We start from the raw sequence: 55,756 nt of genomic DNA on the forward strand, positions 1-55,756 counted from the left end.
CCTATCTCAACCTGGGCGACGCCTACTTCAACGCGGGCGACAAGACCAAGGCGAAGCAGGCCTACACCACCTACCTGGCGCTGCAGCCGCAGGGCAGCGGAGCCGCGCAGGCACGCACGCAGCTGGAGAAGCTCTGAGCGATGGACGATACCTTTCGCACTGACACCATCGTCGCCATTGCCAGCGCACCGGGCGCTGGCGGTGTCGGCCTGCTGCGCCTGTCTGGCCCGCGCGCGGCGGCCATCGCCAACGCGCTGGGTGCGCCCACGCTGCGCCCGCGCCATGCGCACTACGCACGCCTGCGCGATGCCGACGATGAGGTGATCGACGATGGCATCGTGCTGTGGTTCCCGGCGCCGAACAGCTTCACCGGCGAGGAAGTGGTGGAACTGCAGGGCCATGGCAGCCCGGTGCTGCTGCAGCAACTGGTCGCGCGCTGCATCGCGCTGGGCGCCCGCCAGGCACGGCCGGGTGAGTTCAGCGAACGCGCGTTCCTCAACGGCAAGCTCGACCTGGCCCAGGCCGAGGCCATCGCCGACCTGATCGCCGCCGGCGACAACCGCGCCGCACGCGCCGCGCGCCGTTCGCTGGATGGCGTGTTCTCGCGGCGCATCGACGCCGTGGTCGAGCAGCTGGTGCTGCTGCGCATCCATGTGGAAGCGGCCATCGACTTTGCCGACGAACCGCTGGATACGCTCGGTGGTGCACAGGTGCGCCGCGGGCTGGAGCTGGCGCGCAGTGATCTGGCCCTGCTGCGCCGCGACGCCGAGCGTGGCCGTCGCCTGCGCGATGGCCTGCATGCGGTGCTGATCGGTCCACCGAATGCCGGCAAGAGCTCACTGCTGAACGCACTGGCCGGCAGCGAACGCGCCATCGTCACCGACATCGCCGGCACCACCCGTGACACGTTGCGCGAAACCATCCGCCTGGATGGCCTGGAACTGACCCTGGTCGACACCGCCGGCCTGCGCGACGGCGGCGACGCCATCGAGCGCGAAGGCATGCGCCGCGCCCACGTGGAGATCGAGCGCACCGATCTGGCGCTGATCGTGCTGGATGCGCGCGATCCTGCAGCCGGTGAAGCCGCGCTGGGCGATGCCGTGGCGGCGGTGCCGCATAAGGTCTACATCCATAACAAGTCGGACCTGCTGGATGCGTTGCCCGCGCTGGACGACCCGGACCGCGTATTCGTCTCGGCCGCGACCGGCGCCGGCTTGGAGGACCTGCACGCGCGCCTGCGCAGCATCGCCTCGGCCGGGGCAGGGGAGCAGGTGGACGGCGAGTTCTCCGCACGCACCCGCCACGTGGATGCGATCGAACGCGCACAGGAACACGCGCAGCGCGCCGATGGCGAGCTGGCGCACGAACACCTGGAACTGGCCGCCGAGGAACTGCGTCTGGCGCATGATGCGCTGGGCGAGATCACCGGCCAGATGAGTGCCGATGATCTGCTGGGACGGATCTTCTCCAGCTTCTGCATCGGGAAGTAACACGGGGTCAGATCCCCAAAGGGGCTCTGACCCTGCACGGTTCCGCCATGGGGTCGGAGCCCCTTCGGGGATCCGACCCCGCGCTTCCCCCGCCTGTCACATTGCCGCCGCATACTGACGCCCATCACATACCGCTTGGGGAAGTCGCAGTGAAGTCGTGGGGTTGTGCGTTGCTGTTGTCGCTGGCCGTGGCACCATCGGTGGCCATGAGTGCTGAATCCTCCACCCCGGCCGCGCACAAGGTGTCCGTCTACGGCCACCGCGGCGCAAGCGCGCTGTTGCCGGAACACACTCTGGCGGCCTATGCGCAGGCGATCGCCGATGGCGCCGACTACATCGAGCCGGACCTGGTGATGACCAGGGACGGGGTGATGGTGGCCCGCCACGAGAACGAGATCAGCGGCACCACCGACGTGGCCTCGCATCCGGAGTTCGCCAGCCGCCGCATCAGCAAGGTCATCGACGGGCAGAAGGTCGATGGCTGGTTCACCGAAGACTTCACCCTGGCCGAGCTGAAGACCCTGTACGCGCGGGAGCGCCTGCCGGAACTGCGCAGCACCGCCTACGACGGCCAGTTCCGCATCGCCAGCCTGGACGAGATCCTCGCGTTCCTGGTGCAGCAGGCCGGCCGCGCCAACCGCGGCATCGGCCTGGTGCCGGAGATCAAGCACCCGACCTACTTCCAGTCGATCGGCCTGCCGATGGAAGACACGCTGCTGGCCGCGCTGCGTGGCAACGCCTATACCAACGTCGGCCCGGTCACCATCCAGTCGTTCGAGACCGCCAACCTGCGTTACCTGCGCGGCAGGATCCCGCGTGGCAGCAACATCCGCCTGCTGCAGTTGTTGTGGAAGGGCGATACCCAGCCGGCCGACATCGCCAAGGCCGGTGGAAAGCTGACCTACGCGCAGATGATGACCCCGGCCGGGCTGAAGGACATCGCCAGCTACGCCGACAGCATCGGTCCGGAGCTGCGCTCGATCATTCCGCTGGACGCCAAGGGCGCACTGGGCACGCCGACCTCGCTGGTGCGCGATGCGCACGCAGTGGGGCTGATGGTGATTCCGTATACGTTCCGCCCGGAGAACCATTTCCAGGCCAGCAACCTGCGCAAGGGTGCTGACAACGCGCGCAATGCCGAGGGATCGATCGCCGAAATGCGTGCCTACCTGGCCACCGGCATCGATGCGTTCTTCACCGATGACCCGGCGCTGGGCCGGCAGGCGGTGGATGGAATGGGCGCGGTGGGCAACGCGGCGGACTGACCGGCCAATGCCGCCGGGCATGGCCCGGCGCTACCAGGGGTAACGGCGTGCTCTGGTAGGTGCCAACCTTGGTTGGCACACGACGGTAGAGGTCATGAAGGCTGAGCGATCGTGCCGACCAGGGTCGGCACCCACCCATTGCAGATCCTTCAACCGCGCGGGTCGTCCGGGCGGCGGAACGGGATCACCACGTAGTCCTGGCCTTCGCGCGGCTGCCACAGCACCGGCACGCGCTGCGGTGACGGCGGCTCCAGCTCGTCGTCGGCCAGCGGCTCGACCTCGTCCTCTTCGTCTTCCCAGCTGTAGCGCTGGCGCGGCGGCAGCGGGTCGGCGTTGCGGAACAGCAGCGCGGCGATGATGCCGGCGAAGGCGCCGCCCATGTGCGACTGCCAGGACACGCCGTCGGCGTGCGGCAGGATGGTCATCAGCATGCCGCCGTAGAACAGCATGCCGATCAGGCCGGTGGCGATTGCCGCGCGGTCGCGGCGCAGCAGGCCCAGGCTGGCCAGCAGGAACATCAGGCCATGGGTCACGCCACTGGCGCCCAGGTGCACGCTGCCGGGGTTGCCCAGCATCCACGCACCGAGGCCCGAGCCCAGCCATAGCAGGGGCAGCGCGCGTACGGTGGCTTTCGGATACACGCTGCCGGCCAGGGTGCCCAGGATCAGGATGGCGATGCTGTTGGCGGCGATATGCTCGACCGAGGCATGCAGCATCGGGCCACCGATCAGGCCGAGCAGGCCCTTCGCTTCCAGTGGCGCCACGGCCCAGGGCCGCCAGTCGAAGGTGCCCTGCAGGGCGAACACGGCCACCAGCACCAGCACGGCGGCCAGGCTGGCATTGAACGCCCGCAGGATGCGCGAGCGGTCATTGCGGGGGGCCGGCACGTCGCCGGCGGGCAGGGGCGCGTTGTTGTCCATACCTCAGCAATGGCGGTGACTGGCGCGAAACCAAGGCCACCGCTGCGGGAGAGTGGAAACGGCCGGCGGGACAATCCCACCGGCCGCGCCGTTGAACGGGTCAGGCTCAGGCCTGGCCTTCGCCTTCCTTCGGCGGGTACTTCAGGCTCAGCACCACGGTGGCGGCGATGATCACCGCGACCACGCCCAGCGACACCGGGGTCGGGATCTTGAACAGGTCGATGATCATCATCTTGATGCCGATGAAGCCCAGCACCAGCGCCAGCCCGTACGGCAGCAGGTGGAAGCGGTCGGCCATGCCGGCCAGCAGGAAGAACATCGCGCGCAGGCCCAGCACCGCGAACACGTTGGAGGTGAGCACGATGAACGGGTCGGTGGTGATCGCGAAGATCGCCGGGATGCTGTCCACCGCGAAGATCACGTCGGTGACCGCGATCAGGATCAGCACCGCGAACAGCGGGGTGAACCAGCGCACGCCATCGCGCTTCACGCTCAGCGCGTTGCCGGCGTAGTCCGGCAGCAGGCGCAGGTGCTTGCGCATCCATCGCAGCGCCGGATTGGTCTCCAGGTCCGGCTCCTGGCCGGCGGCGAACCACATCTTCCAGCCGGTGAAGAGCAGGAAGGCGCCGAATACGTAGAGCAGCCAATGGAACTGGCTGATCAGCACGCTGCCAGCGAAGATCATGATCGTACGCAGCACGATCGCACCCAGGATGCCGATGATCAGCACCTTCTGGCGCTGCTCCTCCGGCACCGCGAAGTAGCTCATGATCATCAGGAAGACAAAGATGTTGTCGACCGCCAGCGCCTTCTCGACCAGGTAACCGGTCAGGAATTCGAGGCCGACCTTGTTGGCCACCACCTGGCCGGCGGTCTCATTCAGGTAGTACCAGAGGCCGGCATTGAACAGCAGGGCCAGCGCGACCCAGCCGATCGACCACCACAGGGCCTCCTTGAAAGTGACCTTGTGCGGTCCACCATGGCGCATCAACACGAGGTCGACCAGCAGGGCGATGACCACCACCGCTGCGAAGCCGCCCCACAACCACACGTTACCGATCGTCTGCATTGGGAATGTCCGTTGGAAAGATGAATGCCAGGCCGGACGGCGAGGATCTGCAACGGAGGATCGGGAGGGGGATCCAGGGACAGAGCTTCGCCAGTACGGCGAAGGTCTCGCTCGCAGTTCCAGTCGGCTGGAACTGCCGTTGCACCGGAGCCTGCGGGCTCGAAATGACGGCGACAACGTCTGGGAGCTACTCCCCTTCTGGCGCCGATTCTGCCGCCTGGCCGGGCCGCCGTCAAATGCCCCGGGGCAGGGGTCGGATCCCCAAAGGGGCTCCGACCCCCGTTCCCGCGCCTCCCTGGCAGACGCCAACATTGGTTGGCATGCCGGCCGTGGTCAGAGCCCCTGCGGGGATCTGACCACGGTGCCCGGTTTACAATAGGTGGATGAATACCCCCCTTCCGATTGTCCGCCTCAAGAATGCGTGGCGTTCCAGCCACCCGTGGATCTTCCAGAAACTGGTCGAGAAGCCGACCGTCCGGCCCAAGCCCGGTTCCATCGTCGACGTGGTCGGCATCGATGGTGAGTTCATTGGCCGCGGGTTCTACAACGGGCACTCGCGCATTGCCGTGCGCATCCTTGAAACCGACCAGAACGTGCCGGTCGATGCCGGCTGGTTCTCGCGGAAGATCGCCCAGGCGGTGTCGCTGCGCCGTGAGGTGCTGAAGCTGGACGCGGTGTCCGACGCCTGGCGCGTGGTGCACAGCGAAGGCGACGGCCTGTCCGGCCTGGTGGTCGACCGCTACGGCGACCTGGTGGTGGTCGAGTTCTTCGCCGCCGGCATGTTCCGCCACCGCGAGTGGATCTACGACGCGCTGCGCGAGCAGTTCCCGGGTTGCCGCTTCCACAGCTTTGCCGACGAGCACGTGCAGAAGCAGGAAAGCTTCGACTTCCACGGCAACACCACCACCGAAGCGTCGGTGATCACCGAGTACGGCATCAAGTTCCGCGCCGATCCCGCCGGTGCACACAAGACCGGTTTCTTCGCCGACCAGCGCGAGAACCGCGAGTGGTTGAGCCAGCAGGTGGAAGGCAAGAGCGTGCTGGACCTGTGCTGCAACACCGGCGGTTTCGCCGTGTATGCGGCGGCGCGTGGCGCTTCGGAAGTGGTCGGCATCGACATCGATGAAGACGTCATCCAGATCGCCAAGGGCAATTCGCGCCTGAACAACGTGCGCCCGAAGTTCGTCCAGTCCGACATCTTCCCGTGGCTGCGCGATGCCGCCAACCGCGGCGAGCAGTACGACGTGGTGATCCTGGACCCGGCGAAGATGACCCGCGACCGCGACCAGGTGATCACCGCGCTGAAGAAGTACCTGGACATGAACAAGCTGGCGCTGGGCGTGGTCAAGCCGGGTGGCCTGTTTGCCACGTTCTCGTGCACCGGCCTGGTGGCCGAGGACCAGTTCCTCGACATGCTGCGCCGCGCGGCCTATTTCTCCGGCCGCACCATCCAGATCCTGAAGGTGGCCGGCGCCGGCCCGGACCATCCGTTCATGGCCCATGTGCAGGAATCGCGTTACCTGAAGGCCGTGTTCTGCCGCGTGGTGGATTGATCCAAGGCTTTGGTGTTGCCGGTCGCTCGCCGGCAGCACCTCACGGTTGTGCGCTGGCCTGCGGGGGCGGCTGCTGAAGTTGCTGCAGCAGGCCGTTGATCACCCGGGCCCGGCCGCGCACGTGGTAACCCAGTGTGGTCAGGCCGATGCCCAGTACCACGAGCAGCAGCAGCGACCAGGCCGCCACGGTCCCGAAGACATCCAGCACCGCCATCTGCAGCCGATGTGCATGCAGCCAACGCTGGCTGCGTTCCGAGTGGGGAACCCCGGCCTTGGTTTCAAAGCGCGCGCGCATCGCCGTGGGAATCGCGATGCCGATATCCTCTCCGCGGGCAATCGCCTGGCCGATGCTGTTCAACGGCCGCGAGGGCCTGCCCAACGCAAGCTGCGCCTCCAGATAGCCCTGCCATTGCGGGCTGAATCCGGAGAACCGGGGATCCTCCACGAGTGCCCGGAGTTTGTCGATCTGCAGGGGCACACCCTCGCCCAGCGCTGCCTCCGAGCGGCTGAAGTCGGGGCTGGTGATGCCACTGGCGCCCAGCATGCCCACCAGGACCAAGCCGCCGATCAGGAAGGAGAAGGTGAACTGGCGGACACCCCGGTTGAGCAGCACATTGCGCAGCCCGAAGCCCATCCAGGTCAGGAATCCACCCACGATGATCAGGTAGGCCACCAGCGAGAGAGCCAGCGACGATGGATCATTGCCGTAGCCGCTCGGCACGTGTGCCGATGGTGGCCGGCCGGTCAACCCCTCCAGGCAGATCATCGCCAGCAGCCCGACCGGCGGCAGCACCGCGAAACAGGCCAGGCCCACGGTGCGTGCGAACGAACCCCGGCGATACAGCGCGCGCAGGCCGGAAACCGCTTCGACCCGCTGCTGCAGCTCTGCTGGCACCTTCAGTGGATCGGGCCGGGACGTGATCATGCGGGTTCTCCGGAAGCACGAAGCAGCTGCTGCAGGGCCTGTTTCAGCTGGTCCTGGGCCTGTGCCGCACGCGCGACCATCTGCGGGCTGGCGTTGTCGCTGTTCTGCAGCGACTGGATGGTCTGGCGCCAGATCGGCACAAGGATCTGCACGGTCTCGCAGTAGCGGTCGAGCAGTTCAATGGCGTGGTTGCGTGCCAGCTGCACCTGGATGCGGCTCATCGAGTGGCTGGCCAGCAGCGCGGTCAGGTTGGCCACGCGCCGCTGCAGGCGTTCCACGGGGCGGTCCAGCACCAGCGGATCGTCCACGGCGCCGTTGTCTGCTGGCAGTTCCTGCAGGAACTGCACCCCCGCATCGATGTAGATCTGCAGGCGTGCACCCTGTGCATCATGCTCGTCGAGTTGCGCATTCAAGCGGTCGACGCTGCTGCGCACCGCTGCCGCCTGGTGCTCGATCTCGGACAGCACGTCACCGTTGCCGCCCAGCGCGATGCGCCGGCGAAGCCGCCGCTCGATATCGGCACCGGTGAACCGATCCCACCAGCTGGCACGTTCCAGCAATGCGTTGGGGTCGTGTTCGGAGAGGCGACTGACCAGCTCAGCCAGTGCCTTGGCCAGCGCGTTGGCGCTGCCATCCTGCCAGGCAGGCTCCGCACTGGCGCTGGCCAGTTCGGCCGGGCCATAGCGGCCGATGTCGATGCGCCCGGCGAACAGGACCGGCAGCACATCGCGCTTGAGCTGTTCGACGCTGAGCGGCGCACTCTCAGGCGCAGGGTTCGTGGTAGGAAGGGGGGGCGGGGCGGAATGGGACATCGGAATTCCGTTTCAGGGGCGACGCAGCCGGTGGGCTGCCGTCATCGATAGCGGCTGCCGCCGAGTGTAATGGAGTGCGCGGGTTCCCCCGGCACTACCGGTGGTTGCCGACACAGCGCTATGGTCGGGTTCTTCTCCTTGCCGGTGAGAGTCCATGCCATCGCTGCGTCGCCTGTCTTTGTTGCTTACCCTGGCGCTGTGCGCCCCGTTGTCCGCCCATGCCATCGAGTTCAGCGCGCAGGAGCTGGCCCGCGCCAAGGCACTGCAGCAGCGCCTGGTCACCCTCGACAGCCATCTGGATACGCCGGCCAATTTCGGCCGCACTGGCTTCGACATCGAACAGCGCCACGACCGCAACGCGCTGTCGCAGGTGGACTATCCGCGCATGGTGGAGGGTGCGCTGGACGGTGGCTTCTGGGCGATCTATACCGACCAGGGTGATCGTAGCGCCACTGCGCATCTTGCCGAACGCGACCACGGCCTGCAGCGCCTGATGGAAATCCGCGAAATGCTGGCCGCCAATCCCGAGCGCTTCGCACTGGCGCTGACCGCCGATGATGCCGCGCGCATCAAGGCCGCCGGCAAGCGCGTGGTCTACATCAGCATGGAAAATGCCAGCCCGCTGGTGGCTGACCCGAGCCTGCTGTCGTTCTACCACCGTGCTGGCCTGCGCCTGCTCAGCACCGTGCATTTCGCCAACAACGAGTTCGCCGATTCGGCCACCGACCCCAAGGGCGCGGAATGGAAAGGCCTGAGCCCGGCCGGCAAGGACCTGGTGCGGCAAGCGGTGAAGCTGGGCATCGTGATCGACCAGTCGCATGCGTCGGACGCGGTGTTCGATGACCTGCTGGCGATGATGCCGGTGCCGTTCGTGCTCTCGCACAGCTCGGCGAAGGCGACCTACGACCACCCGCGCAACCTCGACGACGCGCGCCTGCGCAAGCTGGCCAAGGCCGGTGGCGTGATCCAGGTGAATGCCTATGGCGGTTACCTGATCGACACCGCGAAGACGCCCGAGCGCAAGCAGGCCGAGGAAGCGCTGAGCAAGCAGCTGGGCGGCTGGGAAGGGATGGGCATCGAGCAGGGCGTCGCGCTGCTGAAGGCCGAGCAGGCGCTGGACCATGAGCACCCGGTGGGCCACGCCAGCCTGGACGACTTCTTCGCCCACTTCGAGCACATCCTCAAGGTGGTCGGCCCGGAACATGTGGGCATCGGCCTGGATTGGGATGGCGGCGGTGGCCTGAGCGACCTGCCCGATGTCAGCCAGCTGCCGAAGATCACCGCTTGGCTGCTGCGCAAGGGTTACACCGAGCAGCAGATTGCCGGCATCTGGGGCGGCAACCTGCTGCGGGTGATGCGCCAGGCGCAGGATTACGCGGCAAAGCAGGGCGGTTGACCGCCCTGCGGTAGTGCCGGTCGCTGGCCGGCATTGCTCGTATCAACAGGATGCGAGGTGCCGGCCAGCGGCCGGCACTACCGGCGAGCCGGTTACTTCGCGATCAGCGCGTGGCGACGGCTGTACAGGAAGTACAGCACCAGGCCCGCCACGTTCCACAGCAGGAAGTACAGCTGGGTGCTGTGCGGCAGGCTGAGGAACAGGTAGATGCAGCCCAGCGCGGCCAGCGGGCCGACCACGAAGGCCAGCGGCGTGCGGAACGTGCGCTCGCGGTTCGGCTCGCGCAGGCGCAGCACCACCAGGCAGATGCCGACGGCAGTGAACGCGGCCAGGGTACCGGCATTGGCCAGCGCCGCGATCTCGTCCAGGCGCGCCACACCGGCCAGCGCCGACACCACCACCGCGGTGAACAGCGTGGTTGCCACCGGCGTGCCGGTGCGTGCGTTGACCTTGGACAGGCCGCGCGGCAGCAGGCCATCGCGGCTCATCACGAAGAAGATGCGGCTCTGGCCGTACAGGAACGCCAGCAGCACCGTCGGCAGGGCGATGATCGCGATCACGCCGATCACCATCGCCGCGGTCGGATGGCCCAGCTGACGCATGATCAGGGCCAGCGGCTCGGCGCTGTGGCCGAACACGGCGTAGCTCATCGCACCCACGGCGGCCAGCGCCACCAGCACGTAGACGATGGTGCAGCCGATCATCGAACCAATGATGCCGATCGATAGGTCGCGGCCCGGGTTCTTGGTTTCCTCGGCGGCGGTGGAGATCGCATCGAAGCCGTAGAAGGCGAAGAAGATGATCGCCGCTGCCGCCATCACGCCGTGCTCGACGCCATCGGGGCCCATCGACTTGGCGAAACCATACGGCATGAACGGCTGCAGGTTGTTGCTGTCGAAGGCGGGTAGGGCCACGGCCACGAAGATGGCCAGCGCGATCAGCTTGAACACCACCAGGATGGCGTTGAGCGTGGCGCTTTCCTTGGTGCCGGCCATCAGCATGCCGGCCACCAGCCAGGTGATGATGATCGCCGGCAGGTTGATCATGCCGCCTTCCACGTGCGGGCCGGCCGCAAGCCAGGCCGGCAGGTGCACGTTCCAGCCGAACTGGGTGTGGACCCATTCGAGGAAGCCGACGAAGTAGCCGGACCAGCCCACCGCCACCGTACTCACCACCAGCGAGTACTCCAGGATCAGGCTCCAGCCCACCACCCAGGCGAACACCTCGCCCAGCGCGCTGTAGCTGTAGGTGTAGGCGCTGCCGGCGGCCGGCATCATCGTCGACAGCTCGGCGTAGGACAGTGCCGCGCAGGCGCAGACCGCACCGGCGATGGCGAAGGAGATCAGCACGGCCGGGCCGGCCAGGTTGGCGCCGACGCCGATCAGCGTGTAGATGCCGGTACCGACGATGGCGCCGATGCCCAGCGCGATCAGGTGTGGCCAGCTGAGCGTCGGGATCAGGCGCCTGCCGGCTTCGTGGACGGTGACGGAATCTAGGGACTTGCGCCGGAACAGGGACATGCAGGCCTCGGAAGGGGTGACTAAGAACGACAAGTTCCCGAGTGTGACCGAACGCAGCGCAGCATTGCCACTGACGGGGGTCATGCATGGCGGGGCGCGCGCTGCACCCCGGCCACGCTGCCGGAATCGGCACAATCCGGCGGGAGCCACCGGTGTGCGTTTGTCCCGGCCGCTGCTACGACTCGATGTTGGCCATGCCACTGACCGAATAGCGTTCACCCGCAGCGGCATGCAGCGGGAAGGCTGCATCCAGTGCGTCCAGCGTCGCCGCATCCAGCTCTACCTGCAGCGCACCGAGGTTCTCGTCCAGTCGTGCCCGCCGCGTCGTGCCCGGGATCGGTACGATGTGCTCGCCGCGCGACAGCACCCAGGCCAGCGCCAGCTGCGAGGCGGCGATGCCGCGTTCGGCAGCCAGCGCCTGCACGGTGTCCACCAGCGCCAGGTTGCGCTGGAAGTTCTCGCCTTCGAAGCGGGGCGAGGTACGCCGGTAGTCGTCGGCGTCGAAGTCATCCGGGCTGCGGATGGCGCCGGTCAGGAAGCCACGGCCCAGCGGCGAATACGGCACGAAGCCGATGCCCAGTTCCGCCGTGGTGGCCAGTACCCCGTTCTGCTCCGGCTCGCGCGACCACAGCGAGTATTCGCTCTGCACCGCGGTGATCGGGTGCACCGCATGGGCGCGGCGGAGGGTGGCCGCGGAGGCCTCGGACAGGCCAAGCCAACGCACCTTGCCCTGTTCCACCAGGCGTGCCATCGCACCTACGGTGTCCTCGATCGGCACGGTCGGGTCGACGCGATGCTGGTAGTACAGGTCGATGTGGTCCACGCCCAGCCGGCGCAGGCTGGCCTCGCAGGCGGCCTGTACATAATCCGGGTGGCCGTTGACCTGCCGCCCCTTCGGGTCAGCCGGGTCCAGGCCGATGCCGAACTTGCTGGCCAGGAACACCTGGTTGCGGCGCCCGGCGATCGCGCGGCCGACCAGCACCTCGTTGGTGTGCGGGCCATACACATCGGCGGTGTCGAGCAGGGTTACGCCACGGTCCAGCGCGTGCCGGATGACGGCAATGCCGTCATCGTCACTGCCACGGCCGCCGTAGTAGGCGCTCATGCCCATGCAGCCCAGGCCGAGGGCGGACACGGTGGGGCCGGCGGGGCCGAGAGTACGGGTCTTCATGTGGATCTCCTTGGGGAAGGCGCCACGCCTGGAGGGGCAGTGGCGAGGGGCACAGCATCCTCCACGCCATCATGTGGATAAACTGCGTGCCACCGGACTTACCTTGAAGGCTGGCTTCACAATGGATGCCTCCGTCCCCCTCACCGCTGTGGTCGCCTTTGTCCACGTGGCCGAGCATGCCAGCTTTACCCGCGCCGCCGATGCCCTGGGCGTGTCGACCTCGGCGCTGTCGCAGAGCGTGCGCGCGCTGGAAGCGCGGATGGGCGTGCGCCTGCTGCAGCGGACCACGCGGCGGGTGAGCCTGACCGAACACGGCGCGCGTTTCCTGCAACGCGTGCGCGGCGGCCTGGACCAGATCGACCAGGCATTTGCCGAACTGGACAGCGCTCGCTCGGTGCCTGCCGGGCGGCTGCGTGTGACCTTGCCGCGCATCGTTGCCGATCGCATGGTGCTGCCGCGGCTGCCCGATTTCCTTGCGCGTTACCCGCAGGTGCAGGTGGAGCTGTGCGTCGACCCGGCGCTGACCGATCTGGTGGGCGAGGGTTTCGACGCCGGCATCCGCCTGGGCGAATCACTCGCACAGGGCATGATCGCGGTGCCGGTCGGGCCACCCGAGCGGCAGGTGGTGGTGGCCACGCCGGTCTATTTCGAACGCCATGGCGTGCCGCAGACCCCGCATGACCTGCAGGGCCACGCCTGCATCGTGCACCGCTTGGCCAATGGGCGGCTGATGCCCTGGGAGTTCAGCCGCGAAGGCCATGACCTGGACGTGGAAGTGAGCGGGCGGCTGGTGTTCAACGATGCCGGCGTCGCCCATCACGCCGTGCTGGCGGGGCTGGGTATGGCCCAGGGTTTCGCGTCGCTGATGGCCGACGACATCGCCGCTGGGCGACTGCAGAGCGTGCTGCAGGACTGGCAGCCGCCATTCCCCGGCTTCCACCTGTACTACCCCGCGCGCGAGCAGATGGCGCCCAAGCTGCGGGTGTTCATCGATCACCTTCGCGAGGGAATGCATGATTCGCAGCCCTGGTAGACGCCACCCTTGGTTGGCGGCCATCGCGTCGGCTCAGTCGAGCCCGCCCGACGCGACGGTCGGCGGCTCGGCGCCCGGCCAATGGCAGCCGTCTTCCTGCCAGGCCTCGGGGTCATCGTGGAAGGCGGTGGTGCGGCCGTCGCGGGCGCGTTCGTAGCTCAGGTCCAGTACCAGCGCGCCCTGGGTGCTCAACCGGTAGCGGCCGTTGAGGCGCCCGTCGATGCGTTCTTCCCAGACGCTGTCGAACTGGTAGGGGCGATCTTCGGCCAGCACCGTGGTCTCCATCGAAACCCGGCGCAGGGTCAGGCGCTCACGCTGGCCGGCGTAGCGCACGTCGGCGCCGCCACCCGCCAGCCAGCGCCATTCCAGATGGATGCGGTCATTGCGACCACCGCTCAGGCAGCGATGGTCCTGCACGGTGGCGGCCGAGGCCGTACCGGCCATCAACAGCAACGCGCCGACTGCGGCCCGCCAGGCCTTCACCCGTTCAACCCCAGCCGGATGCCGAACCCCACCAGGAACAGACCGGCCACGCGGCGCAATGCATCGCTGATGCGTGGGTGCTGGATCAAGCGACGGCGGGCCAAGTTGCCCACGCCGATCAGCATCGAGCAGTAGGCGATGCTGACCACCAGGATGATTCCGGCCAGCGCCGCGAAGGTGGCGATGCCCTGGTGCGCTTTCGGATCGATGAACAACGGCAGGAACGCCATGTAGAACAGGATCGCCTTCGGGTTGAGCAGGCTGACCAGGATCGCCTGCTGGAAATAGCGGCCGGGCTGCATGCGGATCGGGCCAGCGTCACCGCCCTCGTGCTTCGGCGTGCGCAGCAGGCTGATGCCCACCCACACCAGGTAGGCCGCACCCAGGTACTGCACGGCATGGAACACCAGCGGGTTGGCCTTGAGCAGCGCGGCCACGCCGGCCAGCGCCAGCCACATCAGGATCTGGTCACCGACCAGCAGGCCGGCCAGCGCCGTGTAGCCACCACGCACGCCACCTCGGCCGGTGGCGGTCAGCAGGGTGAAGGTGCCGGGGCCGGGCAGGGCGAGGAACACCAGCACGGCGACCAGAAACGTCCACAGGTCCTGGATGCCCATCCACGGCATGGCGGTGTTCTCTCTTACGGGGGGCCGCCATTGTCGGCCAGCACCGGGGCGGGCGACAGGGGGCCGGCGAGTCCATCGGGCATGCCAGACAGCAGCGGTTGCAGGTGCTGGCGCAGCTGCGCGTGCAGCTGCCGCACCGCCGGCGAGAACTGCTTGCGATGCGGGCACACCAGCTGCAGTGGAATGTGGCTGCCGACGCCGTCGAGCAGCAGCTGCAGGCGCCCGGCCAGCACATCTTCGCGCAGGTCCAGCCAGGATTTGTAGGTGATGCCTTCGCCCGCCACCGCCCAGCGCCGCACCACGTCGGCATCGTCGCAGACCAGCGGGCCGCGAACCGGGATCACGGTGCGGCGCCCTTCGACCTCGAACGACCAGCGATCGTAGGCGCGGCCACTGAGCTGGTAGACCAGGCAATCGTGCTCGCGCAGTTCGTCCAGGCGTACGGGCGTGCCCCGTCGCCGCAGGTAATCGGGCGAGGCTGCAAGTACACGACGGTTGCCTTCAAGCAGGGGCAGGGCCACGTAGTTGGCGTCATCGAAGTGGCCGATGCGGATCGCCACATCAACCGGATCGCGGAACACGTCGGCCACTTCATCGGACAGCCGCAGGTGCAGGCGCAGCCGTGGATGTGCGGCTCGGAATGCGGTCAGCCACGGCAGCAGCAGGTTGCGACCGAAGTCCGACGGCGCCGACAGCTGCAGGGTGCCGTGCAGTTCGGCGTCCTCGCCCTGCACGCGGGCCTGCCCTTCGCGCAGGGTGGCCAGCACCTCCTGTGCATACGGCAGGTACAGCGCGCCCTCGCCGGTCAGGCGCAGGCTGCGGGTGGTGCGCACGAACAGGCGCAGGTCCAGTTCGCGTTCCAGCCGCGCCACGGCAGCAGCGACCTGGCCGGGCAACAGGTCGGCCTCGCGGGCGGCCTGCGAGAAGCTGCCCAGCGCGGCCGTGCGGACGAACAACTGCAGGTCGTCGAAGCGGATCATCTTCATCGCCGGAGTGAAAGTGCTGCCCGATTCTGCGCCTTTCTGAGCGACCGTGCGCGGCGCAACCTGTCCACTCCTTCCCCACTGGACCGCTGCCATGCGCGCCATTGCCTACACCCACGCCGGCCTGCCGATTGATGATGCGCAGGCCCTGATCGACATCGAACTGGAACTGCCGCAGCCCGGTCCGCGCGACCTGCGGGTGGCGGTGCGCGCGGTGGCGGTGAACCCGGTCGACACCAAGGTGCGCCGCGGCGTGGCCACCGACGGCCCGCGCGTACTGGGCTGGGATGCGGTCGGCATCGTCGACGCGGTGGGCAGCGAGGTGACCCTGTTCCAGCCCGGCGACGCGGTCTACTACGCCGGCGTGATCGACCGGCCGGGCAGCAATGCCGAATACCAGCTGGTGGACGAGCGCAGCGTCGGCCGCAAGCCGGCCAGCCTCGATGATGCCGCTGCTGCGGCGCTGCCGCTGACCGCGATCACCGCCTGGGAGCTGCTGTTCGACCGCCTGCGTATTCCCGAGGGCGGTGGCGAGGGCCAGACCCTGCTGGTGATCGGTGCCGCCGGTGGCGTCGGCTCGATCCTGGTGCAGCTGGCGCGGAAGCTGACGAAACTGACGGTGATCGGCACCGCCTCGCGACCGGATACCCAGGACTGGGTGTATGCGATGGGCGCGCACCACGTGATCGACCACAGCCAGCCGCTGGCCGAAGGCCTGGCACGGCTGGGCATCAGCGAGGTGCAGCATGTGGCCAGCCTGACCCATTCCGACCAGCACTACGCGCAGATCGTCGAGCTGCTGGCGCCGCAGGGCCAGTTCGGCCTGATCGACGACCCCGGCCAGGTGGATGTGATGGCGCTCAAGCGCAAGGCGCTGTCGCTGCACTGGGAATCGATGTTCACCCGCCCGCTGTACAGGACCGCGGACATGCAGCGCCAGCATGAGCTGTTGAACCGGGTGGCCGAGCTGATCGATGCCGGCGTGCTGCAGACCACGCTGGGCGAGCACTTCGGGCGCATCGACGCGGCCAACCTGCGGCGCGCGCATGCGCTGCTGGAAAGCCACCGCGCCAAGGGCAAGATCGTGCTGGAAGGCTGGTAACACCAGGCCTTTCCTGCGTCGTTGGGGTCAGATCCCTTTCCCAAAGGGAAAGGGATCTGACCCCTGCCTCAGGCCACGCCGTTGTCGACGTGTTCGGCGAAACCGGGCTGCTGGCGCAGGCGTTCGAACCAGGCCTTCACGTTTGGCAGTGTGGGTTTTCTGCCGGGCGTGCTGCGCCAGCGCTGGGTCGACAGCCCCAGCACGATATCGGCGAGGGTGAAGGTGCTGCCCGCCACGTAGCCATCGGTAGCGGTCAACTGCGCGTCGAGCACGCCCATCAGCCGGTTCCACTGCGCCAGGCTGGCCTCGGCACGGGCGTCATCCGGGTAGTCCGGATGCTGCCGCACCCGCGCCATGAACACGTGTCGCCAGGCACTGTTGAGATCGCTGGCCTGCCAGTCCATCCACTGCTCCACCCGCGCACGGGCCTGCGCCGCAGCGGGCAGCAGGTCGTCACGGCCGGCGCGGGTGGCCAGGTAGCGGCAGATGCTGTTGGACTCCCACAGCACGAAGTCGCCATCGCGGAGGACCGGTACCTGCCGGTTCGGATTCAGTGTGGCCAGCAGGTCTGCCGGTGGCGCAGGCTCGTGGTGCAGGGGCAGATCCAGCCCCGCGCACAGCCACAGCACCTTGCGCACGTTGATGGAGGTGGGCTTTCCGTACAGAGCGAGCATGGTTCCGGCGCAGCAGCTGAGACTCCGCCAGCCTACACTTGCCCCATGCAAACCGAATATCTGCTCATTGGCGGCCTTCTGTTGGCCGTGCTCATCCTGCAGCTGGTCGCCCTGCTGCGCCGCCCACCGCACGACCGCCTGGAACAGGCGGTGCGTGAGGAGGCGCGCGCCGGGCGCAGCGAACTGCGCGAACAGCTCGATGGTTTTGCCCGCGCGCTGACCGACCTGTCCACCCGCACCGACCAGCGCCTGGACCTGCTGCGCGAGGCGCTGGGCGAGGACGCCCGCAAGGCGCGTGCCGAGGCGGCGGAGAGCCAGCAGCGTGGCGCCGCACTCATGGGGCAGCGCCTGCAGGAACTGCGCGGCCAGCTGGAAACCTTTGGCCAGCAGCAGGAAGCGCGCATCCACGCGTTCGGCCAGCAGCTGCAGGAACTTACCGGGCGTACCGACACCCAGCTGGGCGCGCTGCGCCAGACACTGGTGGACGATGCGCGCAAGGGCCGTGAGGAAGGTGCGCAGTCGCAGCAGCGCCTGACCGAAAGCCTTGGCCTGCGCCTGCAGGAACTGACCCAGCGCAACGAACAGCGCATCGCCGAGATGCGTGCCACGCTGGAAGAGCAGCTGCGCGCGCTGCAGAACGACAATGCGCAGAAACTGGAGCAGATGCGCCACACCGTGGACGAAAAGCTGCAGTCGACGCTGGAAACGCGCCTGGGCAACTCCTTCAAGCTGGTTTCCGAGCGCCTGGAGCAGGTGCAGCGCGGCCTTGGCGAGATGCAGCAGCTGGCCACCGGCGTCGGCGATCTCAAGCGTGTGCTGACCAACGTCAAGAACCGTGGCAGCTGGGGCGAAGTACAGCTGGAGAACATCCTCGAACAGACGCTCACCCAGGAGCAGTACGCGCGGGCTGTGAAGGTACGCCCGGACAGCGGTGAGATGGTCGACATCGCCGTGCGCCTGCCGGGCCGCAGCAGCGACGACACGCCGGTGTGGCTGCCGATCGATTCCAAGTTCCCGCGCGAAGACTACGAGCGGCTGCTGGATGCGCAGGAACAGGGCGACGCCGAGGGCGTGCGCCTGCAAGGGATCCAGCTGGAGCGCGCGGTACGCGTGCAGGCCAAGTCGATCTGCGACAAGTACATCGCGCCGCCGCATACCACCGACTTCGCGGTGATGTTCCTGCCCACCGAAGGCCTGTACGCCGAAGTGATCCGGCGCCCCGGCCTGGTCGACCTGCTGCAGCGCGAGCATCGCGTGGTGGTGGCCGGGCCGACCACCGTCACCGCCCTGCTCAACAGCCTGCAGATGGGCTTCCGCACGCTGGCCATCGAGCAGCGCTCCAGCGAGGTGTGGAGCCTGCTGGGCGCGGTGAAGAGCGAGTTCGGCAAGTTCGCCGGCATCCTCGAGAAGGCCGAGAAGCAGATCACCACGGTGGGCCGCAGTATCGGCGAGGCCAGCCGCAAGACGCGCACCATCGAACGACGCCTGCGCGGCGTGGAGTCGCTGGCGTCCGAGCAGGCGCAGTCGCTGCTCGGCGACCTGGCCGATGCTGATGCCGCGGCCGAGGCCGAGGACGAAGGCAACGACGGCGACGAAGCCTGAGCTACGTCGACACGCCGCCTGCATCGTCGATGCGTATGCTGGCGGCCTGTCCGCTTCGATCAGGTACCGCCATGCGCCTGCGCCTCTGTACCAGCCTTGTCTTGACCGCGCTGCTTGCCGCCTGCGGCAGTGCGCCGCCGGTTGCGGATACGCCGGCGCCTGCTGGCGCGGCGACCACGCCCGAAGCGGCCGAGGCCTACCGCGAAGCGCGCGATGTGGACTGCCAGGCCGCGGGCGGTACCCTGCAGCGGCTGGGCCGGCTGCAGCGCGAACAGTGCGTGATTCCTTACGCCGACGCCGGCAAGGCCTGCAGCCGCAAAAGCGACTGCACCGGCCAGTGCCTTGCCAGCGGCGAAGCGGCGGCTGGCAGCGCCGCCACCGGCACCTGCCAGCGCGATGTGCGCCAGAACTTCGGCTGCCGCCAGCGCATTGATGAGGGCAAGGCGCAGGGCACGATCTGCGTGGATTGAATCCTGCCTGTAGAGCCGAGCCCACGCTCGGCTGCTGTGGCATCAGCCGAGCGTAGGCTCGGCTCTACAACCGCGTGCACGGCGCTATGCTGGTGGGCCATTCCCCGCCGTAGCCGGAGCCCCCGCGTGAGCACCCCGATCCAGGACATTTCCCTCACCACCATCGACGGCCAGCCGTCCTCGCTTGCCGATTACCAGGGCAAGGTGCTGCTGCTGGTCAACGTCGCCTCCAAGTGCGGCCTGACCCCGCAGTACGAAGGCCTGCAGGCGCTGTATGCGGAAAAGCACGCGCAGGGCCTGGAAGTGCTGGGCTTCCCCGCCAACAACTTCCTCGGCCAGGAGCCGGGCAGCGAAGCGGAGATCCAGCAGTTCTGCCAGCTCACCTACGATGTCAGCTTCCCGATGTTCTCCAAGATCAGTGTGGCTGGTGACGACACCCATCCGCTGTACCAGCAGCTGACCGCTGCGCAGCCGCAGTCGATCGGCGAAGGCCCGCTGCGCGAGCGCCTGGCCAGCAAGGAGATTCCGATCCACGCTGCGCCGGCAGTGCTGTGGAACTTCGAGAAGTTCCTGGTCGGTCGCGACGGCAAGGTCATCGCCCGCTTCGCCCCGGACGTGGCGGCTGATGACGCGCGCCTGCGCGAGGCCATCGAGGCCGCGCTGGCGGCCTGAGCAAAGCGTGCCAACCAAGGTTGGCACCTACCGGTACCGGGCCGGGGTCGGATCCCTTTCCACGGGAAAGGGCTCCGACCCCACCCGCAACGCCAACGAAAAACCCCGCCGAGGCGGGGTTTTTCATGCATCGCTGCTAGGACTCAGTGGGTCCACTGCGGCATCGGCATCGCATCGACCGGGATCGGCGAGTTGGCGTCGTCGTGGCCACGGTCGCGCTTGCTGCGCAGATCGTTCTCGATCTGGTAGTTGCGGCGCTGCATCCACGCATCGCGCACCAGCGAGTACTCGTCCACGGCGGTGTCACGCAGGTCGTCGATCGCCAGCAGCTGCGCGCGGGTATCGACCAGCTGCAGGCCCTGCAGGCCGATGCGGACCTTGTCCTCTTCGATACGGCGGATCGGCGACAGCGGGATGTCGCCGGCCAGGCCGAACACGTCGCGCACGGTACGCGGGCCGAAGAACGGCAGTTCCACGTAGCGCGAACGACGCCAGCCCCAGGCACCCAGGGTCTGGCCGAAGTCTTCATTGCGGCGCGGCACCATCGCCTTGCTGGCCGGATCGAACAGGCCACCGATGCCCAGCGTGCTGTTCATCAGGAAGCGGCCGAGGCTGTCCCATGCATCGGCACCGCGGCCCTGCAGCAGCTGGTTGGTGATGGTTACCGGCGCGCGCAGGTTGCTGAAGAAGTTGCTGACGCCGGTGCGGGCGAAGCGCGGCACCACGTGGGTATAGGCGGTGGCCAGCGGACGCGCGACGCCGCGGTCGACCGCGTTGTTGAACTTGTGCACCTTGCGGTTGAACGGTTCCCACGGGTCGTAGGCCGCCGCGTTGGTGGTGTTGCCGGCACCGCCATAGAGGGCATCGAAGTCATCATCGCCACCGGGCGCGGTGGCTGCTGCGGTCTTCGCTGCACTGCTGTCGCCGCTGTCGGTCGGCGCAGCCGGCGACGATGCGGCAGCAGCCGGCGGATTGGCCACGGGTGCGACCGGTGCAGCGTCAGCTGTGCCTGCATCGGTGGCCGCGGCGGCGGGCGAGGTGGTGGTACTGGCCGGAACCAGGGTGCTGGCCGCGGGTGCATCGCTGCGCGCGGGCTTGCCGGCACAGGCGGTGAGGGCGGTGGCCAGGACGATCAGGGGGAGGGTGCGCACGACGTTCATGTCAGCTCGCAGCAGAAGTAGCGTTGAAATCCAGGTTGGGCGACAGCCGATAGGCCGCGCTCAGTTCGTTGTAGCCAGCCGGCGCGCCGGTGATCACCAGCGGATGGCCGGCCTTGCGCGCACGTGCTGCCAGCTCGGCCAGCAGGGCCAGGCCGGCGCTGTCCACGCGCTCGACTTCGCCCAGCTCCAGCCGTGCCAGTTTTGCCGGCAGGGCCTGCAGCTGCGGCCATAGCGCGATCACCGCGGCGCGGTCGAGCACCCCGCGCAGGCGCAGGGTGTCGCCTTCCAGCAGTGCCAGTGCGTTACTTGCCATTGCCCGCGGGCCCGGCCTGCATGCTGCCGCTGTGCAGTTCGCTGGCCACCTGCTTGATGCCCTTCTGGCGCAGCGGGGTGTCGAACTGGTTGCGGAACGTCTGCACGTAGGAGATGCCTTCGATGTTGACGTCGAAGATCTTCCACTGGCCGTTCACGTTGCGCATCCAGTATTCGACCGGGGTCGGCTCGCTGCCGGCACGCACCAGTTCGGTGCTCACGCGCACGCCGCGGTTGCCCGGCAGCGGGCTTTCACCCTTCAGGCGGAAGCTCGGCTTGCCCTGGATGTTGAGCAGGGTCGAACCGTAGCGCTGCATCAGGCTGTCGGCCATGGCATCGGCGAACAGCTTGATGTCGGCATCCGAGGCGCCGCGGGCGTGCGGGCCCAGCACCAGGCGTGCCGCATAGTCGCGGTCGAAGGTGCGGTTCAGTTCGCTGTCGATGTAGTTGCGCAGGCTGGCCGGGTTGCTGCCGAACTCGCTCCTGCGCTGCTGCAGGGTGGTGAGGATGCGCGTGCTGGCATCGATCACCACCTTGCCGGCCTGGCCCTGCGTCGCGGCAGCGGCGGGAGCGGCGGCCTGGGCCTGGGCGAGGAACGGAGTAGCTGCCAGCAGCGCCGAGGCGAGCAGGGCCGGGATCAGTTTCATCTTCATGGTTGCGGTTCCGTTGCAGGCGCCTGCGCGCCATCGTTGGGCTTCTGAGCAGCGCCGCCACCGGCGCCACCACTGAACATGTACTTGCCGACCAGCTGGATCAGGTCAACCGCCGGCTGGGTGAAGACAATCTCGTCGCCGGCCTTCAGCACGTCCGGATCACCGCCCGGCTGCAGACCGATATAGCTCTCGCCGAGCAAACCACTGGTGAAGATGCCGGCCGAGGTGTCTGCCGGCAGGTCCTTGACCTTGCTGTCCATGCGCAGGGTCACGATGGACTCGAACTTCACCGGGTCCAGGTCGATCGAGGCGACCTGGCCGACGGTGACGCCGCCGATCTTCACCGGCGCCTGCTTGCGCAGCTGGCCGACCTGGGAGAAGCGCGCCTTCAGCTCGTAGCCCTGGCTGCCCCAGCTCCAGCGCTGGTTGGTCGAGGCCACGGCCAGCACCATCAGCGAGGCCAGGGCCAGCAGCAGGAAAGCGCCGACGGAGAATTCGAGTCTGGGACCGCGGATGGCCATGTGGATTACCTGATCGAGTCGTGGTGGCCGCGCGCGCCTGCGCACCGCCGGTGGAGGGGTTAGGTGAACAACATTGCCGACAGAACGAAGTTGAACATCAGCACCAGCAGCGAGGCGTTGACCACCGCACGGGTGGTCGCCACCGAGGTGCCCTCGATGGTCGGCTCGGCGTGGAAGCCAACGTAGGCAGCGACCAGTGCGGCGGTGCCGCCGAAGATCGCCGACTTCAGCATCGCCACGCCGAAGTCATCCCAGAAATCGACGCTGTTGCGCAGCGCCGACCAGAACACGCCATTGTCCAGGCCCAGCACGTGCACGGCCTCGAAGTAGCTGGCACTGATCGCCAGCGAGCAGAAGATGCCGGTCAGCAGCGGCACGGTCAGCACCGCCGCCCAGAAGCGTGGTGCCACGGCCTTGGCCACCGGGTCGATGGCCATCAGCTCCAGCGCCTTGATCTGGTCGGTGGCGCGCATCAGGCCCAGCTCGGCGGCAATCGAACTGCCGGCGCGGCCGATGAACAGCAGCGCGGTCAGCACCGGCGCCAGCTCGCGGTACAGCGACAGCCCGAGCAGGGTCGACAGCGCGTCGGCCGCACCGAAGGTGGTCAGCGTGCGGTAGCCCTGCAGGGTCAGCACCAGGCCGACGAAGGCGCCGCCGACGGCGATGATCGGCAGCGAGCGCGCGCCGATCTTGTAGATCTCGCGGGTCAGTTCGGCCAGGAAGTCACGGGTCGGCAGCGAACCGCGCAGCACGGTCAGCGAGAACAGGCCGGCGCGGCCCAGCGAACGGGTGGCTTGAACGAACGGCATCAGGCAACCCTCGCACGCGGCGCGGCATCGAACGGGATGGGGCCATCGGGCTGGCCATGCAGGAACTGCCGCAGCAGCGGATCCTGGCTGGACTGCAGTGCCTCGGGCGATCCCTGGAACACGATGCCGCCATTGGCGATGGCGATCACCTGGTCGCAGATCGGCAGGGTCTCGTGCACGTGGTGGCTGACGATGATGCTGGTCAGGCCCAGGCTATGGTTGAGGCGCTGGATCAGGCTCATGATCACCCCCGAGGCGATCGGGTCCAGCCCGGTCAGCGGCTCGTCGTAGATCATCAGCGGCGGGTCCAGCGCCAGCGCACGGGCCAGCGCCACGCGGCGCGCCATGCCGCCGGACAGTTCGCGCGGCCAGGCATCGGCGGCGGCCAGCAGGCCCACCGCATGCAGCTTCATCTCCACCAGCCGGCGCAGCACGGCGGCCGGCAGGCGGGTATGCGTACGCAGCGGAAGTGCGACGTTTTCGGCCACGGTGAGGTCGGTCAGCAGGCCATTGCCCTGCAGCAGCACGCCCACGCTCTTGCGCATCTCCAGCAGCGCGCTGCTGTCGTGCGGGATCGGCTTGCCGAACAGGGTGACCTCGCCGGCGACCGGTCGCAGCTCGCCGGTCAGTGCCGCCAGCAGGGTCGACTTGCCGCTGCCGGACGGGCCGAGCACGGCAGTGATGCTGCCCTTGGGCACCTGCAGCGACACGTCGCGCAGGATCGTGCGTCCGCTCCGGTCGATGCGGACGTTGGACAACTGCACCAGACTGGAAGCGGAAGCCGACATGGGCACCATTAACGTTTTTTAGACATCGAAGGATCGGGCCAGCCGGCTGAACATAAGCAGACTGGACGGTCCAGTATTGTTGCACGGCAGGGCTTGGCGCAGGCCGGGACAATCGGCCGGCAGCCCGGAACAATCCGTACCGTCGATGGGCCGACCATTGAATACTGCCTGCCGTCCTGCACACTGTGCATGATGAGTGACCCAGGCAGCGATTTCCGCCTCTACCATTCCAACTCCCTGGACGTGCTGGCCGCGCTGCTGGCGCGCAACGTGCGCGCGCCGGTGCCGGGCCAGCCGTTGCTGGCGCCGGAAGTGGTGCTGATCCCGCAGGTCGCGATGCGCCGCTGGCTGCAAGCGACACTGGCCGCCGAATTCGGTGTCGCTGCCAACCTCGAATTCCTCACCCCGGGCGAGTTCGTGGCCCGCGCGCTGAAGGCCAATGTCAGCGGCGAGCAGGACGATCTGGACGCGGCCGGCCTGCACTGGAAGCTGTACCAGGCACTGCGCGACCCGGCGTTGCTGGCGCAGCCACCGATGCGCGCGCTGCAGTCCTATCTTGCCGGCGGTGACGCATTGAAGCCGTGGGCGCTGGCCGGCGAGCTGGCCTCGGTATTCGAGAAGTACCAGGCGTGGCGCCGCGACTGGCTGCTGCGCTGGGCAGCCGGTGCCGATCCGGCCGACCCGCAGGCGATCCTGTGGCGCACCATCACCCGCGGCCACGACTACCGCGCGCGTCGCATCCAGGAGTACCTGGACCGCTTTGAAGGCGCCGGCCAGCCGCTGCCGCAGGGGCTGCCGCCGCGCATGTCTGCGTTCGCGACGCTCAACATCTCGCCCGATGTGCTGCGGGTGATGGCCACCCAGGCGCGGGTGGGCGAACTGCATTTCTACATGCCCACGCCCGTGCAGTCGTACTGGGGTGACCTGCAGACGCTGGCCGAGCGACTGCGCAGCGGCGCACCGGACCCGTTCGGCGAGGCCGCCGGCGAGAACCGCCTGCTGGAAGCCTGGGGGGCAGCAGGCCGCGATTTCATGGCGGTGCTGGGCAGCTACGAGGTGGTGCACCCGGCCGGCGAGATCGCCGCCTATTCCGATCCGGAGGAGGACACCCGGCCGACCCTGGACCAAGGTGGCCTGTCCGACAGCCTGCTGCATCGCCTGCAGCGCGATCTGTTCCACCGCCGCGCGCTGCCCTCGGGCGAGCTGCGCGAGGCTCTGCGCAGCGACGATCCCAGCCTGCAGGTGCATGCCTGCCATACCCGCCTGCGCGAGCTGCAGGTGCTGCACGACCAGCTGCGCAGCCTGCTGCAGGACCCGCGTTTCGACCCACCGCTGCAGGCACGCGAGATCGCGGTGCTGGCGCCGGACATCGATCCCTATGTGCCGTACCTGGAAGCGGTATTCGGTGGCCGGGGGGGCGACGAGGAGCACATTCCGTATGCGCTGGCCGACAGCAGCCCGCTCGCCGGCGAGCCGTTGGCCGATGTGTTCGTGCACCTGCTGGGCCTGCCGGTCTCGCGTTTTGGCCTGAACGAAGTGCTGGACCTGCTGGCCAGCGCGCCGCTGGCCGAAGCGGCCGGCCTGGAAGCCGTGGACTTCGACCGCCTGCACGGCTGGCTGCAACAGGCCGGCGCGCGCTGGGGGCTGGATGCGAAGCATCGCGACCAGCATCAGGCGCCAGCCGACGATGCCTATACCTGGCAGTTCGCACTGGATCGCCTGGTACTCGGCCATGCCACCGGCAGCGAGGCCGATCTGGCCGGCGTGGCGCCGTGGATCGAACTGGAAGGCGGCGCGTTGGACGCCTTGGACCGCCTGCTGCGCCTGCTGCGCGTGCTGGCGGTGTATCAGCGACGCCTCGGCGAACTGCTGACGCCCGCGCAGTGGCGCCAGCGCCTGCTGTCGCTGCTGGATGCACTGTTGCCGACCGCGCCCAGCTCGCCCAACAGCCAGCGTGCCCTTGAGCGCCTGCGCAAGCTGCTCAACCAGTTCGCTGAAGACGCCGCCAAGGCCGGTTTCGTGGACGGCGTGCCCCCGGAGGTGGTGCGCGCGCACTTCGCTGGCGCGCTGGGCGAGGCCGATACGCGTGCGCCGTTGCTGACCGGTGGCATCAGCTTCGGTCGCATGGTGCCGATGCGCCTGCTGCCGTTCCGGGTGATCTGCGTGCTGGGCCTCAATGATGGCGATTTCCCGCGCCGTGACCCGGCCGCCGGTCTCAACCAGCTCACTGCGGAGCTGGATACGCCGCGTCGCCGGCCGGGCGACCGCTCCACCCGCGAGGACGATCGCTTCCTGTTCCTGCAGCTGTTCGCCGCCGCGCAGGACGTGTTCTATCTCAGTTACCTCGGCGCTGATCCGCGCGATGGCAGCGTGCGTGAGCCGTCGGTGCTGGTCAGCGAACTGATTGATGCTGCAGCCGCGTATCACCTCGATCCGGCTGTGGCCACCCGTGACTTCACCGTGCGCCACGCGCTGCAGCCGTTCTCGCCAGGCGCGTTCGGCGATGGCGACCCGCGCCGCTTCAGCTATCGCCGCCAATGGCATCCCGCTGCCGGTCGCCTCACCGGCCAGCGTGGAGGCCTGCAGCCCTGGTTCGACGCACCACTGCCGCCACCGACCGACGATGCCGTGGAGGACGAGGTCGCGCTCGATGCACTGCGTCGTTTCCTGTGCGATCCGGCCGGGCAGTTTCTCGCACAGTCACTGGGCCTGCGCCTGGCTGACGAGGTCGAGGAGGTGGATGACCTGGAACCGCTGGTGCTGTCTTCGCGGGGGCCGGAGAAGCGCAGCGTGCAGGCCGCGGTGGTACGCGCCACGCTCAGTGGCGATATCGAGCCGCTGTACCCGCGCCTGCGCGCGCGTGGCCTGCTGCCGTCCGGCGCATTGGGTGAACGTCAGTTCGAAGCCGAACAGCTGAAGACGCGCCCGTATGCCAGCGCGCTGCTTGCCTGGATGAAGGGCGAACCGCTGGAAAGCCGTCGTTACGAGGTGGAGATCGACGGGGTGCGCCTGCACGGCCGCGTGGCCGATCGTCATCCCGAAGGCCTGGTGCGCCTGCGTGCCGGCACCCTCAACGGCAATGCGGTGATCCGCCAGGGCCTGGACTGGCTGCTGGCCAATGCCGCCGGTGATGCCCTGCCGCTGGTGCAGTTCCATGATGGTGGCGATGCCGGGCCGGGCCCGCACGTTGTACCGGCGCTGAGCGTTCCCGCTGCCCGCGCGGCGCTGCGTGCGCTGCTGCAGCTGCGCCAGCGTGGCCTGCGTGAACCGCTGCGCTTTGCCCCGTATACCGGCTGGGTGCTGTACAACGCGCCGACAGAAAAACAGCGCAGCGAAGGCTGGAAGCAGTGGCATGGCAGCGACCGTACCTGGGGTGAATCCAGCAGCGACGCCTGGCAGCTGCTGCTGCGCGGTGCCGACCCATTCGCCACCGATGCCAGCTATGCCGACCTGCTGCGCAACAGCCAGGTGGTCTTCAGCGCGGTGCGCGAAGGCCGCACCCTCGGCGTCGAAACACGCCAGGAGGGCAGCGAATGAGCACCGTGATCATCGAGGACGGCATCGAACTCCTCAGCCGCGATCCCTACCTGGCCCTGCCGCTGGACGGCATACGACTGATCGAAGCCAGCGCCGGCACCGGCAAGACCTTCACCCTGGCCACGCTGTTCACCCGCCTGGTGGTGGAGCAGGGCCTGCGCATCGGCCAGATCCTGGCAGTGACCTTCACCGACGCCGCCACCCAGGAACTGCGCAAGCGCATCCGCGAGCGCCTGGCGCTGGCCGCGCGCCTGGTCGATCTGGAACCGGCCGAGGGCGAAGCACCGGATGTATGCCTGACCCGCGAGGTCCTGCAGCGCCATCTGCAGAGCGGCTCCGAGAGTGCCACCGCACTGAAGCGCCGCCTGCAGGTGGCCGCGGACGAGATCGACCTGGCCTCCATCTTCACCATCCACGGCTTCTGCACCCGCGTGCTGCGCGAGCATGCGTTGGAGAGCGGCCACACCTTCGATCCGCCGGAACTGCTGGCCAGTGACCGCGAGCTGCTGGAAGAGCTGGCGGCGGATCTGTGGCGGGTGCATGCCAACGACCCGGCCACGCTGGAACCGCTGACCTGGCTGTGGTCCACCCCGGATGCGCTGGCCGCCGATCTGCGCGCGCTGCTGGCCGCACCGCCGCTGCATCCGACGCCGCAGCCGGTGGCGCAGGCCGATCCACACGTGGTGCTGCAGGGTGCGGCGGAAGACCTGTCCGCAAGCGTGCGCGAGCATGGCGAGCAGTTCTTCATCGACCTCTGCGATGCGGTCGACAACAAGTGGATCAACGGCGTGTCCTACAAGCTGGGGTGGTTGCACCCGCTGGGCCGGCAGCTGCTGGCCTGGGCCGAGCGCGCCGACCCGCGCGAGCTGCTGGCCAGCGAGCGCCTGCCAGCGCTGCTGCCCGAGGCACTGGCCGCCAAGACCAACAAGAAGTTCGCCGAGCGCACGCCATCGTCGCCGTTGCAGGCGCCGTTGGCGCGCTATGTCGCGCTGCTGGCCGAACGCGATGCCTGGCTGCGTGCCACCGCGTTGAATTTCCTGCACGCGCTTCGCGACGAAGCCACGCAGCGCCTGCAGGCACTGAAGCGCACCCGTCGGGTGCAGACCTACGACGATCTGATCGATGGGGTAGCGCTCGCCCTGGAAGGCCCGCAGCGGCTGGCACTGGTGAAGCAGCTGCGCGCGCAGTACCGCATCGCGCTGGTCGATGAGTTCCAGGATACCGACGACCGCCAGTGGGGCATCTTCCACACCGTGTTCGGCGATTCGCCGGAGGTGCGCGAACTCGGCCTGGCGCCGGCGCTGTTCCTGATCGGCGATCCCAAGCAGGCGATCTATGGCTTCCGCGGCGGTGACATCCACACCTACCTGAAGGCCAAGCAGGTGGCGCAGCAGGCACCGGTGCTGGACCAGAACTTCCGCTCGCGTCCGGCCGTGCTGCGTGCGCTGCAGGCGTTGTATGACAACGGCGGCGAAGACGCCTTCCTCGAACGCGACATCCAGTTCGAGCCGGTGCGGCCCGGCGGTGTGCGCGTTGACGAGGATTACCTGCGCGATGGCCGCGCCGCCGTCGCGCTGACCCTGCGCGTGCTGCGCAGTGGCGGCGACAAGGCGATGAGCGCCGATGCCTCGCGCGATGCCGCCACCCAGGCCTGTGTGGCAGCGATCCACCAGACCCTGGTTGCTGCGCGTGCCGGCAACGCCGTGCTGCGTGGGCGACCGGTGCAGCCGGGCGACATCGCGGTGCTGGTGCGTTCGCATCGCGAGGCCACACTGGTACAGCGCGCGCTGGCCGCGGTGGGCATTCCGGCGGTGGCGGCCGGCAAGCAGAGCCTGTTTGCCACCCCTGAAGCGCGCGATCTTCGTGCGCTGCTGCTGGCCCTGCTGCAACCGGCCGATGAAGGCCGCCTGCGTGCGGCACTGGCCACCGTACTGCTCGGCCAGCAGGCCAGCGCGATCGCTGCGATGGAACGCGAGGGCGACCTGCAACGCGGGTTCCAGGCACAGCTGCTGCACTGGCGCGAACGCTGGCAGCGTGGTGGCCCGTTCGCGGTGATCGCCGAAGTCTGTGCTGCACAGGGCGAACGCCTGTTGGCGCTGATCGACGGCGAGCGTCGCCTGACCAACTACCTGCAGCTGGGCGAACTGCTGCAGGAAGCCTCCGCGCAGGCGCTGGGCATGCATGGCCTGCTGGACTGGCTGCAGGGACAGATGGCCAGTGCCGACCAGGATGACGAGCAGCAGCTGCTGCGCCTGGAATCGGACGCGCGTCGTGTGCAGATCATCACCCTGCACAAGAGCAAGGGCCTGGAGTATCCGCTGGTGTTCCTGCCCTTTGTCGGCATCGATGGCGGGGCGCCAAACGCCGCGTCGCACTGCACGGTGCATGTGGGCGGCCAGCGCCAGCTGCACTGGAAGCTCGACAAGGACGAGGCCTGGGAAGCGGCCACCGCGCAGCGCGAACGCGAGCAGCGTGCCGAAGATGCACGCCTGTTGTATGTCGGCCTGACCCGTGCCGAGCACGCCCTGTGGATCGCCGTGGGCGATCTGGCTGGGCTCGGCAGGACGCGGCTGGCGCCGCTGCTGGGCGATCTGCAGGTGCTGCGCGCACATGCCGATGTACACGTCGACGACAGCGAGGCGCCGGCCGCGCTGCCGCAGCTGGCGGCCGAAGTGGAGGGTGACCTGCCGGCCGTGCGTGCGCTGACCCGGCGCGTGCCGCATGACTGGTGGGTGTACAGCTTCACCCAGCTGGCCCATGCCGATGCTGGCGCCGGCGACGATATCGAAGCGGCCGCCACCGAACTGCCAGCACCGGCGGCCGATGAACCGGCCGGCCCGGAACTGCCGCTGGAACCGGCATTGCCGGAGCCGGCCGCAGCCGCCGAAGACAGCGCGCCGCTCGACCCGCGCTTCATGGGCAGTCGCTTCGGCAACGTGCTGCATGAGGCGATGGAGAACGTCGACTTCGCTGCATGGGCGGATTGGCAACCGGGTCTGGAAGCGCCCGAGGGACAGGCCGAGGTGCTGCGCAAGGCGCTGCACGACGAAGGCTATGCCGATGTCGATCTGGACGATGGCGTGGCGGTGCTGGTGCCGTTGGTTGGCCACACGCTTACCGTACCGCTGCCCGAAGGCGGCGCCCTGTACAGCCTGGCCGAAGGCGAGCGCCGCGCGGAAATCGACTTCCATTTCGCCATCGAACCGACCACCGTGCCGGCGCTGCTGCAGGTGCTGCACGCGCACGGCGTTTCCAGCGCGCGTCGTGGTTTCGGCCAGCGCCGCCGGCTGGAAGGGCTGATGACCGGCATGATCGACCTCACCTACGTGCGCGATGGGCGCTGGTACGTGCTCGACTACAAGTCCAACCGCCTGCCCGGCTACAGCCCGGACCTGCTGGCCATTGCCATGCGGCACAGCGAGTACGACCTGCAGGCGCTGATCTATACCGTGGCCCTGCATCGCTGGCTGCGTTTCCGCCTGGGCGCGGCCTACGACTACGAGCGCGACATGGGCGGCATCCGCTACCTGTTCTGCCGCGGGCTGGATGGCGCTGGCAACGGCGTGCATGTGGACCGCTTCCCGCTGGCGCTGGTGGATGCACTGGACGCGCTGTTCGCCGGTGGCGAGCAGGCCCAGGCCGAATTGGCGGCGCGTGCGCGTGGAGCCAGCGCATGAGCCTGTTGAAGGAACTGCACAAGAAAGGCCAGCTGCGCACTCTTGATCATGCACTGGCGACCAGCCTGATGCGGCTGCGCGACGACACGTCCGAGACCGTGGCGCTGGCGGCGGCGCTGGCCTCGCTGGCGGTGGCGCAGGGCCACGCAGGCTTCGATCCGGCGCAGCCGCAACGCCTGCTGGAAGGCGTGCCGGAATGGCCCGATGCGCAGGCCTGGCTGGCACAGCTGCGCGCATCCCCTTGGGTGGCGACACCCGAGCAGTTCGACGCCATCGCCGAGGACGCGCCGCTGGTGCTGGAAAACGGCCTGCTCTACCTGCGCCGCTACCGCGAGTACGAGCGCCAGCTGGCGGCAGGGTTGCAGCGCATCGGCCGGCATCCGCTGCCGGCGCCGGACATGGCGGCGCTGGCACCGCTGTTCGCGCGCCTGTTCCCGCAGGCGTTGGACAGCGAAGATCACCAGGCCCGCGCCGCTGGCGTGACCCTGCGTCATCCGCTGGCGCTGGTTACCGGCGGTCCCGGCACCGGCAAGACCACCACCATCGCGCGCCTGTTGCTGCTGTTGGCAGCGCAGGCCCGGCAGGCCGGCCAGCCGCTGCCCGAGGTGGCCTTGGCCGCACCCACCGGGCGCGCCGCCGAACGCATGGCCGAGAGCCTGCGGCTGGCCGTGCAGCGCCTGCAGGAGGACGGTGTGGACCCGGCACTGTGCGGGGCACTGCCCAGTACCGGCACCACCCTGCATCGCCTGCTCGGGGTGATTCCGGACTCGCCGCGCTTCCGCCACCACGCCGACAATCCGTTGCCGGTGGACGTGGTGGTGGTCGACGAAGCGTCGATGATCGATCTGCCGATGATGGCCAAGCTGGTCGATGCGATCACCAGCGGTACCCGCCTGATCCTGCTTGGCGACCCGGACCAGTTGCCGTCGGTGGAAGCCGGCGACGTGCTCAGCGCGATCCTGCGTGCCAGCGGCGATGGCATCGGTACCCGCGCCGAGGACGCGCAGGCGCTGCATGGCCTGCTGGCGCCGGCGACGCTGCAGCCACAGGCCACACCCCGCGCCTTTGCCGGCCGCCGCGTACAGCTGCAACGTGGTTACCGGCAAAGCGATGCGCTGGACCTGGCACCGCTGGCGCATGCCGTGCGCGAAGGCGACAGCAGCACCGCATTGCAGCTGCTGCGCAATGGGTCGCTGGCAGGCGTGCATTTCCACGAAGGCGAAGCCGATCCGCTGCGCAGCCAACGCGAGCATCTGCTGGGCCACTGGCGCGCGTTGGCCGAGGCGGCCGATCCGGTGCTTGCCCTGCAGCAGGCCGGCCGCCTGCGCGTGCTGACCGCACTGCGCGAAGGTCCGCAGGGTGCACGTGGCCTCAACAGCCGTATTGAACAACTACTGGCCGGCAACACCCCGGGCTACTTCCAGGGCCGCCTGCTGCTGGTCACCGAGAACAGCTACCGGCACCGCCTGTTCAATGGCGATATCGGCATCTGCCTGCGCGATGGCAGCGGCGCGATGGTGGCCTGGTTCCCCGGCGATACCGTCGAGCAGCCGCGCGCCTTCCACCCGGCCGCGTTGCCCGCGCACGAAAGCGCGTTCGCGATGACCGTACACAAGGCGCAGGGCTCGGAGTTCGACGAAGTGTGGCTGCAGCTGCCACGCCAGGACAGCCGCGTACTGTCACGCGAACTGGTCTACACCGGCCTGACCCGCGCCCGCCAGGTGCTGCATGTGGCCGGCAGTGCCGACGTGCTGCAGGCGGCGTTGAAGCGCCACGCCAGCCGGTTGGGTGGCCTGGCCTGGCGGTTGGGTGCGGAAGACGTGATCGAAGCACCGGCGCCCATCGAACAGCCAACGGTGCAGGGCCAGTTGTTCTGAACCGGGGTCGGATCCCGTTCCCAACCGGAACGAGCTCTGACCCCGTCGCCCGAGACACGCCTGTTCCGGGTCAGAGCCCTCCCTTTGGGAGGGATCCGACCCGGCGTCATTCCGCGATCAACACCAGCCCATCCGGATACACGATCGCCGCTTCATCGGCACTCACATCGAAGAACCCCACGCCGTGCTCCTCGGCCAGGTCCTGCACGCGACCGTGCGCGCGCTCAGCTACCGAATATGCGAACGCACCGTAGATCACCTGCTGGCCGATGCTGTACTCGGTCACCTCGGCACGGTCGTCATCGTCGTTGCTCAACGGCCCGTTCAACGGCGGGAATTCCTGCGCCATCTCCGCGAACCACGCTTGCAGCGCCGGGCTGCTGACCGCCGGGTCGTCATACTCGTGGCGTTCGTTCCACTGCGTCTGCTTCTCGAACCAGCCGATGAAGGCCGCCGCGTCACGCGGGGCCACGCTGGCCTCGAACACCATCATGTCGTAACTCATTGAACCGTCCTGTGGGGATCGCGGGTGGCCGCCGGGCATGGCCCGGCGCTACCGAACCACGATGGTAGCGCCGGGCCGCGCCCGGCGGATCGCATTACACGGACGGCGATTCGGCGCCTACCCAACCCGGCGCCAACGCCTTCGCCTCCGGGAACAGCGCGAAGCGCAGGCCGATCAGGCCCATCAGCGCTTCGTCGCGGGCCTTGCAGGCGCCCACGCTGCCGACCCGGCCCAGCGAGGTATCCAGCCGTTCGCGCAGCGCTTCGGCTGCCACAATCGGCTTGCGCGCGGCGATCTGCCGCCGGTAGTGCGCCGCGATTTCCTCCAGGATGTGCTCGACCGCCTCGCGGCTGCGCTCGGGCAGTTCCAGCCGGGCGCGGCGCAGCTGCAGGATGTTCAGGCCGATGCGCGCTTCATTGAGCATGTCCACCGAGGCGATGTCGCTGCCCTCCGGCGTCGCCGCCAGGCGCGGTGCGAGCAGGCCCAGCAGGTCGAGCATGCGTGCGGCGAAGCGCTGCCGGTCCTGCTGGCCACGGCCTTCGGCGGCTTCGGCCAGCGTGGTCCAGCCCTGCCGCACCAGCCGGCGCGCGGTCCACTCGGCACCCACCGAACGGAACAGGCGGGTCATCACCACCGCAAAGCCAATGCCGATGAACATCGCGATCGACGAGTTGAGGAAGGTCTGGATGTTGGCGCTGTAGGTGTTCTGCAGGCTCAGCAGCGCGGCCAGGTTCACCGTCAGCGGCAGCGCGAACAGCGCGCTCTTCGGGTGGTGCAGCATCAGGCCCAGCGGCAGGAAGGCCACCGCCAGCACCAGCGCCAGCAGGCCGAAGTCGTGCACGGCTGGGAACACGCCGAACAGGTACACGCCGGCCACTACCGAGGCGACCATCGCCCATACCAGGAATGACACCATGCTCGGCGCCGGATCGTCCTGCGCGGCGAAGAACGCGGCGGTCACCGCGGCCATCATCGCGCCGTTGCCGCCGCCTTCCCATCCCAACGCGATCCACAGCACGCAGTAGCTCATCAGCGCCACGCCGGCGCTGAGCGCGGAGAACAGCGCCATGCCGTAGTCGACGTGCTTGTCGGCGGCCACGCGTTCGGTGCGGATGCGGTAGTGCGCGCGGTCCAGCGGCGCGGTGCCATGGTCGATCGCGTGCTGCAGGGTGCGGCAGTCCTGCCACAGGTCCACCAGCTCCTCCAGGCGCAGCAGCAGGCTGGCCAGCTGCAGGTGCTGCAGGTCGCGGTCCACCTGCGGCTTCAGTGCACTGATGCGCGCGCGCAGGCGGGCGTACTCGCTGGCATTGGTCGGGCCGTCCAGCCAGTCGTGGATGTCGTCGATCAGCTCCGGCAGGCCCTCCGGCAGGGGCTGGCCATCGCTGCGCAGCGCACTCAGGCGGTCGGCGATCGAGGACAGCACCGGCAACAGCAGCAGCATGCGCTCGCGCAGCCGCTCCATCGACACCGCCGACCCGGCGTGGCGTGGATCATCGCGGCGCAGGAACTCGATCAGCGCCTCGAACTGCACCAGATCGGCGGCCAACCGGTTGCGCGGCGCGTGTGCACGGCCACGTTCCAGGATCTGCCGGCACCACTGCGCGGCGTCCTCCATCCAGTTGCCGATGCGGGCGCGCAGCATCGGGCGCACCGAGGCCGGGAACAGCAGCGAGGCGAACAGCACCGCCACCACTGTGCCGAGGATGATCTCCTCGCTGCGCGCCACCACCGTGTCGAAGATGGTTTCCGGCGAGGTCACTGCGGGGAAGCCGATGAAGGCGGTGGTATAGCCGGCCAGCAGGAACGCGTAACCGCGCGGGCCGCGGTTGAGCAGCGCCATGAACAGGCAACCGGCCAGCCAGATCGACATCGCCGCGCTCAGCACCAGCGGCGTTTCCACCAGTGCCGGCAGCACCAGCAGGGTGGCCAGCCCGGCCACCAGCGTGCCGACGATGCGGTATACGCCCTTGGCGCGGGTCGGGCCCAGCAGCGGCTGGCTGACGATGTACACCGTGCCCATCGCCCAGTACGGGCGCGACAGGTTGCCGGCCATGGCGATGTACAGCGCGGCCACTGCGGCCAGGTAGGTCTTGATCGAGAACAGCCAGGCCTGGCGGTCGGTCAGCGCGTTCATGGCTTACTTCGCCGAGGCCTGTGCGGTGGTCGGCGCCGCAGGGGCGACCGTTGCCTGCCAGCCGCCACCCAGCACCAGGAACAGATGGATCTGGTCGCGCGAGACCTGCGCTTCGGCAGCGGCCAGGGTAGCGTCGCTGGTGGCCAGGCTGCGGTCGGCATCCAGGCTGGACAGGTACGGCGTACGGCCTCCCTGGTACAGCCGGCGGTTCTGCTCGGCGGCCAGCGCGGCCTGCTCCTGCGCGATGCGCAGCGACTGCAGGCGGCGCAGGTCCTGCGCATAGCGGTCCAGCGCAGTCTGGGTCTCGCGCAGTGCCTGCAGCACGGTGTGGTCGAACTCGGCCAGCGCCGCGTCGGCACCGGCCTCGGCAGCGTGGATGCGCGCATGCGTGCCCGACGACGGCAGCGTCCACGAGATCAGCGGGCCGATCGACCACTGCTGGGTCATCGGCGTGCCGAAGTCTTCCAGCAGGCCGGCGGCGCCCACCGAGGCGCCCAAGCGGATGTCCGGATACAGCTCGGCGGTGGCCACGCCAATCCGCGCGGTGGCCGAGGCCAGCTTGCGTTCGGCCTGGCGCACGTCCGGGCGGCGCTGCAGCAGCGCGCGGCCATCACCGACCGGCAGCGGCTGCGCCAGGCCGGGCGCGTGTGCACAGTCGATCACGCCGGCCGGCAGCTGGCCCGGGGTCTGCCCGAGCAGGGCGGCCAGCGAATAGGCGGCCGCCGAGCGCTGCGCATGCAGCGGCGGCAGCGCAGCTTCCAGCAGCGCCACCTGGGCATTGGCGCGGGCCAGCTCCGGCGGCGTGCCACGACCGGCTGCGATCAGGCGTTCGGTAACGGTGCGGCTGCGCTGCTGCAGCTGCAGCGAATGTTCGGCCACGTGCAGCTCATGGTTGGCGTGGCAGATCTCCAGGTAGCTGTCGGCCACCTGGGCGACCACACTGACCTGGGCCAGATCGCGTGCCGCCGCCACCGACTGCTCGTCGGCACGCGCCGCTTCGGCGCCGCGCTTGAGCTTGCCGAACAGGTCGAACTGGTAGCTGACCGCGAACTTGCCGTCGGCCAGGTTGATCACCGGCAGCTCGTGCTCCTGCAGGAACGATTCGGCCGACAGCTGCGCGCGGCTGACACCGGCCTCGGCCTCGTACTCGAAGCCTCCGGCGTCCAGCGCCTGTTCGTACACGGCGGCCGCACGGCGTAGGTGCGCATCGGCAGCCTTCAGTTCCACGTTGTCACGCAGCGCCCGGGTGATCAGCCCGTCCAGCACCGGGTCGTTGTACAACGACCACCAGCGGTCGGGCAGCGCCTGGTTGGCGGCCACCTGCGGGTTCTGCGTATCGATGAAGGCGGCATTGGCTTCGGGGCGCTTGAACGCCGAACCTTCCGGCAATGCATAGTCCGGGCCGACGGTCCTGCACGCGGCCAGGCTGGCCAGCGCGACGATCAGGCCGAGACGGGGCAGGGCGGTGTTCACAGGCCCGCCTGTGTCGGCGCGGTGCCGGCCTTGTCTGCGTGCTTCGTGCTGCTGGTCTGCACGGTTACCGTGGCGGTACGGCCGGCAATCAGCTCAACGCCCTTGGGCACTTCGTCGATGGCGATGCGCACCGGGATGCGCTGCGCCAGCCGCACCCAGTCGAAGGCCGGGGTCACGTTCGGCAGCAGGGTGCTGCCGTTGCTGCGGTAGCGGTCCTCGATGCCGGCGGCGATGCTTTCCACGTGGCCACGCAGCGGCGTCGATTCACCCATCAGCCGGATGTCCACCGTCTGTCCCGGTGCCACGCCGCGCAGTCGGGTTTCCTCGAAATAGCCATCAATGCGGAACGAGCCGGTATCCAGCAACGCCAGCACCGGCTTGCCGGCCACCACATAGTCGCCTACGCGCATGGTGCGGTCGTTGACCCGGCCATCGGCCGGCGCACGCACCTCGGTACGGCCGAGGTTGAGCTCGGCCAGGTCGACCGCGGCCTGTGCGGTGGCCAGCGCAGCCTGTGCAGCCTGCAGCTTGGCGCGGCGGACTTCGGCATCCTCGGCGGCGACCAGATCCTGCAGGCTGCGGTCGCGACCGATCTCGCGGCGCAGCTGGGCGACCGAGGCCTGGCGCTCGGCCAGGCTGGCCTTGGCCTGTTCCAGCGCAATGCGATAACGGGCGCGATCGACCACGAACAACAGGTCGCCCTTCTTCACTGCCTGGTTGTCGGCCACGTCCACCGTTTCCACCAGCCCGGACACATCCGGTGCCACCTGCACCACGTCGGCGCCAACATGCGCGTCGCGGGTCCACGGCTCATCCATGTAATAGACCCACAGCTGGCGCAGCACCAGCAGGGCGACGATCACGGCTGCGCTGGTCAGCAGCACCGGCAGGGTCTTCTTCACGATCTTGTTCACGATTGCATCCAACGCAGGAGGTGGAACAGCAGGCCAAGCACGATCCCGTACAGCGCCAGGTTGAACAGTGGCGGGTGCCATATATGGCGATAGGCACCGGCACGCTGCAGCAGCGCATGCAGACCGCTGTTGACCAGGTAGGCCAACAACATCAACCCGAGCAGGGTCGGGACGAACACTCCGTGGAGACTGAATTCACCGGGCATCGGTAGGGGGCGGGGGCGAGTGGGGGAGGGGAGGAACAACAGAACAACGGCAACGGGCAAAAGCCGCTGGCGTGTGCACGGCAGCGGCGGTGTTCGGGGGCAGCGCTCTTACGTGATGCGGTCGGCGGCCTCGGCCAGCAGGCGCCATGCCTTCAGCACGGCGTGCAGTTCATCCATGGAGAGTTCGCCGAAGACGTCCTGGCGCAGGCCGATCAACTGGTCTTCCAGCTCGCTGACCAGCGCCTGGCCGGCGTCGGTCAGCCACAGCAGGTTGGCGCGGCGGTCGCTGGCATCGCTTTCGCGGCGGACCAGATCGCTGGCGCACAGCTTGTCCAGCAGGCGCACCAGGGACGGCCCCTCCATGCCCAGCTGCTGGGCCAGCGCCACCTGGCGGATGCCACCGCCGGAGCGGCCGATCATCAGCAGCGGCATGGTGCAGGCGGTGGAGATGCCGTAGCTGCCGAGCCGGCTGTCGGCCAGGCGCTGCCACTGCCGCCCTGCGTACAGCAGGCCGGAGCTGAGCTGCATCTGCAGCACGGTGCGCTCGTCGAGGGGTCGGTCCATAAGAGATAGATAGGATACTACTAATTTCATTCCTATCAATGGGTTTTTCTGAATGGGCGGGGTGTAGTGAGGAAAGCGCTGCGCCTGCTGGCTATCGGTTGGGTTGGCGGAGGGCCGGATGGTCCAGGACAGGCCGTAAACCCATCCATGGGGGGCTCGTAGGCGCCATCCATGGCGCCTGCGGTCCTGGCCCATCCGGCCCTCCGCCAACCACCTCACATCCCGCGAGCGCGGTGGGTTGGCTCTCTAAAGGCAAGAGCGGTAGCGCCGGGCCATGCCCGGCGGCGGCTGGTCGCACCGTTTGGCTCGCCGGGCATGGCCCGGCGCTACCGGTGCACTCGCCGAAGCCATGAACCCCCGCTTTTGACCCCGCCTTCGGGCGGTCCGGCCGCGTCCGCAGGAAACCGTCAGGGAGCGGGAAGGGCGGCAGGGCAGGACCGTTGGCGCCATGGATGGCGCCATCGAGCCCCCAGGGACGGGTTCACGGCGTGTCCTGCGCAGCCCCCTCCCTCCCTCCAAACCAATAGCAACGAGGCGCCGGAAGAACCCCCCGATGAACCGTCCCAACAGGACGACCCACCCCCCGGTCGGGTACGATGCTCGCCCCCCGTTCGGGACGCTGTACGCAATGAGCAAGAACAACGAAAAGGCCGCCCCGCAGGGCGACGTGACCCAGGACCAGGCCGAGGATGCCGTGCGCACCCTGCTGCGCTGGGCCGGTGAGGACCCGTCCCGTGAAGGCCTGCTGGATACCCCCCGCCGTGTCGCCGAAGCCTATGGCGACTGGTTCAGCGGCTACCGCGACGACCCGCGCGCCTACATGGAGCGGACCTTCGAGGAAGTGGCCGGCTACGACGAACTGATCGTCCTGCGTGACATCGAGTACGAAAGCCACTGCGAGCACCACATGGCGCCGATCATCGGCCGCGTGCACGTCGGCTACCTGCCGGCCGGCAAGGTGGTGGGCATCAGCAAGCTGGCCCGCGTCGTCGAAGCCTACGCCCGCCGCTTCCAGGTGCAGGAAAAGATGACCGCGCAGATCGCCCAGTGCATCCAGGATGTGCTGCAGCCGATCGGCGTCGGCGTGGTTGTCGAAGGCGCCCACGAATGCATGACCACCCGCGGCATCCACAAGCGCGGCGTCAGCATGGTCACCTCCAAGATGCTGGGCAGCTTCCGCGACGACGCGCGCACCCGCGCCGAGTTCCTGCGCTTCATCGAAGTGGGCGGCAAGCGCTGAGCCGCTTGCCCGCACCGCGCCGGCCCCTGCAGGCCGGCATGCCCACGGCTGCCCACGCGGCAGCCGTGCATGGCGGCTCGTCCCTGTCAGCCCTACAGACTTCTTTCGCTGCATGAAGCATCGCGAACGCATTGCCCGTTACCGCCACCTGCGCGAACAGCCCCAGTGGAAGCTGCTTGCCGCCGACCACGCCCCGGAAATCATCGGCCTGTTGCAGGGCCTGCTGATGGACGGCGAGCGCACGCTGCCTTCCTCGGTGCTGAACGAGCGACTGCAGCGCGCGCTGGACCAGCTGGCCGGCGATGAACTCTCGCGCGAGCTGCCGCGTACCGCCCAGGCCTACATCGCGCACTGGCTGGCCCAGGGCTGGCTGGAACGCCGTTTGCCCGAAGGCGCCGACCAGGAGCAGTACGAGCTGTCCACTGCTGCACTGCAGGCGATCCGCTTCGCGGACGGCCTCGAGCAGGCCCGCGTGGCCGCCACTGAAAGCCGCCTGGCGCTGGTCATTGAGCAGCTCTCGGCGCTGGCTGCGCAGACCGAAGCCGATCCTGATGCGCGCCTGTCCGCGCTGCACGACGAGCGCGACCGCATCGATGCCGAAATCGCCCGGGTCGGCACTGGCCGCGTGGTTGCGCTGGACGGCAAGCGCGCGCTGGAACGCACCCGCCAGATCATCGGCCTGGCCGACGAGCTGACCGAGGACTTCCGCCGTGTGCGCGATGACTTCGAGCAGCTCAACCGCGATTTCCGCGAACGCATCATCGACGACGAGGGCGAGCGCGGCGATGTGTTGTCGCAGCTGTTCGAAGGTGTGGATGTCATCGGCGAAAGTGACGCCGGACGCAGTTTCCAGGCCTTCTGGCGCCTGCTCAACGACGCCGAACAGAGTGCCCAGCTCGATGCCGCGCTGGAAGCGGTGCTGGCGCGCGGGTTCGCGCGCCGCCTGGACCGCAACGAACGCAACTTCCTGCGCAGCTTCACCAGCACCATGCTCGAGCGCGGTGGCCAGGTGCACGATGTGCTGCAGAACTTCGCGCGCAGCCTGCGCGGCTTCGTGCAAAGCCGTGGCTACCTGGAACAGCGCCGCCTCAACCAGCTGCTGAAGCAGGCGCAGTCCGAAGCGCTGGCACTGCGTGACGAATTCCCCGCACAACGCGGCATCGGCCGCGACCTGCAGCTGACCACCAGCCGCCTGCGCTCGTGGTCGCAGTGGAAGCTGCACGATCCGCGCAGCGCCCAGGTCGACGGCAACGTCGAGTACAACGACGCCGCTGCGATCAGCCTGGAGAGCGTCGGCGACCTGGTGGCCTCGTCCGAAATCGACTTCCGCACGCTGCGCCAGGACCTGCACGACCTGCTCGATGCACAGCCGCGGCTCAGCATCGCCCAGGCCCTGTCGCAGCGCGAAGCGCCGCAGGGCCTGGGCAGCGTCATCGGCTACCTGTCGCTGGGCACGCGCTTCGGCAACGTGGTTGCCGGCGAGCAGGAGCTTGCGCAATGGCGTGGTGGCGACGGCCAGATCCGTCGCGCCCGCATCCCGCTGGTTTGGTTCACCCAGGAGAGACGCCATGAGCTGGCATGAAGATCCCATCGACGCACCGCAGGCCGACGTGGCGGAAGACGCCTACGAGGCCGAGCCGGTGGCGGCCGTGGCGCAGCCCCGCCGTGGCAACGACGTGTATTACCTCGGCGATACCGGGCGCCTGCCGCTGGATGCGCGCCGCGCGCTGTGCCAGCTGCTGATCGGCCCCAGCATCGACCAGCTGCGCCACGCCAAGCTGTGGCCGGCGCTGATCCGCAGCGAAGCGGCGATCCGTTCGGCGCTGGCCGACCTGTTCCTGGAACTGGTGCTCGACCGTGACAGCGGCGTGGCGTTCACCCGCCAGGCCGATACCGAAGACGTCGACGCGCCGGTGCTGCTGCGCACCTCGCCGCTGACCTTCATCGACTCGGTGCTGCTGCTGTACCTGCGCCAGCAGCTGGCCGAGGCCGATGCGCGCGGCAACCGCGCGGTGGTCGCCGATGCCGAGATGGCCGAAGCACTGGCCATCTATGAAAAGAACCTGTCCACGGACCGCGCCGGCTTCAACCGCCGCGTCGCCTCGGCGGTGCAGAAAATGAAGGACAACCACATCCTGACCCGCCTCAGCGGCCAGGAAGACCGCCACGAAGTCTCGCCGGCGCTGAAGCTGCTGTTCTCCGCCGAAGACGTGTCCCAGCTCTCGGCGGTCTACCGCCAGCTGCGCGAAACCCCGGCCGCCGAGGCCTGAGAGACCCGACCATCGCATGGCTATCTCCAAGCACACTCCCGCCCTGTTCAACGAAGGCCTGCCGGACCCGCGCCTGCAGCAGTTCCGCATGCGCCGCCTGCAGGTGCACAACTGGGGCACCTTCAACGGCCTGACCGAAGTGCCGATCGCCGAGCGCGGTTTCCTGTTCGTCGGCCGTTCCGGCTCGGGCAAGTCGACCCTGCTCGATGCCATGTCCGCGCTGCTGACGCCGCCGGCCATCGTCGACTTCAACGCCGCCGCGCGTGAAGCCGAGCGCAGTGGCCGCGACCGCAACCTGGTGTCCTACGTGCGTGGCGCGTGGGCCGACCAGCAGGACAGCGGCACCGGCGAAATCGCCACCCAGTACCTGCGCAAGGGCGCGACCTGGACCGCGCTGGTGCTGGAATACCGCGCCGGCGATGGCCGCGTGGTCAGCCTGGTGCGCCTGCTGTGGATCTCCGGCAACGGTACCTCGGCCGGCGATGTGCGCAAGCACTACATGATCGCCGAACGCCCGTTCGACATCGCCAAGGATCTTGGCGGCTTCGACCTGGACCTGCGCAAGCTCAAGCAGAAGCTGTCCGACCTGCACCATTTCGACACCTTCTCCGGCTACGCCGAGCGCTTCCGCGACCTGCTCGGCATCGACAACGAGATGGCGCTGCGCCTGCTGCACAAGACGCAGTCGGCGAAGAACCTGGGCGACCTCAACGTCTTCCTGCGCGACTTCATGCTCGACACGCCGAAGACCTTCGACGCCGCCGAGCGCCTGGTCAGCGACTTCGCCGAGCTTGATGGCGCGCACCAGGCGGTGGTCACCGCACGCCGCCAGGTGGAAACCCTGCTGCCGGCACGCGCCTACTACAACGACCTGAAGGAAATGCACCGCCAGCGTGGTGACGACGAAGCGCTGAAGCTCGGCGTCGACAGCTTCCGCGAAAGCCGCCGCCAGGCGCTGATCGAAGCGCGCCTGCGAGAGATGGATGTGCGTGACCGTGGCCTGCTGGGCGAGGAAGCCCAGCGCCGTGCCGCACTCGACAACCACACCGAGCGCCTGGCCGAGCTTGAACTGCAGCGCCGCCAGCAGGGCGGTGAGCGCATCGAGGAACTGGAACGCGAGCAGGGCCGTGCCGAAGCCGAGCGCGACCGCCGCCAGGCCAAGCGCGAGCAGGCAAGCCAGGCCGCGCAGCAGTTGCAGGCTGAACTGCCGGACGACGCCCACGGCTTCGCCGAGCTGGTCGAGCGCGCGCAGAACGAACTGCAGGATCGCCAACGTGCTTCTTCGGCACTGGACGATGCGATCAGCGATCGCCTGGGCGGCAAGCGCGATGACGAGCGTCGCTTCGGTGAAGTCCGTGCGGAACTCGAAGCGATGCAGCGCACGCCGTCCAACATCCCGGCGCCGATGCAGAAGCTGCGCGCGCGCCTGGCCGAGGAAACCGGCATCGCCGAAGCGGCACTGCCGTTCGTCGGCGAACTGATCCAGGTCCGCTCGGAAGAGCAGGGCTGGCAGGGTGCCATCGAGCGCGTGCTGGGCGGCTTCGCACTGTCGCTGCTGGTCGACGACAAGCATTACAACGACGTCGCCGAGTGGGTGAACCGTACCCACCTGGGCATGCGCTTCACCTATTACCGCGTGCGCCGCAACGACGATGCGTTCGCGCGCGAGCCGTCGGCGAAGTCGCTGCTGCACAAGCTGGAACTGCGCGAGCATGTGTTCGAAAGCTGGCTGCGGCGCGAGCTCGGCAAGCGCTTCGACTATGAGTGCGTGGACGCCAAGCAGCTGCGCAACGTCGACCGCGGCATCACCCGCGAAGGCCAGGTCAAGCATCCGGGCGACCGATTCGAGAAGGACGACCGCAGCGCCGTTGGCGACCGCCGTCGCTGGATCCTCGGCTTCAACAACCACGACAAGGTGGGCGCCTTCGAGCGTGAAGCACAGGAACTGGCCAAGCGCATCGCCGGCTGCGAGACCGACATCGCGCGCCTGCGTGGCCAGCGTGACCGCGACAACGAACGCCGCCTGGCCTGCCACGAGCTGGTCAGCATCAGCTGGAACGAGATCGACATCGCCGCTCCGCAGCAGCGCCTGAGCGACATCGAGGCCACGCTGCGCGACCTGCGCGAAGGCAACGCCGACCTGGCCAAGCTGGCCAAGCAGATCGATGCGGTGCGCGCTGACATCGAACAGTCGCGCCGCACCTATGAAGACGTCCGCGTCGAGCGTGGCCAGCTGGTCAAGGAACGTGATCGCCTCGACCGCGCACGCCAGCAGAGCCGTGCGCTGGTGCTGCCGAGCCTGGCCCAGGAGCAGGAAGCCGGCCTGGCCGAGCGCCTGCAGGAGCAGGGCCCGCTCAGCCTGGAAACGCTGGAAGCGCACATGCGCCAGGTCAGCAACGCGCTGAACGAGCAGCTGTCCTCCTCGCAGCAGGACCTCAACCGCATCGAGAACCAGCTGATCGGCTGCTTCCGCCGCTTCATCCAGCAGTGGCCGGAGGAATCGGGCGACTTCACCGTGTCGGTGGCCTCGGCCGAGGACTTCCTCGCCCGCCTCGAACGCTTGGAGCGCGATGGCCTGCCGCAGCACGAAGAGCGCTTCTTCGACCTGCTGCAGAACCAGAGCAAGAACAACCTGCTGGCGCTGCAGCGCCATAGTGCCGAAGCCCGCAAGTCGATCGGCCAGCGCCTGGACGAAGTGAATGCCAGCCTGGAACAGGTGCCGTTCAACCGTGGCACGTTGCTGACCATCGAACTGAGCGACCGCCGTCTGCCGGAAGTGGGCGAGTTCCACCTGCAGCTGCGCGAGGTGCTGTCGCAGCAGCAGACCGAGCAGCGCGAGCTGGCCGAATCGCAGTTCACTGTGCTGCGGCAGCTGGTCAACCGCCTCGGCTCGCAGGAAGGCGAGGACAAGCGCTGGCGCGAGCTGGTGCTGGACGTGCGCATGCACGTGGAGTTCATCGGCGTCGAGCTGGATGCGGAAACGCGCCAGCAGGTCGAGATCTACCGCAGCGGCGCCGGCAAGTCCGGTGGCCAGCGCCAGAAGCTGGCCACGACCTGCCTGGCCGCAGCGCTGCGCTACCAGCTCGGCGGTGCCGACAGCCAGCTGCCCAGCTATGCGGCCGTGGTGCTCGACGAAGCCTTCGACAAGGCCGACAACGAGTTCACCGCGCTGGCGATGAACATCTTCGACAACTTCGGCTTCCAGATGGTGGTCGCCACCCCGCTGAAGTCGGTGATGACGCTGGAGCCGTTCATCGGCGGCGCCTGCTTCGTCGAAATCAGCGGCCGCCACGACTCCGGCGTGCTGCTGATCGAGTACGACGAAGAGGGCAAGCGCCTGAAGCTGCCCGAGCGCAGCCGCCAGCAGGCCAACGAACCGGAAGAAGCCGAGGCCTGACGCCTGGCCGATTGAACGACAATGCCGGCCATCGGCCGGCATTGTCGGTGGGCGGGTTCATGACCCGGTAGTGCCGGCCGCTGGCCGGCAACACCCTTCACGCCCCGCGGAACGTATCCCACGCCATCCGCGCGATCAGCACCACCACCAGTCCCACGAACAGCTTGCGGATGAACGGCGTACCTCCCTTCAGCGCCAGACGCGTGCCCACCACCGAACCGATGATGTTGGCCGCTGCCATCGGCAGCGCGAACAGCCACAGGATGTTGCCGGTCGGCACGAAGAACGAGATCGCCGCCACATTCGTCGCCAGGTTCACCACCTTCGATGCCGCCGAGGCGCGCAGGAAATCCAGGCCGAAGAAGCGCACGAACAGGAAGATCAGGAAGCTGCCGGTGCCCGGCCCGAAGAAGCCGTCGTAGAAGCCGATCGCCGCACCGATGGCCAGCGCGATCGCCAGCTCGCGGCGGCCGATCTCCTGCGGCCGGTGCAGCGCGCCGAAATCCTTCTTCCACAGCGTGTAGGCCAGCATCGCGATCAGCAGTACCAGCACCAGTGGGCGCACCGCGTCCTTGGGCAGCAGGCTTACCGCGGTGGCGCCGGCGAAGGAGAAGACGAAGGCCGTGCCTGCCGCGAACAGCACCGGCTTCCACGGGAAGCGTACGTTGCGCGCGTAACGCCAGGCGGCCGCGCCGGTGCCGAACATCGAACTGAACTTGTTGGTACCGAACAGCATCGCCGGCGTCTGCTGCGGCAGTACGGTGAACAGGCCGGGTAGCTGCACCAGCCCACCGCCACCGACGGCGGCATCGACCAGGCCGGCGATGAAGGCGATCACCACCAGCCACCACAACTCAGGGGGAACCAGTTCCAGCACGGCGATCAATCGATGTGGGGGCGCGACAGCATACGCCTGTCCTGCACCGGCTGACCCGTGCCCCGCGTGGATCAATCCGCACAACCCGGCGACAATGCCCGCATGAGCCGAAAACCCACCGATCCCTGCCCCTGTGGCTTTCCCGCCGACTACGCCGCCTGCTGTGGCCGTTTCCATGCCGGTGAGGCCGCACCCGATGCCGAACGCCTGATGCGTTCGCGCTACAGCGCCTATGTGCGGGGGCTGGCGGACTACCTGCGCCAGAGCTGGCACCCGGACACCCGCCCGGCCGAGCTGGCGTTGGACGATGCGCCGGGCCAGCGTACGTACTGGCTGGGCCTGACCGTGCACGAACACACGGTCACCGGTGCCGACAGTGCCGAAGTGCGCTTCACCGCCCGCTATCGCGTGGGCGGCGGCAGCGCGGTGAAGATGACCGAGCACAGTCGCTTCCTGCGCATCGACGGCCGCTGGTACTACCTCGACGCGGTCTGAGCCTCAGCCGCCGCGCACCGCCAGCACGCGCTGTCCGGCGTGTGCCCGGACCTGGTTGCGGCCACCGTCCTTGGCTGCGTACAGCGCCTGGTCGGCGGCCTTGATCACTGCGGCCGGCCGCTCATCCACGCGGCTGTCCGCCAGACCGATGCTCACCGTCACCTGCACCGTCTGCCCGCTTCCGCCGCGTCCGCGCTGCTGGCGCCCCGTTTCATCGTCACGGCTGCGGGTGCTCCGGTCGCGCAGCTGCATGCGAGTGTCCTCGATGGTCTGCCGCAGCGCCTCGACCGCATCCACGCAGGCCGCTGCGGGACGATCCAGGAACACCACCGCGAACTCCTCGCCGCCATAGCGGAACGCCCGGCCACCGTCGCCCACCCGCCCCAGCCGCGAGGCCACCAGGCGCAGCACATCGTCGCCGGTGTCGTGGCCGTGGGTGTCGTTGAACGATTTGAAGTGGTCCACGTCCACAATTGCGATGCTGTAGGTGCCGCGCGCCCGTTGCAGGGTCTCATTGAAGGCGCGGCGCCCCGGCAGGCCGGTCAGTTCATCGCGGAAGGCCATATGGAAGGACTCCTGCAGCATCGCGCCCAGCATCAGCAGCAGGGCCGCACTGGCCAGTGCCGGCAACAGCACCGGCTGCAGGAACACCCGTGGCAGCATCCACCACAGGCACAGCAGGGCCAGCAGCATCGCCGTGTGCAATGGGCGCGGATGCCGCCAGGCCTGCCAGCCCAGCGCGGCGGTTGCCAACAGGAACAGCAGGGCTGGCAGTTGTGCCAGCGCGTTCCAGTCGGCCGGAATCCAGCTCCAGTGGCGGTTGGACAGCAGATCGTGCATGCCACGCGGTTGCTGCGTGGCCAGCAGCAGGAAGATCATCAGCGCGGTGCCACTGGCAACGCCCCGCAGCAGCAGGTCGCGGCGGCGGCGGCCGCGCTCGGGCCACAACGCCAGGCCAGCGAACAGCAAGGGCAACCAGGCCGAAATGGCATGGAAGCGCAGCGGTGTCAGCGCCGTGACATGGCCGCTGTGCAGGTAGCCACCCACGTCCTGGTGCAGCAGGGCGAACATCACGGCCACCAGCAGCATCAGGCAGAGCGTACGCACCTGGTGGTAGAGCAGGGCCAGGCCGGCGCCGAGGCAGGCCAGCAGCCAGGGCAGGATGCGTTGGGCCGGATTGGCCACGTCTTCGTTGCCCAGCGCCGCCCACAGCACCACGGCAACCAGCACGGCGGGCAGCACGAACAGGTAATGCGCAGGCTGGCGGAGCGGATGCAGGGGCAAGCAGGAATTCCAGCGCGGTGACGACGCGGCCGCAGCATTGCCGTTAGCGGCGTCCGCAGCGGCTTCTTGAATGCGGGACGGTCACGCATGTGAACGCGTTGACGTCGAACCATGACATCGCACTCACCCTGCTGCGCAGATGCTGCCCAAATGGACAGCGCAGCCGCCGCCGTCGCTGCCCCGCAGCGCGATATCGCCCGCCAGTACGCACGTGTGCGCGACCGCAGCATGCAGCTGGCGGCCCCCCTCAGTGCCGAAGATGCCATGCTGCAGAGCATGGCCGATGCCAGCCCCAGCAAGTGGCACCTGGCGCACACCACCTGGTTCTTCGAACGCTTCGTACTGGCCGGCTTCCCGGCTGCACCGGCGCATGACCCTGCCTGGGACTACCTGTTCAACAGCTACTACAAGAGCATCGGCCCGGCCCATGCGCGGCCGCAGCGCGGGCTGCTGTCACGGCCCTCGCTGCAGCAGGTGCAGGACTACCGCCACCAGATCGACGCGCAGGTACAGTCACGGCTGGACGCGGGCGATCTCGACGACCAGGCGCTCCAGCACCTGCAGCTGGGCCTGCAGCACGAACAGCAGCACCAGGAGCTGCTGCTCACCGACATCAAGCACGCGTTCTGGTGCAATCCGTTGCAGCCGGCCTACCGCGACGACCTGCCAACCGTCCCCGGCACTGCCAGTGCACAGGGCTGGATCGAATCGCCCGAACGCATCGTCACCATCGGTGCCGCAGCCTGGCCACAGCATGCCGCGTTCGCCTATGACAACGAATCGCCGCCGCATCGCGTGCTGCTGCCCGCCCATGCCCTGGCCGAGCGCCCCCTCAGCAACGCCGAGTACCGCGCCTTCATCGAGGCTGGCGGCTACCGCGAGCCACGCTGGTGGCTCAGCGAAGGCTGGGCATTGCGTGAAACCGAAGACTGGCGGCACCCGCTGTACTGGGACGACAGCCTGCAGCGTGAATACACCCTGGGCGGCTGGCGCGAACTGGACCCGCATGCCCCGGTCTGCCATCTCAGCTACTTCGAAGCCGACGCCTGTGCCCGCTGGGCCGGGGCGCGCCTGCCCAGCGAGTTCGAGTGGGAGGCCGCGGCCGCGTCTCAGCCGGTGCGGGGCCACTTCGCCGATGACGATCACCTGCACCCGCAGGCCGGGCAGGGCGGTGGGCTGCGCCAGCTGTTCGGTGATGTCTGGGAATGGACCCACAGCGCCTATGGCGCCTACCCGGGCTTCCGCCCCTTTGCCGGCAACCTCGGCGAGTACAACGGCAAATTCATGTGTGGCCAATGGGTGCTGCGCGGTGGCAGCTGCGCCACGCCCCGTGGCCATGTGCGCGCCAGCTACCGCAACTTCTTCATGCCACCGGCGCGCTGGCAGTTCTCCGGCCTGCGCCTGGCCCGGGATCTGGCATGAGCACGGTGCACGACGCGCTGCAGGCGCTGACCGATCTCACGCCCGGTCGCCAGCAGATCCTCGCTGACGTGGTGGCCGGCTTGTCGCGCACACCGCGCCAGCTGCCGTCCAAGTACTTCTACGATGCACGTGGCTCGCGCCTGTTCGAACAGATCACCCGGACCCGCGAGTACTACCCCACGCGTACCGAGCTGACCCTGCTTTCGCGGGTACTGCCGGACATCGCCCGCAGCGTCGGCCCGCGCCTGCACGTGGTGGAGCTGGGCAGTGGCAGTGGCCGCAAGACCGCACTGCTGCTGGCCGCGCTGCGTGAACCGGTGGCGTATACCCCCATCGAGATCTCGCGTGCCGCGCTGCTGTCCAGCATCGACCATCTCGCCCCGGCGCTGCCCGAGGTCGAGATGCTGCCGGTCTGTGCAGACTTCACCCGTCCCGTTGCCGTGCCCATGCCCGAACGCGAACCCGCGCGGCGGTTGCTGTTCTTCCCCGGGTCTACGCTGGGCAACTTTGAAGGCGAGGACGCGGTCGCGCTGTTGCGCGCGATGCGCCAGACCATGGGCCGTGATGGCCTGGCCCTGGTTGGCATCGACCTGCACAAGGACCCGGCATTGATCGAGGCGGCCTACAACGATGCACAAGGTGTCACCGCCGCGTTCACCCTCAACCTGCTGGCGCGCCTCAACCGCGAGATCGGCAGCGACTTCGATCTCGATGGCTTCCGCCATCGTGCCCGCTACAGTGTCGCGCGGCTGCGCATCGAGACCGATCTGGTCAGCCAGCGGGCACAGGACGTCCTGCTGGATGGCCGCACCTTCCATTTCGAGGCCGACGAACCGATCCGCGTCGAATACAGCCACAAGTACACCGACGACAGCTTCGAAGCGCTGCTGCAGCCCGCTGGCTTGCAGGTCATGCAGCGCTGGGATGCTGAAGGCCCGGCCTATGGCCTGCGCCTGTTGCGCGGCATATAGGCGCCGGCAGCCGGCGCCGCTTCAGGTTCGATGGCGCCGCTCCGCCTAAGATGGCCCTGCAACGGCAACACGGAGGACGCCATGCCCATTCTGACCACGCTCGGCCTGGCGGCCGCTCTTGCCTCGGCACCGACAGCGCCTGCCGCCCCTGCCGCCGGCGTCGATCCGGCGTTCAGCCGCTGCCTGTCGGGCCTGCAGGCCACTGCTGCGACACAAGGCATCAGTCCCGACCGCTTCAATGAGATCACCGCCGGCCTCACACCCGACCCCAGCGTGCTCGGCCTGCTCGATGCACAGCCCGAATTCACCACGCCGATCTGGGACTACCTGGCCGCGCTGGTCGATCGCCAGCGCGTGGACGATGGGCGCGCCCTGCTGCAGCAGCACCGCGACCTGCTCGATCGCGTGTCGGCCCAGTACGGCGTCGATCCGGCCACCATCGTCGCGGTCTGGGGCGTGGAGAGCGACTACGGCCGTGTGTTCGGCAAGCGCCCGCTGCTGCAGTCATTGGCTACGCTGTCCTGCGCCGGCCGCCGCCAGTCCTTCTTCCGCGGTGAGCTGCAGGCCCTGCTCAAGCTGATCGACCGCGGCGACCTGCAGGCGCAGGGACTCACCGGCTCCTGGGCCGGTGCCTTCGGGCACACGCAGTTCATGCCCAGCACCTATGCACGCATCGCCGTCGATGGTGATGGCGATGGCCGCCGCGACCTGGTCGGCAGCATTCCCGATGCACTGGCCTCCACCGCCAACTACCTCAAGCGCGCCGGCTGGCGCAGCGGCGAGCCGTGGGGCATGGAAGTGCGGATCCCGGCGGGTTTCAATGCCAGCCAGGCGGGACGTACCCAACGTCGGGCCCTGGCTGACTGGCGCGCGCAGGGGGTGACCGCGCTGGATGGGAGTGTGCTGGCCCCGGCCAATCTCCCGGCCGACGCGCGTGCCGCCCTGCTGTTGCCGGCCGGCAGCAAGGGCCCGGCGCTGCTGGTGTTCCGCAACTACGACGCGATCTACAGCTACAACGCCGCCGAAAGCTACGCGCTGGCGATCGCCACGCTGGCCGACCAGCTGCGTGGCGGTACCGGGCTGGCCACCGCCTGGCCGACCGACGATCCCGGCATCGGCCGTGATGAGCGCCGCCAGCTGCAGACGCTGCTGCTGGCCCGCGGCCACGATATCGGCGCCGCCGACGGCATGATCGGCACCGCCACGCGTCGCGCGATCCAGGCCGAGCAGCAACGCCTTGGATGGGCCAATGCGGATGGGCGCGCCGGACAACGCATCCTGCGCGCGCTGCAGCAGGAGGCTGCAACGGCGCCTGCGGCCACCCGCCAGGCCTTGCCGTTCGAACGCTGACCGCGACATCATCGCTGCGGTCATCCAGGAGCGTCATCGCATGCAGTTGAATCCGGACATCCGCATCGGCCTGTTCCACGGGCTCGAGGCCTGGCACGTGCGTACCCCCAGTGCCACCGCGGTCATCAGCGTGTTCGGTGGACAGCTGTTGTCGTTCATCCCCGAAGGGCAGCCGGACCTTCTGTGGCTGTCGCCGCAACGCGCGGAGCTGCCGACGCCGATCCGCGGTGGCGTGCCGGTGTGCTGGCCGTGGTTCGGCCGCCAGGGGCAGGATGCTGATGCTCCCGCACATGGCCTGGTGCGAACCGCGCGCTGGGAGTTGCAGCACGCCGCGCAGAATGAGGCCGGCGATGTGGAACTCCAGTTGGCCCCGTCACTGCCTGGCCATCCCGGCCTGCGCCTGCAGATGCAGCTGGGCATCGGCCGCCAGCTGCGCCAGCAGCTGACCACCGGGAACACGGGAACGTCGCCGGTGACATTCACCCAGGCCCTGCACAGCTACTTCCGGGTGGGGGATGCCAACCAGGTCGAGGTCGAGGGCCTTGATGGCCTGCAGTACCTGGACAAGTACGAGGACTACGCGCAGCAACGTACGCAACAGGGACCGTGGTCACTGCGCGATCCGCGTGATCCCGGGCGCAGTGATCGCATCTATACCGGTACCGATGGCCAATACGTGCTGCGTGATCCTGTCCTGCAGCGACGCATCGAGATCCGCAGCGAAGGCAGCCAGACCCTGGTGGCCTGGAATCCGGGTGCCGAGGCGGCGGCGAACATGGCTGATATCGGCGATGGCTGGCGCGACTATGTCTGCCTGGAAGTAGCCAACGCCGGGCCAGAGCAGATTACCCTTGTGCCGGGCGCGCGCCATCAGCTGGTGCAGACCCTGGCCAGTTCTGCGCTGTAAGCGCTGGCAGCAGTTTCAGTTTGTCGATGTGGATAACAAGGATGAAAAACATGCAGGAAGCGCAGTGGTGGTACGCCAACGGCAGGCAGAGCGAAGGACCGGTGGACCTGGCCGGTCTGCGTCGCCTGCAGCAGGACGGGACGGTGACGGCACGCACGCTGCTGTGGTGCGAAGGCATGTCGTCGTGGCGGCCGTTGGCGGAGCTGGAGCAGGTTTCAACACCCATCGCGGTGGCTCCGCTCCCGGATATCAATGCGGTCCCGGCGGTTGAGGGCATCGCGCCAAGTGTCGGCGACCCGTCCGATCCGTATCGTGCGCCTGCCGCTGCACCGGAGATGGCTGCGGCCGCCGGGCTGGAGGGCGAGATGGCCTTGTATGCCAGCGTGGTCGGCGGCAACTTCCCGGTCTACCGCCAGCGCTGGCGCCTGGATCAAGGCATCGCCACGGGTACCGGAACCTGGCACTGGCCGGCATTCCTGATCGGCCTGGTGTGGATGATGTACCGCCGGATGTACCGTCTCGCGGCGCTCTGGGTTGGCCTGCTGCTGCTGATCAGTGTGGTCGAGACACTGCTGGGGGTTCCCGACGGCCTGTCGATGGTCATCACCTTCGCGCTCAGCATCACCACGGGCATGTTCGGCAACAGTTGGTACCTGGCCCATTGCCAGCGGCAGATCGCCCGGGCCCGTGCCGTGGCGGGGGGCGATGAAGCGCGCATGCGCAGTGAACTGGCCGCGCGTGGTGGCACCAGCGTAGTTGCCACACTGGTGGCCATCGTCATCATGCTGGCGGTGGGTACGGTTGGTGCTGTGCTGGCGGGATAGGCTGGATCAGCGGCCCTCGCGGGGCCGCAATACCAGCAGGCACAGCGCACCGGCCACCAGGCCCCAGAACGCCGAGCCGATGCCGGCCAGCGTGACACCGGAGGCGGTGACCAGGAAGGTGACCAGTGCCGCCTCGCGGTCCCGCTCTACCGCCAGCGCACTGGCCAGGCTGTTGGCGATGGTGCCGAACAGCGCGATACCGGCCACGCAGGCCACCAGCTCCTTCGGGAAGGCGGCGAACAGTGCGGCAACCGTTGCACCGAACAGCCCGATGACAATATAGAAGGCCCCGGCGGCCATGGCGGCGGTATAGCGCCGTGCCGGATCTTCATGCGCATCGCGACCCATGCAGATCGCGGCCGTGATCGCGGCCAGGTTCAGCGCGTAGGCACCGAACGGCGCCAGCAACGTATTGACCACACCGATCCAGCCGATCAGCGGCGATACCGGGGCGTCGTAGCCGGATGCCCGCATCACCGCCACGCCCGGAATGTTCTGCGAGGCCATGGTGACCACGAACAGGGGCAGGGCGATCCCGGCTACCGCAGTCCAGGACAAGGATGGGGTCACCCATTGCGGTACCGCCAGTTGCAGCTGCACCTGCTGTGCGTGCAGCAGACCGCGGCTGGCCGCGACCGCGATGCCGACCAGCAGGGTGGCGATGACCGCATAGCGCGGGAACAGGCGGCGCCCTGCCAGCCAGGTGGCGAACATGGCCAGCGCCAGCACCAGCTGGGTGTTCATCGCCACGAACACGTCCAGACCGAAGCGCAGCAGCACGCCGGCCAGCATGCCGGCGGCCAGTGCCATCGGCACCCGCTGCATCAACCGGGCGAAGATGCCGGAGAACCCGGCCAGCATGCCCAGCACCGCAGCAAGCAGGAAGGCGCCGGTCGCTTCAGAGAGCGAGGCACCGCCGGCACCGACCACCAGCATCGCCGCGCCCGGTGTCGACCATGCAGTCACCACCGGCACGCGATAGCGCAGTGACAACCCGATGCAGGTCACGCCCATGCCCAGTCCCAATGCCCACATCCAGGAGGCGATCTGCGCCTGGTTGGCACCGACGGCCTGCGCGGCCTGGAACACGATCACTGCGGAACTGGCGAAACCGACCAGCACGGTAATGAAGCCGGCGACGACTGCCGGCACTGAAAGGTCGCGCCACCACGCTTGCCGCACCTGCATGTTCATTGCCGTCTCTCCTGTGTGCATCCATGCATTGTGCATCCCTATATTGATAGGGGTTGCGGCGTTGACCGCGCAACGCGCGGGCAACGCCGCAGCGATCTTCGAGCGTACGCCATGCCTGATGTCGCGGTGCTTCTGTCATCACCATGCAAAAAAGCGCTTGACGAAATCTGCAGGATCTCTAGAATTCGCTCCCTTGCTGCAGCGCATCGCTTCTTCGGAAACGGCACGCGAGCAGTGACGCCACCACCGACGAACGAGATGATCGAACGAAGGTGTTGACGGACTCGAAAAGTCCGGCATAATAGGCGGCTCGCAACGACGAAAGGCCTTCGGGTCCAACGACGAAGCAGCATCGGCAACAACGTCCACTCCGGTGAGGCGGCCTTGAAAAAAGGTGTTGACGAAGCGGAAAAGCCGGCTATAATGGGCGGCTCGCTACGAAGGAAACTTCGCAGCACACGGGAACGGCGCTGAGGCCACTTCCCTTAGATCTTTGAAAGTATGCGCAGGTATCTTGTGAAGGCGCCTGCAGGAAGGATGATTGTCCATCTTGCAGACGTTTGATCAAGCAACTATTAATTGTTTTAAAGCAAGCGATACGTTGCCAGCATCAATCATCTGCAGCTTTA

At 68.2% G+C, this 55,756-nt stretch carries 48 protein-coding genes (1 of these 48 cut by a window edge); 23 read left to right on the forward strand and 25 right to left on the reverse strand.

Going from position 1 to position 55,756, the window contains the following annotated elements; genetic code table 11:
• The 3 genes from AC5P88_RS15995 to AC5P88_RS16005 form a co-directional block, all read left to right on the forward strand.
• Positions 1-137, forward strand: partial view of a polysaccharide deacetylase family protein gene (locus tag AC5P88_RS15995; protein ID WP_286074610.1) — the final stretch only. Its footprint begins 2,536 nt before the window's first position; 137 of the gene's 2,673 nt are visible here — the last part of the coding sequence; its start codon lies off the left edge, out of view; its stop codon occupies positions 135-137.
• A 3-nt stretch (positions 138-140) separates the two neighbouring features.
• Positions 141-1,490, forward strand: coding sequence for a tRNA uridine-5-carboxymethylaminomethyl(34) synthesis GTPase MnmE (gene mnmE / locus AC5P88_RS16000; RefSeq protein WP_495225491.1), 1,350 nt, complete (start codon positions 141-143; stop codon positions 1,488-1,490).
• A gap of 149 nt (positions 1,491-1,639) precedes the next feature.
• On the forward strand, positions 1,640-2,755 hold the full coding sequence (locus tag AC5P88_RS16005; protein WP_495225492.1) for a glycerophosphodiester phosphodiesterase: 1,116 nt from the start codon (positions 1,640-1,642) through the stop codon (positions 2,753-2,755).
• A 149-nt stretch (positions 2,756-2,904) separates the two neighbouring features.
• On the opposite strand, the gene AC5P88_RS16010 is transcribed toward AC5P88_RS16005, so the two are convergent.
• Together AC5P88_RS16010 and AC5P88_RS16015 are read right to left on the reverse strand one after the other, a co-directional pair.
• Positions 2,905-3,675 carry a rhomboid family intramembrane serine protease gene (locus tag AC5P88_RS16010; RefSeq protein ID WP_106549145.1) on the reverse strand — a complete coding sequence of 257 codons (771 nt, stop codon included), beginning with the start codon at positions 3,673-3,675 and terminating at the stop codon, positions 2,905-2,907.
• A gap of 106 nt (positions 3,676-3,781) precedes the next feature.
• Positions 3,782-4,744, reverse strand: a complete 963-nt coding sequence (locus AC5P88_RS16015; protein WP_010487446.1) for a TerC family protein — start codon at positions 4,742-4,744, stop codon at positions 3,782-3,784.
• A 383-nt stretch (positions 4,745-5,127) separates the two neighbouring features.
• Here AC5P88_RS16015 and AC5P88_RS16020 point away from each other — a divergent pair, with 383 nt between their 5' ends.
• A complete protein-coding gene (locus tag AC5P88_RS16020) occupies positions 5,128-6,297 on the forward strand; it encodes a class I SAM-dependent rRNA methyltransferase (protein WP_010487449.1) in 1,170 nt (389 codons plus the stop codon).
• Between the two features lie 40 nt (positions 6,298-6,337).
• Here AC5P88_RS16020 and AC5P88_RS16025 read toward each other — a convergent pair whose 3' ends face one another.
• Positions 6,338-7,222 carry a hypothetical protein gene (locus AC5P88_RS16025; RefSeq protein WP_495225494.1) on the reverse strand — a complete coding sequence of 295 codons (885 nt, stop codon included), beginning with the start codon at positions 7,220-7,222 and terminating at the stop codon, positions 6,338-6,340.
• Positions 7,219-8,034 (reverse strand): protein klaA, encoded by an 816-nt coding sequence (locus AC5P88_RS16030; RefSeq protein WP_495225495.1) that lies wholly within the window; start codon positions 8,032-8,034, stop codon positions 7,219-7,221. Before AC5P88_RS16030 ends, AC5P88_RS16025 begins: the two co-directional genes overlap by 4 nt.
• A 154-nt stretch (positions 8,035-8,188) precedes the next feature.
• Here AC5P88_RS16030 and AC5P88_RS16035 point away from each other — a divergent pair, with 154 nt between their 5' ends.
• Positions 8,189-9,430, forward strand: a complete 1,242-nt coding sequence (locus AC5P88_RS16035) for a dipeptidase (RefSeq protein WP_495225496.1) — start codon at positions 8,189-8,191, stop codon at positions 9,428-9,430.
• 92 nt (positions 9,431-9,522) lie between these two features.
• Here AC5P88_RS16035 and AC5P88_RS16040 read toward each other — a convergent pair whose 3' ends face one another.
• Together AC5P88_RS16040 and AC5P88_RS16045 are read right to left on the reverse strand one after the other, a co-directional pair.
• Positions 9,523-10,950: an amino acid permease gene (locus AC5P88_RS16040; protein ID WP_495225497.1), complete on the reverse strand. Its 1,428-nt coding sequence runs from the start codon at positions 10,948-10,950 to the stop codon at positions 9,523-9,525.
• Between the two features lie 175 nt (positions 10,951-11,125).
• Positions 11,126-12,121, reverse strand: a complete 996-nt coding sequence (locus tag AC5P88_RS16045; RefSeq protein ID WP_495225498.1) for an aldo/keto reductase — start codon at positions 12,119-12,121, stop codon at positions 11,126-11,128.
• Positions 12,122-12,242: 121 nt separating this feature from the next.
• Between AC5P88_RS16045 and AC5P88_RS16050 the strand changes: the two genes are divergently transcribed.
• Positions 12,243-13,154, forward strand: coding sequence for a LysR family transcriptional regulator (locus AC5P88_RS16050; RefSeq protein WP_111113450.1), 912 nt, complete (start codon positions 12,243-12,245; stop codon positions 13,152-13,154).
• Positions 13,155-13,187: 33 nt separating this feature from the next.
• Here the strand turns inward: AC5P88_RS16050 and AC5P88_RS16055 are convergent, their stop codons facing one another.
• Genes AC5P88_RS16055 through AC5P88_RS16065 form a run of 3 tightly spaced genes read right to left on the reverse strand, consistent with a single transcriptional unit; the run spans position 13,188 to position 15,249 of the window.
• Complete coding sequence (locus AC5P88_RS16055; protein ID WP_495225499.1) at positions 13,188-13,637, reverse strand: hypothetical protein; 450 nt, start codon at positions 13,635-13,637, stop codon at positions 13,188-13,190.
• A complete protein-coding gene (gene leuE, locus AC5P88_RS16060) occupies positions 13,634-14,263 on the reverse strand; it encodes a leucine efflux protein LeuE (RefSeq protein WP_005411716.1) in 630 nt (209 codons plus the stop codon). The genes AC5P88_RS16055 and leuE overlap by 4 nt, the downstream gene beginning before the upstream one ends.
• A gap of 14 nt (positions 14,264-14,277) precedes the next feature.
• Entirely contained in the window at positions 14,278-15,249 is a 972-nt protein-coding gene (locus AC5P88_RS16065; RefSeq protein WP_495225500.1) for a LysR family transcriptional regulator, read from the reverse strand.
• Positions 15,250-15,340: 91 nt separating this feature from the next.
• Here AC5P88_RS16065 and AC5P88_RS16070 point away from each other — a divergent pair, with 91 nt between their 5' ends.
• Complete coding sequence (locus AC5P88_RS16070; protein ID WP_495225501.1) at positions 15,341-16,348, forward strand: zinc-binding alcohol dehydrogenase family protein; 1,008 nt, start codon at positions 15,341-15,343, stop codon at positions 16,346-16,348.
• 68 nt (positions 16,349-16,416) lie between these two features.
• On the opposite strand, the gene AC5P88_RS16075 is transcribed toward AC5P88_RS16070, so the two are convergent.
• Positions 16,417-17,022 carry a glutathione S-transferase family protein gene (locus tag AC5P88_RS16075; RefSeq protein ID WP_111113454.1) on the reverse strand — a complete coding sequence of 202 codons (606 nt, stop codon included), beginning with the start codon at positions 17,020-17,022 and terminating at the stop codon, positions 16,417-16,419.
• A gap of 45 nt (positions 17,023-17,067) precedes the next feature.
• On the opposite strand from AC5P88_RS16075, the gene AC5P88_RS16080 reads away from it, so the two are divergent.
• From AC5P88_RS16080 to AC5P88_RS16090, 3 genes are all read left to right on the forward strand, one after another.
• Entirely contained in the window at positions 17,068-18,624 is a 1,557-nt protein-coding gene (locus AC5P88_RS16080) for a DNA recombination protein RmuC (RefSeq protein WP_495225502.1), read from the forward strand.
• 71 nt (positions 18,625-18,695) lie between these two features.
• Positions 18,696-19,094: a hypothetical protein gene (locus tag AC5P88_RS16085; protein WP_286074598.1), complete on the forward strand. Its 399-nt coding sequence runs from the start codon at positions 18,696-18,698 to the stop codon at positions 19,092-19,094.
• 126 nt (positions 19,095-19,220) lie between these two features.
• Positions 19,221-19,766, forward strand: a complete 546-nt coding sequence (locus tag AC5P88_RS16090) for a glutathione peroxidase (RefSeq protein WP_010487473.1) — start codon at positions 19,221-19,223, stop codon at positions 19,764-19,766.
• Positions 19,767-19,909: 143 nt separating this feature from the next.
• On the opposite strand, the gene AC5P88_RS16095 is transcribed toward AC5P88_RS16090, so the two are convergent.
• Genes AC5P88_RS16095 through AC5P88_RS16120 form a run of 6 tightly spaced genes read right to left on the reverse strand, consistent with a single transcriptional unit; the run spans position 19,910 to position 24,009 of the window.
• A complete protein-coding gene (locus AC5P88_RS16095) occupies positions 19,910-20,926 on the reverse strand; it encodes an MlaA family lipoprotein (RefSeq protein WP_495225503.1) in 1,017 nt (338 codons plus the stop codon).
• Position 20,927: 1 nt separating this feature from the next.
• Entirely contained in the window at positions 20,928-21,239 is a 312-nt protein-coding gene (locus AC5P88_RS16100; protein ID WP_099554185.1) for an STAS domain-containing protein, read from the reverse strand.
• A complete protein-coding gene (locus AC5P88_RS16105) occupies positions 21,229-21,891 on the reverse strand; it encodes an MlaC/ttg2D family ABC transporter substrate-binding protein (protein ID WP_049429205.1) in 663 nt (220 codons plus the stop codon). The genes AC5P88_RS16100 and AC5P88_RS16105 overlap by 11 nt, the downstream gene beginning before the upstream one ends.
• Complete coding sequence (mlaD, locus tag AC5P88_RS16110) at positions 21,888-22,412, reverse strand: outer membrane lipid asymmetry maintenance protein MlaD (protein WP_005411706.1); 525 nt, start codon at positions 22,410-22,412, stop codon at positions 21,888-21,890. Before mlaD ends, AC5P88_RS16105 begins: the two co-directional genes overlap by 4 nt.
• Before the next feature lie 59 nt (positions 22,413-22,471).
• Entirely contained in the window at positions 22,472-23,221 is a 750-nt protein-coding gene (locus tag AC5P88_RS16115; protein ID WP_005414955.1) for an MlaE family lipid ABC transporter permease subunit, read from the reverse strand.
• Entirely contained in the window at positions 23,221-24,009 is a 789-nt protein-coding gene (locus AC5P88_RS16120) for an ABC transporter ATP-binding protein (RefSeq protein WP_106549131.1), read from the reverse strand. Before AC5P88_RS16120 ends, AC5P88_RS16115 begins: the two co-directional genes overlap by 1 nt.
• 189 nt (positions 24,010-24,198) lie before the next feature.
• On the opposite strand from AC5P88_RS16120, the gene recC reads away from it, so the two are divergent.
• From recC to recD, 3 genes are read left to right on the forward strand one after another with little or no spacing between them, the layout of a single operon-like run.
• The gene (gene recC, locus AC5P88_RS16125) at positions 24,199-27,546 is read left to right on the forward strand and encodes an exodeoxyribonuclease V subunit gamma (protein ID WP_495225504.1); all 3,348 of its coding nucleotides are present in this window, start codon (positions 24,199-24,201) and stop codon (positions 27,544-27,546) included.
• Complete coding sequence (gene recB, locus AC5P88_RS16130; RefSeq protein WP_495225505.1) at positions 27,543-31,223, forward strand: exodeoxyribonuclease V subunit beta; 3,681 nt, start codon at positions 27,543-27,545, stop codon at positions 31,221-31,223. The genes recC and recB overlap by 4 nt, the downstream gene beginning before the upstream one ends.
• Positions 31,220-33,100: an exodeoxyribonuclease V subunit alpha gene (recD, locus tag AC5P88_RS16135; RefSeq protein WP_106549128.1), complete on the forward strand. Its 1,881-nt coding sequence runs from the start codon at positions 31,220-31,222 to the stop codon at positions 33,098-33,100. The genes recB and recD overlap by 4 nt, the downstream gene beginning before the upstream one ends.
• A 106-nt stretch (positions 33,101-33,206) precedes the next feature.
• Here recD and AC5P88_RS16140 read toward each other — a convergent pair whose 3' ends face one another.
• The 6 genes from AC5P88_RS16140 to AC5P88_RS16165 all read right to left on the reverse strand — a co-directional run bounded on the left by AC5P88_RS16140 (position 33,207) and on the right by AC5P88_RS16165 (position 38,896).
• Positions 33,207-33,605 (reverse strand): hypothetical protein, encoded by a 399-nt coding sequence (locus AC5P88_RS16140; RefSeq protein WP_495225506.1) that lies wholly within the window; start codon positions 33,603-33,605, stop codon positions 33,207-33,209.
• A 94-nt stretch (positions 33,606-33,699) separates the two neighbouring features.
• Positions 33,700-35,739 (reverse strand): FUSC family protein, encoded by a 2,040-nt coding sequence (locus tag AC5P88_RS16145; RefSeq protein WP_495225507.1) that lies wholly within the window; start codon positions 35,737-35,739, stop codon positions 33,700-33,702.
• A gap of 3 nt (positions 35,740-35,742) precedes the next feature.
• Positions 35,743-37,212 carry an efflux transporter outer membrane subunit gene (locus AC5P88_RS16150; protein WP_495225508.1) on the reverse strand — a complete coding sequence of 490 codons (1,470 nt, stop codon included), beginning with the start codon at positions 37,210-37,212 and terminating at the stop codon, positions 35,743-35,745.
• Positions 37,209-38,126, reverse strand: a complete 918-nt coding sequence (locus tag AC5P88_RS16155; RefSeq protein ID WP_286074588.1) for an efflux RND transporter periplasmic adaptor subunit — start codon at positions 38,124-38,126, stop codon at positions 37,209-37,211. The genes AC5P88_RS16150 and AC5P88_RS16155 overlap by 4 nt, the downstream gene beginning before the upstream one ends.
• Positions 38,123-38,332 carry a DUF1656 domain-containing protein gene (locus tag AC5P88_RS16160; protein WP_005411696.1) on the reverse strand — a complete coding sequence of 70 codons (210 nt, stop codon included), beginning with the start codon at positions 38,330-38,332 and terminating at the stop codon, positions 38,123-38,125. The genes AC5P88_RS16155 and AC5P88_RS16160 overlap by 4 nt, the downstream gene beginning before the upstream one ends.
• A 108-nt stretch (positions 38,333-38,440) precedes the next feature.
• Entirely contained in the window at positions 38,441-38,896 is a 456-nt protein-coding gene (locus AC5P88_RS16165) for a MarR family winged helix-turn-helix transcriptional regulator (RefSeq protein WP_008265191.1), read from the reverse strand.
• Positions 38,897-39,524: 628 nt separating this feature from the next.
• Here AC5P88_RS16165 and folE point away from each other — a divergent pair.
• The 4 genes from folE (at position 39,525) to AC5P88_RS16185 (ending at position 45,803) form a co-directional block, all read left to right on the forward strand.
• Entirely contained in the window at positions 39,525-40,136 is a 612-nt protein-coding gene (gene folE, locus AC5P88_RS16170; protein ID WP_004141296.1) for a GTP cyclohydrolase I FolE, read from the forward strand.
• A gap of 112 nt (positions 40,137-40,248) precedes the next feature.
• On the forward strand, positions 40,249-41,718 hold the full coding sequence (locus AC5P88_RS16175; protein WP_049429215.1) for a DUF3375 domain-containing protein: 1,470 nt from the start codon (positions 40,249-40,251) through the stop codon (positions 41,716-41,718).
• A complete protein-coding gene (locus AC5P88_RS16180; protein ID WP_087924080.1) occupies positions 41,705-42,406 on the forward strand; it encodes a DUF4194 domain-containing protein in 702 nt (233 codons plus the stop codon). Before AC5P88_RS16175 ends, AC5P88_RS16180 begins: the two co-directional genes overlap by 14 nt.
• Positions 42,407-42,422: 16 nt before the next feature.
• The gene (locus AC5P88_RS16185; RefSeq protein WP_106549123.1) at positions 42,423-45,803 is read left to right on the forward strand and encodes an ATP-binding protein; all 3,381 of its coding nucleotides are present in this window, start codon (positions 42,423-42,425) and stop codon (positions 45,801-45,803) included.
• A gap of 97 nt (positions 45,804-45,900) precedes the next feature.
• Here AC5P88_RS16185 and AC5P88_RS16190 read toward each other — a convergent pair whose 3' ends face one another.
• The gene (locus tag AC5P88_RS16190) at positions 45,901-46,680 is read right to left on the reverse strand and encodes a sulfite exporter TauE/SafE family protein (RefSeq protein ID WP_197594123.1); all 780 of its coding nucleotides are present in this window, start codon (positions 46,678-46,680) and stop codon (positions 45,901-45,903) included.
• A gap of 102 nt (positions 46,681-46,782) precedes the next feature.
• Here AC5P88_RS16190 and AC5P88_RS16195 point away from each other — a divergent pair, with 102 nt between their 5' ends.
• On the forward strand, positions 46,783-47,175 hold the full coding sequence (locus tag AC5P88_RS16195) for a YchJ family protein (protein WP_495225509.1): 393 nt from the start codon (positions 46,783-46,785) through the stop codon (positions 47,173-47,175).
• Positions 47,176-47,178: 3 nt separating this feature from the next.
• Here AC5P88_RS16195 and AC5P88_RS16200 read toward each other — a convergent pair whose 3' ends face one another.
• The gene (locus tag AC5P88_RS16200; protein ID WP_495225510.1) at positions 47,179-48,459 is read right to left on the reverse strand and encodes a GGDEF domain-containing protein; all 1,281 of its coding nucleotides are present in this window, start codon (positions 48,457-48,459) and stop codon (positions 47,179-47,181) included.
• A 150-nt stretch (positions 48,460-48,609) separates the two neighbouring features.
• On the opposite strand from AC5P88_RS16200, the gene egtB reads away from it, so the two are divergent.
• From egtB to AC5P88_RS16225, 5 genes are all read left to right on the forward strand, one after another.
• Entirely contained in the window at positions 48,610-49,881 is a 1,272-nt protein-coding gene (egtB, locus tag AC5P88_RS16205; protein WP_495225511.1) for an ergothioneine biosynthesis protein EgtB, read from the forward strand.
• Positions 49,878-50,852 (forward strand): L-histidine N(alpha)-methyltransferase, encoded by a 975-nt coding sequence (gene egtD, locus AC5P88_RS16210; RefSeq protein WP_495225512.1) that lies wholly within the window; start codon positions 49,878-49,880, stop codon positions 50,850-50,852. Before egtB ends, egtD begins: the two co-directional genes overlap by 4 nt.
• Before the next feature lie 81 nt (positions 50,853-50,933).
• Positions 50,934-52,202, forward strand: a complete 1,269-nt coding sequence (locus AC5P88_RS16215) for a lytic murein transglycosylase (RefSeq protein WP_495225513.1) — start codon at positions 50,934-50,936, stop codon at positions 52,200-52,202.
• Positions 52,203-52,242: 40 nt separating this feature from the next.
• A complete protein-coding gene (locus tag AC5P88_RS16220; RefSeq protein ID WP_495225514.1) occupies positions 52,243-53,109 on the forward strand; it encodes a D-hexose-6-phosphate mutarotase in 867 nt (288 codons plus the stop codon).
• A gap of 50 nt (positions 53,110-53,159) precedes the next feature.
• Positions 53,160-53,933, forward strand: coding sequence for a DUF2628 domain-containing protein (locus tag AC5P88_RS16225; protein WP_111202781.1), 774 nt, complete (start codon positions 53,160-53,162; stop codon positions 53,931-53,933).
• A gap of 6 nt (positions 53,934-53,939) precedes the next feature.
• Here the strand turns inward: AC5P88_RS16225 and AC5P88_RS16230 are convergent, their stop codons facing one another.
• On the reverse strand, positions 53,940-55,127 hold the full coding sequence (locus AC5P88_RS16230) for a benzoate/H(+) symporter BenE family transporter (RefSeq protein ID WP_111202782.1): 1,188 nt from the start codon (positions 55,125-55,127) through the stop codon (positions 53,940-53,942).
• Positions 55,128-55,756: the final 629 nt, after the last annotated feature.

The sequence above is a fragment of the Stenotrophomonas sp. YJH_SMC_8 genome (assembly GCF_059371315.1).

Coding starts and splice junctions, on each gene's coding strand:
- mnmE (WP_495225491.1), top strand. CDS start 141: ATGGACGATACCTTTCGCACTGACACCATCGTCGCCATTGCCAGCGCA.
- AC5P88_RS16010 (WP_106549145.1), bottom strand. CDS start 3,675: ATGGACAACAACGCGCCCCTGCCCGCCGGCGACGTGCCGGCCCCCCGC.
- AC5P88_RS16015 (WP_010487446.1), bottom strand. CDS start 4,744: ATGCAGACGATCGGTAACGTGTGGTTGTGGGGCGGCTTCGCAGCGGTG.
- AC5P88_RS16020 (WP_010487449.1), top strand. CDS start 5,128: ATGAATACCCCCCTTCCGATTGTCCGCCTCAAGAATGCGTGGCGTTCC.
- AC5P88_RS16025 (WP_495225494.1), bottom strand. CDS start 7,222: ATGATCACGTCCCGGCCCGATCCACTGAAGGTGCCAGCAGAGCTGCAG.
- AC5P88_RS16030 (WP_495225495.1), bottom strand. CDS start 8,034: ATGTCCCATTCCGCCCCGCCCCCCCTTCCTACCACGAACCCTGCGCCT.
- AC5P88_RS16035 (WP_495225496.1), top strand. CDS start 8,189: ATGCCATCGCTGCGTCGCCTGTCTTTGTTGCTTACCCTGGCGCTGTGC.
- AC5P88_RS16040 (WP_495225497.1), bottom strand. CDS start 10,950: ATGTCCCTGTTCCGGCGCAAGTCCCTAGATTCCGTCACCGTCCACGAA.
- AC5P88_RS16045 (WP_495225498.1), bottom strand. CDS start 12,121: ATGAAGACCCGTACTCTCGGCCCCGCCGGCCCCACCGTGTCCGCCCTC.
- AC5P88_RS16050 (WP_111113450.1), top strand. CDS start 12,243: ATGGATGCCTCCGTCCCCCTCACCGCTGTGGTCGCCTTTGTCCACGTG.
- leuE (WP_005411716.1), bottom strand. CDS start 14,263: ATGCCGTGGATGGGCATCCAGGACCTGTGGACGTTTCTGGTCGCCGTG.
- AC5P88_RS16065 (WP_495225500.1), bottom strand. CDS start 15,249: ATGAAGATGATCCGCTTCGACGACCTGCAGTTGTTCGTCCGCACGGCC.
- AC5P88_RS16070 (WP_495225501.1), top strand. CDS start 15,341: ATGCGCGCCATTGCCTACACCCACGCCGGCCTGCCGATTGATGATGCG.
- AC5P88_RS16075 (WP_111113454.1), bottom strand. CDS start 17,022: ATGCTCGCTCTGTACGGAAAGCCCACCTCCATCAACGTGCGCAAGGTG.
- AC5P88_RS16080 (WP_495225502.1), top strand. CDS start 17,068: ATGCAAACCGAATATCTGCTCATTGGCGGCCTTCTGTTGGCCGTGCTC.
- AC5P88_RS16085 (WP_286074598.1), top strand. CDS start 18,696: ATGCGCCTGCGCCTCTGTACCAGCCTTGTCTTGACCGCGCTGCTTGCC.
- AC5P88_RS16095 (WP_495225503.1), bottom strand. CDS start 20,926: ATGAACGTCGTGCGCACCCTCCCCCTGATCGTCCTGGCCACCGCCCTC.
- AC5P88_RS16100 (WP_099554185.1), bottom strand. CDS start 21,239: ATGGCAAGTAACGCACTGGCACTGCTGGAAGGCGACACCCTGCGCCTG.
- AC5P88_RS16105 (WP_049429205.1), bottom strand. CDS start 21,891: ATGAAGATGAAACTGATCCCGGCCCTGCTCGCCTCGGCGCTGCTGGCA.
- mlaD (WP_005411706.1), bottom strand. CDS start 22,412: ATGGCCATCCGCGGTCCCAGACTCGAATTCTCCGTCGGCGCTTTCCTG.
- AC5P88_RS16115 (WP_005414955.1), bottom strand. CDS start 23,221: ATGCCGTTCGTTCAAGCCACCCGTTCGCTGGGCCGCGCCGGCCTGTTC.
- AC5P88_RS16120 (WP_106549131.1), bottom strand. CDS start 24,009: ATGTCGGCTTCCGCTTCCAGTCTGGTGCAGTTGTCCAACGTCCGCATC.
- recC (WP_495225504.1), top strand. CDS start 24,199: ATGATGAGTGACCCAGGCAGCGATTTCCGCCTCTACCATTCCAACTCC.
- recB (WP_495225505.1), top strand. CDS start 27,543: ATGAGCACCGTGATCATCGAGGACGGCATCGAACTCCTCAGCCGCGAT.
- recD (WP_106549128.1), top strand. CDS start 31,220: ATGAGCCTGTTGAAGGAACTGCACAAGAAAGGCCAGCTGCGCACTCTT.
- AC5P88_RS16140 (WP_495225506.1), bottom strand. CDS start 33,605: ATGAGTTACGACATGATGGTGTTCGAGGCCAGCGTGGCCCCGCGTGAC.
- AC5P88_RS16145 (WP_495225507.1), bottom strand. CDS start 35,739: ATGAACGCGCTGACCGACCGCCAGGCCTGGCTGTTCTCGATCAAGACC.
- AC5P88_RS16160 (WP_005411696.1), bottom strand. CDS start 38,332: ATGCCCGGTGAATTCAGTCTCCACGGAGTGTTCGTCCCGACCCTGCTC.
- AC5P88_RS16165 (WP_008265191.1), bottom strand. CDS start 38,896: ATGGACCGACCCCTCGACGAGCGCACCGTGCTGCAGATGCAGCTCAGC.
- folE (WP_004141296.1), top strand. CDS start 39,525: ATGAGCAAGAACAACGAAAAGGCCGCCCCGCAGGGCGACGTGACCCAG.
- AC5P88_RS16175 (WP_049429215.1), top strand. CDS start 40,249: ATGAAGCATCGCGAACGCATTGCCCGTTACCGCCACCTGCGCGAACAG.
- AC5P88_RS16180 (WP_087924080.1), top strand. CDS start 41,705: ATGAGCTGGCATGAAGATCCCATCGACGCACCGCAGGCCGACGTGGCG.
- AC5P88_RS16185 (WP_106549123.1), top strand. CDS start 42,423: ATGGCTATCTCCAAGCACACTCCCGCCCTGTTCAACGAAGGCCTGCCG.
- AC5P88_RS16195 (WP_495225509.1), top strand. CDS start 46,783: ATGAGCCGAAAACCCACCGATCCCTGCCCCTGTGGCTTTCCCGCCGAC.
- egtB (WP_495225511.1), top strand. CDS start 48,610: ATGGACAGCGCAGCCGCCGCCGTCGCTGCCCCGCAGCGCGATATCGCC.
- egtD (WP_495225512.1), top strand. CDS start 49,878: ATGAGCACGGTGCACGACGCGCTGCAGGCGCTGACCGATCTCACGCCC.
- AC5P88_RS16215 (WP_495225513.1), top strand. CDS start 50,934: ATGCCCATTCTGACCACGCTCGGCCTGGCGGCCGCTCTTGCCTCGGCA.
- AC5P88_RS16220 (WP_495225514.1), top strand. CDS start 52,243: ATGCAGTTGAATCCGGACATCCGCATCGGCCTGTTCCACGGGCTCGAG.
- AC5P88_RS16225 (WP_111202781.1), top strand. CDS start 53,160: ATGCAGGAAGCGCAGTGGTGGTACGCCAACGGCAGGCAGAGCGAAGGA.
- AC5P88_RS16230 (WP_111202782.1), bottom strand. CDS start 55,127: ATGAACATGCAGGTGCGGCAAGCGTGGTGGCGCGACCTTTCAGTGCCG.